The organism is Microbacterium sp. JZ31 (assembly GCF_016805985.1).
Lineage (GTDB): Bacteria > Actinomycetota > Actinomycetes > Actinomycetales > Microbacteriaceae > Microbacterium.
The window spans coordinates 2,997,245-3,052,900 of record NZ_CP017661.1 but is presented as its reverse complement, the minus strand read 5'-3'; the positions used below and the strand labels follow the sequence as shown (position 1 = coordinate 3,052,900).

Genomic DNA, 55,656 nt, shown 5'->3' with positions numbered 1-55,656 from the left:
CGCCAGCACGTGCGACCGCCCCATCCCTGTCCCGCTCACGGAACTGGTCTGATCACCATGCACCACGCCCCCGCCCTGCGCATCGCCCTCATCGGCTACTCGTTCATGGGGAGGATCCACGCGCAGGCGTGGCAGACCGCCCCGCGCTTCTTCGACGTGTCCGCAGGAGTCGACCTCGTGGTCGGCCGCGACGCGGCGGCCGTCGAGGAGTTCGCGCACCGGTTCGGCATCCCGCGGTGGAGCACCGACTGGCGCGAGGCGATCGCCGATCCCGACATCGACGCGGTCGACATCTGCGTGCCAGGCGACCTGCACGCCGAGGTCTCCGATGCCGCGCTCGCCGCGGGAAAGCACGTGCTGTGCGAGAAGCCGCTGGCGAACTCGGTGGGCGAGGCGGAGGCGATGGTCGCGGCCGCCGTCGAGGCGCGCGCGAGGGGCGTGCAGTCGATGGTGGGCTTCAGCTATCGCGGCGCCCCCGCGCTCGGGGTCATGAGACAGCTCATCGCCGACGGCCGCATCGGCACGATCCGGCACATCCGCGCGACCTACCTGCAGGACTGGATCGTCGACGAGCAGTTCCCGCTCGTGTGGCGCCTGCAGCGCGAGAAGGCGGGCTCCGGGGCCCTCGGCGACATCGGCGCGCACATCATCGATCTGGCCGTCTTCCTCACGGGACAGCGGCTCGCCGGGGTCAGCGCGCTGACCGAGACGTTCGTGCGGGAGCGGCCCCTCGTCGCGTCCTCCGGATCTCTCGCGGCCGTCGCCGGGGCGGGCACGGGCGTCGTGGACGTGGACGACGCGGCCGTGTTCATCGCGCGCACCGAGGGCGGGGCCCTGGCCACGTTCGAGGCCACGCGCTTCGCCGCCGGACGCAAGAACGCGATCCGGATCGAGATCAACGGCTCGCGCGGCTCGGTCGCGTTCGACTTCGAGCGCATGAACGAGCTCGAGTTCCACGACCACACGCTTCCCGGCGCCGAAGCGGGGTTCCGCCGGATCCTCGCGACCGAGCCCGAGCATCCCCACCTCGAGGCGTGGTGGCCGGCCGGGCACGGGCTCGGCTACGAGCACACCTTCACGCACGAGGTGGTCGCGTTCGCGCGCGCCGTGGCGGCCGGCACGATGCCGTCGCCTTCGTACGAGGACGGTCTGTACGTGCAGCGGGTGCTCGACGCCGTCGAGCGCTCCGCGGCGGCCGGCGCCGGATGGGTGGACATCCCTCACGCGGGCTGAGGAGCGGCGCGACCGGTGCGCACCAGCGCGCTCGCAGGAGCCGTCGCCTAGCCTGGAGGCATGACCGACACGCCCGCGCGCCCCGCGAACACCCCCGTCCGCGCCACCGGCACGCGGCAGGTCCGTCCCCAGACCGAGGGCTGGCAGCAGCAGAAGGACGAGTCCGGTCGGCCGCTGCTGCAGTTCGCGAGCCCCAAGCGCGGCAAGCCGCCCGTGCATCTGGCGGACATGACGCCCGAGCAGCGCGTCGAGAAGGTCAAGGAGCTCGGGTTGCCCGCCTTCCGCGCCAAGCAGCTCGCGAAGCACTACTTCGAGCACTGGACGAGCGACCCCGCCGAGATGACCGATCTGCCGGCCGCGGGTCGTGAGGAGTTCGTCGGCGGCATGCTCCCGAACCTGCTCACCGAGGTCCGCCGGCTGCAGACCGACAACGGCGACACGATCAAGTTCCTGTGGCGCCTGCACGACGGCGCGCTCGTCGAGTCGGTGCTGATGCGGTACCCCGGACGCATCACGCTGTGCGTGTCGTCGCAGGCCGGCTGCGGCATGAACTGCCCGTTCTGCGCGACCGGTCAGGCGGGTCTGACGCGCAACATGTCGTCCGCCGAGATCATCGACCAGATCGTGCGCGCCAACCGCGCGATCGCGAACGGCGAGCTGGGCCGCCGCGAGCACGCGGACGAGCGCGTCACCAACATCGTGTTCATGGGCATGGGCGAGCCGCTGGCCAACTACGCCCGCGTGATGCACGCCGTGCGCACCATGGTCGACAAGAAGGAAGGCCTCGGGATGAGCGCCCGCGGCATCACGGTCTCCACCGTCGGGCTCGCGCCGGCCATCCGCAAGCTCGCGGACGAGGACATCCCCGTGACGTTCGCGCTGTCGCTGCACGCGCCCGACGACGAGCTGCGCGACGAGCTGATCCCGGTCAACTCGCGTTGGAAGGTCGACGAGGTGCTGGACGCCGCGCGCGGCTACTTCGACAGGACCGGCCGCCGCGTCTCGATCGAATACGCGCTCATCCGCGACATGAACGACCACCCCTGGCGCGCCGACCTGCTCGCGGAGAAGCTCAACGCCCGCGGCCGCGGCTGGGTGCACGTCAACCCGATCCCGCTGAACCCGACCCCCGGCTCGGTGTGGGACGCCTCGGAGAAGTCCGTGCAGCGCGAGTTCGTGCGCCGCCTGAACGACGCGGGCGTGCCGACCACGATTCGCGACACCCGCGGCAAGGAGATCGACGGCGCCTGCGGCCAGCTCGTGGCGACGGAAGAGGATCAGGCCGCCGCGGCGGCCACCGCCTGACCGCCCGCCGCGTCATCCGGCCGCCGCGCCTCGTCTGCGCCCGCCCGTTCGCGACGGACATGCCCGCTCGGCGCCCGGCGGTGCCCGCACGCCGATAGCGTGATGCCATGGTCAACTATCGCTACCTCGGCAACAGCGGGTTCAAGGTCTCGGAGATCACCTACGGCAACTGGGTGACGCACGCATCGCAGGTCGAGAACGACGCCGCGATCGCGACGGTGCACGCCGCGCTGGATGCCGGCATCACCACGTTCGACACCGCCGACACGTACGCGAACACCGCCGCGGAGGAGGTGCTCGCCGAGGCGCTGAAGGGCCAGCGTCGCGAGAGCCTCGAGATCTTCACGAAGGTCTACTTCCCGATCGGCCCGAAGGGCCCGAACGACACCGGCCTGTCCCGCAAGCACATCATGGACGGGATCCACGGATCGCTGCGTCGCCTCAACGTCGAGTACGTCGACCTGTTCCAGGCGCACCGCTACGACTACGAGACCCCGCTCGAGGAGACGATGCAGGCGTTCGCCGACATCGTGCGCCAGGGCAAGGCGCTGTACATCGGCGTGTCCGAGTGGACCGCCGAGCAGCTGCGCGAGGGACACGCGCTCGCGAAGCAGCTGGGCTTCCAGCTGGCGTCGAACCAGCCGCAGTACTCGATGCTGCACCGCGTCATCGAGGGCAAGGTCGTTCCCGCCTCGCAGGAGCTCGGCATCTCGCAGATCGTGTTCTCGCCCATGGCGCAGGGCGTGCTGAGCGGCAAGTACCTGCCCGGCCAGCCCGTGCCGGAGGGCAGCCGCGCGACCGACGAGAAGAGCGGCGCGGTCTTCATCAAGCGCCTGCTGCGCGACGAGGTGCTCGAGGCCGTGCAGAAGCTCAAGCCGATCGCCGAGCAGGCGGGGCTCACGATGCCGCAGCTCGCGATCGCGTGGGTGCTGCAGAACCCCAACGTGGCCGCGGCCCTGGTCGGCGCCTCGCGCCCCGAGCAGCTCGCCGACACCGTCAAGGCGTCGGGCGTGAAGCTCGAGCCGGATGTCATGACCGCGATCGACGAGGCGCTCTCGGGCGTCGCGAACACCGATCCCGAGGACACCTACAGCGTCTCGCCCAAGGAGCGCCTGGTCTGATCCGGCGCGCGGGAGGGGTGCACGCGTGCGGCACCCCTCCCGCGACGGCGCGTGCGGCTCGCCCGCTGAGCTCGCGCCACGCGGTCCCATGTTCGTCGCTCAACGAACAATGAGGTGGGACTTGGCATGATCTACTCGTGACCCCTGCCCGCATCCCGACGCCGCTGCGCGCCGTGTACGGGGTCTTCGGAGCCGCGACGCTCGCCGTGCTGGCGTTCACGGCCGTGTTCTTCACGCGCTGGATCGCGTCGCTCGCCCCGGTCGAGGCGTTCCTCGCCGCGTACCCGGGCGCGGCGCCCATGCCGGAGGGGCAGGGCATCGGCGTCCCGGCATGGCTGTCGTGGACGCACTTCCTGAACGCCTTCTTCCTGCTGCTGATCATCCGATCCGGGATCCGGATCCGCGGCGAGAGGACGCCCAGCGGGCTGTGGACGTCGCGCAGGGTCAAGAAGCGCCGGATGAGTCTCACCATCTGGTTCCACATCGCGGTCGACGTGCTGTGGATGCTCAACGGCGTCGCGTTCGTCGTGCTGCTGTTCGCGACGGGGCACTGGGTGCGGATCGTGCCGACGAGCTGGGAGGTCTTCCCGAACGCGCTGTCGGCGCTCATCCAGTACGTCTCGCTCGACTGGCCGACGCACAGCGGCTGGACCGGCTACAACGGGCTGCAGCAGCTGTCCTACTTCGCGATCGTGTTCCTCGCCTCGCCGCTGGCGATCCTGACGGGCGCGCGGCTCAGCGCGTTCTGGCCGCGGGAGACGGATCCCTCGAGCCGAGTCGGGCGCCTGAACCGGATGTTCCCGGTGGATCTCGCGAAGGCCATCCACTTCCCGACCATGCTGTTCTTCGTCGGCTTCGTGATCGTGCACGTGGGACTCGTGCTCGCCACGGGTGCGCTGCGCAACCTCAACGCGATGTACGGCGGTCAGGACGCCGTGAACTGGACCGGCTTCTGGATCTTCGTGATCTCGCTGGTCGCGATGGCGGGGGGCTGGATCGCGGCGCGCGACCGCGTCATCGCACCGATCGCGCAGCGCTTCGGCGACGTCCGGATGCGTCCGCGCCGCTGAGGCGCGGCGGCGTCACTCGACGGTGAAGGCCGCCGGCTCGGAGCTGACGTGCAGGCCGTCGCCGGCCATCACCTCGAGCTCACCGGGCTCGGCATCCGCCGGCACCGTGAAGGATCCGCTCAGCGTGCCGTCCTGGGCGACCCGGGCCTCGCCCAGGTTGATCGTCTCGCCGCCCTGCACCCAGTACAGGTCGACGGCCGACACGGCATCCGGCTCCGAGACCTGCTGACCCGTGTCCTCGCACACGAGGTACCCGTCGCCGCTGACCTCGACGTCGGCGCCGGGGGCTGCGCGGTCGGGGGAGAGGCTCAGCGTGGGGGCCGCGCACGCCTGCTCGGAGACGACTGCTTGATCGTCCGGTGCCTGCGACGCGCTCGGCGACGTCGCGCCCGCGCATCCGGCGAGGCCGAGCAGCAGCGCGCTCGTGAGGGTGAGGGTGACGGGGAGTCGGCGCATCTCGGGGCTCACTTCTTGTAGAGCGAGTAGAGGCTCGTCAGGTCGCCGGCGCCGAACAGGCGTGCCGACGCGTTGCATGCGGTGATCTGCGGGCTCATGGTCAGGTCGTTGCCGCCGCGCTCGACCGCGTGGGCGAGCCCGACCGCGTGGCCGAGCTCGTGCGTGAGGACGGAGCGCGCGTCGAACCTGCTGCCCGTGCAGCCCTTCGGGTTCGTGATCCACGCGCGGCTGGAGCTGTCGAGCCGCACGTCGGCGCGCAGGATCTCGTCGTGACCGCTGTGGGTCTTGAAGACGACGCAGGTGAGACCGAGCGTCGATCCGGTCAGGTTGCCGAAGTCGATCACGCTGTGCGCGTCGGGCTTCGTGCAGGTGTTGCCGCTCATGTTGGCGTCGACCGTCGTGGCGGCCCCGATCCTGCCGGGCACCGCGAGCGCGCGCGTGAGGCCGCACCCGTCGGTGCCGTTCTTGACGGTGCTCCACGACTGCGTGATCAGGTTGGTCCACGTCGCCGACGAGAGGTTCGAGGGACGGCGCTCGGACGTGTTGATCCGATACGTGGGCGACGCGTACCACTTCACGCCCTGCACGTGCACCGCGTTGTCCTTGCAGCGCGAGACCGCCGCCGCGCGCTGCGGTGCGGTCACCGCCGCATGGTCTTCGACCGTGACGCTGACGACGCCCTCCGCGTCCGTCTGAACCGTGAGGTGCGCGTCGCTGCCGTCCGTCTGGACGCCGATCGCCATGACGCCGGTTCCCGGTGCCGGGATCGCGACGGCGATGTCGTCGGCCACGACGGTCTTGGGCGCACCGCACGACGTGAGGTCGAGACCGTCGGCGACCTCGGCGGCGACCGCGGTGACCTTCGCGACCGCGGGCGGGCACGTCAGCGCGGAGGCCGCGGACGGGCCGGCGGTGACGGCGGGTGCGCCGGTGAGGGCGATCACGCTGAGCAGGGAGAGCAGTTTCATCGACCGGAGCTCCTCGGTTCTGTGGGGGATGGCACGCCGCCGTGGCACGAGCCACTAAGAGCATGCCATCGGGGGTCCCGGGCCCTGACCGCCCGCTTCTCACTCAACGGGACCCGTGTGCGTCGGCGGTGCCGAGCGCGGGCCGAGAGCGCCCGCCGGTGCGGTCTTCGCGTGCGGCATGCTGGAGTGCGACGCACGCGAGGAGGCAGGATGACCGACACCGCTGACCAGGCCAGCCCGTACGAGACCATCCGGACCGAGACGCGGGGCCGCGTCGGATGGATCACGCTCGACCGGACGGACGCGCTCAACGCCCTCAACGCGCAGGTGATGCGCGAGCTCGCCGACGCGGCGACCGCGTTCGACGCGGACGGCGGCATCGGCGCGATCGTCGTGACCGGATCCGAGCGGGCCTTCGCCGCCGGCGCGGACATCAAGGAGATGGAGGGCCTGCGCGGTCGGGACATCGCCGTCGAGGGGCGTTTCGACGGCTGGCGCGGGTTCGCGGACGTGCACACGCCCGTGATCGCCGCGGTGTCCGGCTACGCGCTGGGCGGCGGCTGCGAGCTCGCGATGATGTGCGATGTGATCCTCGCGGCCGACTCCGCGAAGTTCGGGCAGCCCGAGATCACGCTCGGCGTGATCCCCGGCATCGGCGGCACGCAGCGCCTCGTGCGCGCCGTCGGCTACTACAAGGCGGCCGAGCTCATCCTGTCCGGCCGCATGATCGACGCCGCCGAGGCCGAGCGGATCGGCCTGGTCTCGCGCGTCGTGCCGGCTGCGGAGCTGCTCGAGGAGGCCGGCGCGCTCGCCGCGGCGATGGCGGAGAAGCCGCTCTCCGCGCTGTACGGCGCCAAGGCCGCCCTCGACGCCGCCCTCGAGATGCCGCTCGCGGAGGGCCTGCGTCTCGAGAAGCACCTGTTCGCCTCGATGTTCGACACCGAGGATCAGAAGGAGGGGATGGCGGCCTTCCGCGAGAAGCGCGCGCCGCGCTTCACCCAGCGCTGAGGTCGACGCGTCCCGGGGGGCGTGCGGCACGTCCCCGGCGCTTACGTGACCGACGCCGCCCCGGTCGCGAACCCCTCGGCGAACGCCTCGTCGTAGCCGAGGCGGAACATGTCGCGCTCTCCCGTGCGCGGGATGGTACGGGCGCCCGGCAGCGCGAGATCGCCCACCAGGTCCGCGCGGCCGCGCACCACCGCGACGGGCATGCCCGAGGCCTTGCCCTTCACGAGGTCGGCCGCGGCGCACAGCTCGTCCGCCACGCACGGCAGCGTGACGTGCAGCGGGCGACCCTGCGCGTCGGTCGAGCCGCGCAGGTCCTCGAACACCCGCACGCCGCCCGCGCCGATCGCGTGGTCGATCTGGCCGTCGCGCCATGCCCGACCCAGCGTGTCCGACACGAGTACGCCCACGTCGACGCCGAACCGCGCCCGCAGTCCCGCCGCCAGCGCGCGTGCCGACGCATCCGGGTCGACGGGAAGCAGCAGCACCGTCCCCTCCGGGGTGTTGGACGCATCGACACCGGCCGCGGCCGACACGATGCCGAGCCGGTTCTCGACGATCCGCGTGACGCTGCCGTTCTCTGAGGTGCGGGTCGCGACCACGCGCACGGTCTCGGCCGTGATCGCGTCCTCGCGGTCGTCGGCAGTCACGAACCGCCCCTCGGCCTTCGAGACGATCTTGCTCGTGACGACCAGGATGTCGCCGTCCACGAGCGGATCGCCCCCGTCGGGCAGGCGTTCCGACGCCTCGATCGCCGACGCGATCACGTCGACGAGATCCGTGCCCGCGGCGATCTCGGGGATCCCCGCGAGGGGCCAGATCGTCAGCACCGGGCGATCAGGGACGGACGTAGCGCACCTCGGCGAGCGTCTCGCCCAGGAACGGCTCTTCGCGGCGCCCGCCGTCGAGGTGGAAGCCGCGCTTCTCGTAGAACGTGCGCGCGCCGGGGTACCGCTCCGCGAGCCAGAGGTACAGCGGCTCGCCGTCGTCGACGACCGCGTCGAACAGCGCGCGACCGATGCCCTTTCGGTGCCACGAGTCGAGCAGGTACACGAAGTAGAACTCGCGCGGGGCCGGAGCGTCCGCCTCACGGGCGGGACCACTGGCCGCGAAGCCGACGATCTCCCCGTTCACGAGGGCCGCAGCGTGCCGGATCTCGTCGTTCTGCGACGTGTAGTGGGTCCACAGCTCCGCCATGCGGCGCGGCGAGACCTTCGCGAGCGTGGCGCTCGAGATGAGACCGTCGTAGGTCTCGTGCCAGACCTTCGCGTGGACGCGCCCCATCGCCTCGGCGTCCACGTCGCGAATCGGTCGGATCAGCAGGTCGGTGAGCGATTCGGCTGCCATGGCAGGACTCTACGCACCGACGAGGCCGCAGAAGAAATCGACGCGTCACGTTGTCGCCGCCTCACAACGAACGCGGTCGCGGCGGGCGGATCGTGCCAGCATCGTGGCTCGTGAACGTGATCTGGCGAACCCTTCTCGTGATGCTCCAGGCGCGCCGGCGGCGTCGGCGACAGGGGCGTCTCGCCCCCACCGCGGTCGGCCGCATCCGGCTCACGACGCTGCCGACCGACATCGACGTCCTGCGGCACATGAACAACGGCCGGTACCTGTCGCTGTTCGATCTCGGGCGGTGGGATCTGATGGTGCGCACGGATCTCGCCGAGATCATGAGGGAGAAGGGCTGGTATCCCGTCGTCGCGAGCGAGACCGTCACGTTCCGCAAGTCGCTGAACCTGTGGCAGCGGTTCGAGCTGCAGTCGCGCTGGGTCGGCCACGACGACCGAGCCCTCTACCTCGAGCACCGCGCTGTCGTGCGCGGCGAGATCTACGCGAGCGCGCTCATCCGCGGCCGCATCCTGCGCCGTTCCGGCGGGACCGTTCCGATGGACGAGCTGCTCGAGGCGCTCGGGCTCGAGGACGAGCTGCCCGAGATGCCCGCCTGGACGCACGAGTGGGCGAGCAACGTGGCGCTGCCCTCGACGCGACGACCCGCGCCGAGTGACTGGGATTGAGTTCCCGCTAGCCTGAGCGCCATGATCGCCGTGCGCATCGCCACCGACCTGTGGCGGATCGTCGCGCACCGGTGGATGGAGCTGCTCGCCTGGTGGATCGCGGGGGTCCTGATCCGCGATCTGGTGCTGCACGCCGCGGCCGAGGTCGCCGGCTTCAGTCCGTTCCTCGCGGTCTTCGTGCTCGCGCTGGCGATGCTGGCCCGGCTCGTGGTGTTCGTCGCGATGCTGCTCGTCGTGCGCGACGAGCTCGACGGCCTCGTCGATCCGCACCTGCCCGGCGTCGCGGAGTTCATGCGCGCGGTGCTGGGCGCGGCGGGCCCGTTCGCGATCTTCTACTACGTCAGCGGCCTGCTCGAGCAGGACTGGCGGAGCTACCTCGAGCTCGCCGCCGCGGCCCACCAGGCGGCGTGGGGCGGCGACCCGCCCGAGCTCTGGGTGATCGGGCTCAACGTGCCGACCGTGATCGTGATCGTCGTGTGCCTCGCGCTGCGGGTCGCGTGGGGACGGTCCCAGGAGCGGCTGCTCTGGTGGATCGGCGGCGCCGCCGTGCTGCTCGAGGTGCTGTGGGTGTTCTTCACCGAGTACGCGTTCGACGACGCCCTCGGCCGGGCGGGGGAGTGGCTGCAGGGGCGTCAGCTCGGCGTCTGGATCGACGACGCGCGCGCCGCCCTCGCGGAGATCGCGGCTCCGCTCGTCGCGCTGTGGGATGCGATCGGGCCGCTCACGACCGTGCTGTTCGAGGCGCTGTTCGTGCCGATCGCCTGGATGCTCGCGGCGGCGACGGTGTACGGCCGCTCCCTCGACGAGCAGGCCCGGCCGGCGTCCGCCGGGCGCCGCGTGGGCGAGACCGTCGTGGGCGAGGTCGTCGACCAGACCGACACGCTCCGCAGCGCCCTGCGCCTGATGCGCCGCACCGGACCCGTCGTGCTCGCCGCGTACTGCCTGGTCTACGCGCTGATCGGCGCCGTCGAGCCGCTCGTGCTGTGGATCGTGTCCCGGCTCGTCGGCCCGCACGATACCTCGAGCGTGCTGCACGCATTCGTGCCGCAGATGGCCCTGCTTCCGACGCTCGTCGTGACGCCGCTGCTGATCGCGCTCGTCGCCGCGGCCTGCAACCTCGCGGTCGGGCACCTGTCGGCCCGTCCCGGCGCGTCAGCCGCGGGGAGCGGGGACGGCGAAGCGCAGCCTGTCGCGTCCGGTGTCGGTGACGACATCGACCGAGACGAGCAGCTCGTCGGCGACGTCGCCCGGGACGAGGAACACGCCCCGCAGCTCGGCCGGGCCTGACGACTCGGGATCGCACGCGTCCGTGCGCTCCACGTCGTCCGCCAGGCTCGCGAAGGCCTCGGGCGCCCACGTGCGCGGCGGGACCGCTCCGGGTCGGTGCTCGAGCAGGGCGCGGCTCGGCGCCTCGGCGAGCGAGGAGATCCCGCAGCGCATGCCCTCCTCCCGCGGGTCCACCGCGACGATCGCCTCCAGCAGCCGCGCGCCTTCCGGCAGGGGGTCATCGAGCGGATCCTGCAGTGCCGTGACGTCCCGCAGCACGACGGGCTGCCACGCGGCGCCGAACCCGTCGTGACCCGCGCCCTCGGCCACCGAGATCGCATGCACGCTGCGGCCGCTCGACTCGTAGCTGCTCCAGCCGGACAGGGCGAGGGTGACGACGGCGGCGAGCGTCACGCCCGACAGGATGAGCGCCTGGCGCGCGCGCGACGACGCTGCTGTCGGGACGGACGGCTGCGGCGCCGTCATCCGGCCCACCCCGATCGCTCGACGGTCTCGACCGGCGCGACCTCCACGGCCCCGAGGTCGATGTCGAGCACGAGGCGGTCGTCGAAGCGCGTGACGACATCCTTCGACAGCCGCAGCTGCGCGCGACCCTGGATCCCGTCTTCGGGCAGTTCGAACACGAGGCTCCCGGTCACGGGCAGACCCGCGCGCAGCGTCGCGGACTCGAGCGTGCCCGGGATGCGCGGGACGGGGAAGTAGGTGCGTCCGTCCGTCTCCAGCTGGACGCCCTGCAGCAGCGTCGGCGCCTCCGCCCCCGTCGCATCCAGCATGAGGTCGACGATCAGGAACGTGCCCTCGAACCGCTCCTCGTCGTCTGTCTCGATCGTGTGGGCGGACCGCACCGCCGTCGGGCGGGCCGAGAACGTACGGCCGTGCGTGGTCTCGCCGATCGCCATCGGCACGTCGAACGGCATCTCGTGCGTCGCCGTGGAGTAGGCCAGATGCGCGTGCGGAGTCAGCGCGTTCACCACGCACGCCGCGATCGCGATGCCCAGGGCGGTGAGCCACGTGGCGGCGCGGCTCATGACGTCGCTCCCGTGCGATCCGCGATCGGCACGTCGACCTCGGCCGCGGGCCGGTGATCGACCCACGTCCAGGAGTCGTCGATCAGCTGGAACTGCCGCAGCCGGCCATCCGAGACGATGACGCGCAGGCCGGCATCCGGATCGATCGCGCCCGCCGGGGCCTCCCACTGCAGCAGGATCGGCGTCGGCACCGCGGGCTGCAGCCACCCGATCGCACCCCCGTCCGCGCGCGAGGTGCGGTCGGGCTTCTGCTCGGGCACCTGCGGGAACTCCAGCACCTGGTCGATCACGTCCGTGGTGCCCAGCGGCCGGGTCCAGTTGTTCGTGACCTCGAGCTGCACCCTCAGCGCCTCGGCGCCCTCCTCGAGGAACAGCTCCGGATCGTCCGTGAGCTCGGCCGACAGGATCCGCACCGTCACCTGATCGCTGACGTGCGCGTCGCCGGGCGCGACGGCCGCGAGGGGTGCGGGGTCTCGGTGCGCCGGCGCGAAGCCGCCCAGCAGCCAGACGGCACCGGCGGCGAGCGCGAGGACGGCGACCGTCATCCAGAACCCACGGCCGAGCGTGACGGCGCCGCGCGCGACGAGCGAGCCGGCCCGCCGGATCGTCTGCGTGACGCTCGCCCCCACGCGCGGCACTCTATCGGCACCGGCCTCCCGGCGGCGGGCGTGCACGCCTCGGTCGTGCCCATCGCGGGCGCGCCGGGCGCGATAGCGTGGGCGCGTGCTCGGGATGCTCGCCACCACGGGGCGGCTGCTGGCCGCCCACTGGCCCGCGCTGCTCGCGTGGTACCTCGCGGGCGTGGTCGCGCATTACGCCGCCATCCAGCTGGCGGGGTTCGTCGGGGCATGGAGCGACCTGGGCGGTGCGCTGCTGCTGCCGCTCGCGCCGCTCGCGAAGCTGACGGCCTATGTGGCCATGCTGCTCGTCGTGCGCGAGGGTCTGCGTCACCTCGGAGCGCTCGCACCGCTGCCGCTCGACTCGGCGGAGCGGCGCCGCGACTTCGGCCGCGCCCTGCTGGGTGGCATCGTGCCGTTCGTCGCGTTCTACACGGCGTACAGCTACCTCGAGAACGACATGTGGGAGTTCATCGGGCGCGCTCTCGCTGTGCGAAGCGAGCACGCCTTCGATCACATCGACTTCGCGAACCCGGACCTGAGCGGCTCACCCCGGGAATGGGACTACGTGCCCGGCGAACTGATCGTCTCACCCGTCTCCCTCACCGTCGTCGCCGTCGCGTTCGCCGCACGCTGGATGCTCGGGCGGGCCCGCCTCAAGAAGATCGGCTGGCTCACGCCGCTCGGCGTGTATCTCGAGGCGCTCTGGGTGACGGTCAGCCTGATGCTGGTGCTGGATCTCGTCGGGATCGTCACGGGCTGGGTCGAGGGTCGGATGGCCATCGTGTGGCTCGCAGACGCCCGGGTCTGGCTGGCGGACATGCTGTTCCCCATCGTCTGGGCGTGGGACGCGCTGATCTGGCTGATCGGCGAGGCCGGTGCCGTGATCCTGCTGCCCGTCGCCTGGCTCGCCGTGGCGGGGTCGATCTACGGTCATGCGGTCGCGGCGAAGGCGCCGGAGCTGTCGAGCGGATTCGGGCACGTGCGACGTCGTTACGAGCGACTCGGGGCACCCGTCAAGCGCGTCGTGCGGGACACGTCGACTCTCGCGACCTCGAGATTCGCACCCATCGCGCGCGCGGTCGTGCTGATGTGGCGAGCGGGGCCCGTGCTGATCGGCGGCTATGTGCTGCTGTATGCGATCGTGACGGCGCTCGAACCGCTGCTGCTGTGGCTCCAGACGCGGATCATCGGCCCGCAGGACTTCCAGACGTTCTGGCTCGCGGTCGGCAACGCGGTGCGGCGGATTCCGGACATCCTGCTGCAGCCCGTGCTGATCGCCGTCGTCGCCGCCGCGTACGACGCCACGCTGCGCCGGCTCGTGCCGGGAGGCAGCGCGGGCGCGCTCCCCGCGGACGCGGTCGCACCCGCGGCCGTCGCCGTGCCGCCGGGCGCGCCGCTGCCACCAGGTGCGCCCCGGCCCGTCGGCGCGGACGTCACGGCGCGATGAGCCGAAGGAACCGCGGTTGCTGCCCTGCGACGACCAGCTCGATCGCGAACGGCCCCGTCGCATCCGCGGGCACGAGGAACGGCGCCTCGACGACGTAGCGCCCGGAGTTCTCCGTCGTGCAGGAGACATGCCCCGTCCGGTCGAGGGCGTTCGGCTGGACCTCCCAGTGGCGCCGCTGTCCCGTCGTCTCCCGGAGGGTGACCGTGCAGCCGGGCGACTCCGCGCCGGGCTGCACGGGGATCTCGGCCACGAGGATCCTCGCGCCATTCGGGATCCTCTCGCGCTGCGTCGCGGTGCCGTCGGACACGCGTGCGGGGCCGAAGGTCGCGCCGGCGAAGTCCGCGCTCTCGCCCTCGCGGACGTCGATCGGAGAGATGGGGCGGAAGCCGTAGTAGGTGATCCACTCCTGCCCTCCGATCACGACCACCGCTCCCGGGATGAGGAGCGCGAGCGCCGCCAGCGCGAGGGCGTTCCGTCGCCACCATTTCATCGCGACCACGCCCGATCCGCGATGTCGGCGGGCGCGTCGAACGGCAGCGCCGTGAGGTCGACGTCGAGTCGGATGACCGAGTCCAGCTGCCGGTTCACGGCGTCGAATCCGAACTCGACGACCGCGCGGCGATTCGCCTCGGAGTCCTCCAGTGCGTCCGCCGGGAGCTCGAAGGCCGCGGTCGCGGTGCTCGGCAGACCGATCGAGAGACGCTCGCGCGGCGCCGCCGCCAAGTTCGGGCGCTCACTCGCGCGGTAGGTGCGGTCGCCCCCCTCGCCGTCGGGGATGCGCAGGTCCATCCGCGCCAGCGAGGCGCCGGTCTCCTCGAACATGGCCTCGGCCTCGAACGTCACGAGCAGCCAGGGACCGTCACCGCGCCAGCCGTGCGCGTCGGAGAGCTCCGACGCGCCCGCGACGTCGAGCACCGTGAGCTGCAGGTTGCGACCCTGCGCGAGCTCCCCGACGGACGCCGCCACCGGGAACTCCTGCTTGGCGAAGTCGGAGTCGGGTGCGAGCGCCGCGACCACCCATGCGGCGGCGACGAGCCCGATGCCGACGGCCCAGCGCCCCGCCGAATGCAGGCGCGTGCGACTCAGCGGGCTCATCCGCTGCCCTCTTCCTGATCCGCACCGGCACCCACGTCCTCGATCGGCAGGTCGACGTACGCCGCCGGACGCGGGTCCGTCCAGACGTGGTCGTCCTCCGATCCACCCAGGCGTTCGAAGTCGTATCGCTCGTAGTCCGACAGCGTCACGCGCAGCGAGTCGCCCTCGCGCAGCAGGTCGGCGGGAACGGGCCACGTGACGACGACCTCGACCGGCACGTCGGGCTGCAGGTACGGGTTCGTCGTCGCGTCGTCGAGGCGGGCGACCGACGGTGTGACGGGCCCGCCGCCGCCCGCACGTTCGTCGGGCAGGGCCTCCGCCACGAACGTCTCGCCGGCGAACTGGGTGCTGAGCAGCGGCTCGTCGGTGATGTTGGTCATGGTCGCCGTGACGGCGAGCACGCGCTCGCCCGCCACAGGGAACGTGCCCGACCCCGGCAGCTCGTCGATCAGCACCGCCCGATCGACACGGATGTCGAACTGCTCGTTCGTGTGCGTGTCGCCCGGCGCGTGCACGGGCAGCGGCTCGGGTTCGGCGGCCGGTGCGTCCGCGAGTCCGCCGAAGGCCACGGTCGCGCCGAGGAACGCGCCCGTGGCGGCGACCGTCACCCAGGTGGCGGGCAGACTGCCCGCCGCGACGCGGATCCAGGTTGCAGGTGTGCGCCGTGCGGGCCTCGCCCCCGCCGCCTGGGTCGTGGTTCGGGGGTCGCCCGCTCGGGTCTGCTCGCTCATCGCCGGGCTCCCGCGGGAAGGTCGTCCGCGAGCGCCCGCAGGTAGCGCTCCGTGTACAGGTGCTGCATCAGCCGCACGAGCGGGTACGCCGCCCAGAAGAACCCGTTCGCCGGCCGCGAGAACGCGCGCACGTGCACCCACACGGACCCGTCCGGGTCCCGCTCGACGAGGAAGGCCTCCTCGCCGCGCTCGGGATGCCCGCGCAGCGTGCCGTACGCGAAGCCGCGCACCGTGGACTCGTCGACCACGTAGACGACGCGGCACGGCACGTCGCGCGGCCAGCGACCGATGCGCAGGACCGCGACGTCGCCCGGCGCGAGCGGGCGGTCCGCCGCGTCCACCCGGATGCCGGAGCGCCGCTGGATGCCCCAATGCAGGATCGCGTCGCCGGCCGCGCGCCAGGCGTCCTCGCCGTCGCCGATGCGGGCGCGCCGGTCGATCGGCCGGTATCCGCGCGGAGGGCGGCCGAGGAGGTCGTCGCGGCGCGTGCCGCCGACCTCCGCATACGTGAGCGCGTCCCCCGAGCGCATGCGCTCATCCTGTCAGTGCTCGGGATGCGAGGCACGTCCGGCCCGCGAAGCGCGACGCCGTTGCGGATATCGGGCGCGCTCGTCGCCATCCGGGATCCGGGTACTTAGGCTGATCGCATGGCCGACGATCTCGACCCGAACCCCACCGTCACCGACGCCTCCCACCACCTCGTGGAGGCGGCCGTGACCCTCGCCGAGCGCTGGGTGCGCGAGGCCGTGCCCGACCCCGAAGGAGCGCAGAAGGACAGCGCCGATCCGGCCGCCGCGCGACTGGCCGGCGTGCTGCAGGATCCGAACGGGCTGCCGTTCACGCTCGGCTTCGTCGACGGCGTGATGCGCCCCGAGAGCGCGTCCGCGGCGGCGGGCAACCTCAGCCGCGTCGCGCCACTCGTACCCGGCTTCCTGCCCTGGTACCTGCGCGGGGCCGTGCGGCTGGGTGGGACGGTCGCGCCGTTCCTGCCCGTGCCCACCGTGCCGATCGCGCGCCGCGTGCTGCGCGAGATGGTGGGGCACCTGATCGTCGACGCCCGGCCCGAGAAGCTGGGCCCCGCGCTCGCGAAGCTGCGCGAGGGCGGCGCGCGGCTGAACCTCAACCTGCTCGGCGAGGCCGTGCTGGGAGAGCAGGAGGCCAAGCGCCGGCTCGCGGGCATCCAGGAGCTCGTGAAGCGCCCGGATGTCGACTACGTCTCGGTCAAGGTCTCGGCGATCGCGAGCCACCTGTCGATGTGGGCGTTCGATGAGACCGTCGACCACGTCGTCGAGCGCCTGCGGCCGCTGTACCTGTCGGCGGCGCTGCACGGCACGTTCCTCAACCTCGACATGGAGGAGTACCGCGACCTCGATCTGACGATCGCGGTGTTCCAGCGGCTTCTCGCGGCGCCCGAGCTCAAGGGCTACCGCGCGGGCATCGTGCTGCAGGCCTACCTTCCCGATGCGCTGCCGGCCCTCGAGCGGCTCACGGCGTGGGCGACCGAGCGCGTCGACGCGGGCGGCGCGCCGATCAAGGTGCGGCTGGTGAAGGGCGCGAACCTCGCGATGGAGCGCGTCGACGCCAAGATGCACGGCTGGCCCGTCGCGACGCACGCATCGAAGCTCGACAGCGACGCGTCGTACATCCGGTGCCTCGACTACGCGCTGCACCCCGAGCACGCCCGCGCGGTCAGCGTCGGCGTCGCGGGGCACAACCTGTTCGACATCGCGTACGCATGGCTGCTCGCCGGCGAGCGCGACGTGCGGGAGCAGATCGAGTTCGAGATGCTGCTCGGCATGGCGCAAGGCCAGGTGGCGGCGGTCGCGCGCGAGGTCGGCCATGTCCTGCTGTACGTGCCGGTCGTGCGCCCCGACGAGTTCGACGTGGCGATCAGCTACCTCGTGCGCCGGCTCGAGGAGAACGCGTCGAGCGAGAACTTCCTGTCCGCCGCGTTCGGCATGGCGGAGGACACCAGCCTGTTCGAGCGCGAGCGCGACCGCTTCGTGGCGTCGGTCGAGCGGTCCGCGGATCCCTCGCTGCCGGTCGGGGCGAACCGGAAGCAGGATCGCGCGGCGTCGCCGACGCCGCAGGAGGTCGCGGCCTCCGACGCGGACGGCGATCTGACGCAGATCGCGACCGACATCGCGCGCGGATCGCACACGCCCGCGCTCGCGACGCCGGAGGACACCGTGGCGGTGGATCCGGCTGACGAGTTCCGTGCGGTCGCGGACGCCGACTTCGTCGAGACCGCGGTGTTCGCGCGGCGCGAGGTCGGGCGCGCCGAGGGTGCGCCGGGCTTCCAGAACGCCCCCGACACGGATCCGGCGCTTCCCGCGAACCGGGCGTGGTCGCGCGAGATCCTGGCCCGGATCCCGTCGTCCACCGCGGGTGACGCGACGATCGCGGCGGCGCGTATCGACGACGAGTCCGCGCTCGAAGCCGTGATCGCACGCGTGCGCGCCGCGGGCGAGGAGTGGGGCCGGCGTCCCGCGGCCGAGCGCAGCGCGGTGCTGCAGCGGGCCGCCCGCGCGCTCGAGGCGCGCCGCGGCGAGCTGATCGAGGTCGCCGCCTCCGAGACCGGCAAGGTGTTCGCCGAGGCGGACGTCGAGGTCAGCGAGGCCGTCGACTTCGCCGCCTACTACGCCGCGACCGCGCGCGAGCTCGACCGCGTGCCGGGGGCGGTGTTCCAGCCGTCGCGGCTGACGGTCGTGACCCCGCCGTGGAACTTCCCCGTGGCGATCCCGGCGGGCGGCGTGCTGGCCGCGCTCGCCGCGGGCTCGGGCGTCGTCTTCAAGCCCGCGCCGCAGGCCCGCCGCTGCGCGGCGGTCGTCGCCGACGCGCTGTGGGACGCCGGCGTCCCCCGCGACGTGCTCGCGCTCGTGGACATCTCGGAGGGCGACCTCGGCCGCCAGCTGATCTCGCACGAGGCCGTCGACCGCGTCATCCTGACCGGGGCGTGGGAGACAGCGAAGCTGTTCCGCAGCTGGCGTCCCGACCTGCCGCTGCTCGCCGAGACCAGCGGCAAGAACGCCATGATCATCACGCCGTCGGCCGACCTCGATCTGGCGGCCGCCGACCTCGTCAAGAGCGCGTTCGGCCATGCCGGTCAGAAGTGCTCGGCCGCCTCGCTCGCGATCCTCGTCGGCCCGGTCGCCCGCTCCCGCCGTTTCGCGCGCCAGCTCGTCGACGCGACGCGATCGCTCCGCATCGGCCCGCCGTCCGATCCGCTGTCCGAGGTCGGACCCGTGATCGAGGTCCCGAAGGGCAAGCTCGACTGGGCGCTCACCACGCTCGAGGAGGGGGAGAACTGGCTCGTCCAGCCCAAGCCGCTGCGGGACACCGGCTGGCAGTACGAGGAAGGCCGGTTCTGGACCCCGGGCATCCGCACGGGAGTGAAGCCCGGATCGCGCTTCCACCGCGAGGAGTTCTTCGGACCCGTGCTGGGCATCATGCACGCGCCGACACTCGCGCGGGCGATCGAGCTGCAGAACGCCGTCGACTTCGGACTCACGGCGGGCCTCTACACGCAGGACCCGGACGAGCTGGCCCAGTGGCTCGACACGGTCGAGGCGGGCAACCTGTACGTCAACCGCGGCATCACAGGCGCGATCGTGCAGCGCCAGCCCTTCGGCGGCTGGAAGCGCTCCTCGGTCGGTGCGGGGACCAAGGCGGGCGGCCCGAACTACCTGATCGGGCTGGGGTCGTGGCGCTCGTCCACCGGCGGCCCCTCGGGCAAGTCGCTGCACCTGCGCGGCCTGGACACCCGCATCGTGGCGCTGATCGAGGCGGCCCAGCCGTCGCTGTCGTACGAGGAGTACGACTGGCTGCGCCGCGCCGCGCTGTCCGACGCGATCGCGTGGGATCGCGAGTTCGGCAAGGTCAAGGACGTCTCGGAGCTGGGCATCGAGCGCAACCTGTTCCGCTATCGCCCGGTGCCGCTCGCGGTGCGCGCGACCGCCGACGCCACCTGGCAGGCGGTGCTGCGCGTCGCGATCGCGGGCATCCGCGCGGGCGGAGGGTTCACGCTGTCGGCGCCCGTCGGCCTGCCCCCGGCCGTGCGGCGCGTGCTCGGTCAGCTGGATGTGCCGGTGTTCGTCGAGTCGGACGAGCAGTGGATCCGCCGCGTCGGCGGGGCACCGGAACCGGCCGCCGCCGATCCGGCCGCGGATCCGTCCGCCGGTACGACCACGATCCCCGTCGGGCAGCTGATCTCGGACGACGAGCGCCCGCCCCGCGCGCGCCTGGTCGGGTCGCCCGAATCCGTCGCCGGCCTGCGTGCCGCGCTCGCCGCGGGCGTCGACGGCGATCCCGATCTCGCGGTGTACGCGGGCGAGGTCACGACCGCGGGCCGCATCGAGCTGCTGCCGTTCCTGCGCGAGCAGGCGATCACGATCACGGCTCACCGCTTCGGCAACCCGGATCGCTGGAGTGCAGAGGTCATCTGACGCGAGCTGACGCCCCGGCTCGCGACGCATCTGTCGCGAGCCGGGGCGGAGGCGTACCGTGTGCGCCATGGAAGCCCTCATCGGGATCTCGGGAGACGCGATCATCCTCCTGTCGGGAATCGCACTGCTCGCCGCGCTCGGCGGCGGCGCGGTGATGTGGCGCCTGCGCGAGCGTCGCGAGCAGCGCGAAGCCGCGCACGACGACCTCCGGCGCGCCGGGGAGCCGTCCGAGCAGTCGCCCGAGGGCGCCGCGCTGCGCGCCGAGGGCAAGGCCAGCTGGATGCGCCCCACCTTCTGAGCCGCCCCGCGGCAGGTGGCGCACCGCGGCAGGCGACCCCGCGGGTTCGGGCGACGCGACGGCGCACCCTGAGCCGATCCGGGATCCCCGCGGGAGCGCGTGCCACAATGGACCCGGCGTGCCCGTGCCGTTGGCGTTCCCCTCGCTCCGCCGGGCCTCTGGACAGCGTCCGCCGCCCCTTCGCTGAGGAGCAACATGTCCGAACGCATCGCACACCGCCGCCGCTACCTGATGTGCCGTCCCGAGCACTTCACGGTGAGCTACTCGATCAACCCGTGGATGGAGCCGGCCAACCCGACGGACACCGCGCTCGCCGTCGCGCAGTGGCAGAAGCTCTACGACACGTACCTCGAGCTGGGGCACGAGGTCGAGCTGATCGACCCGCTGCCCGGCTACCCCGACATGGTCTACACCGCCAACGGCGGCTTCGTGATCGACGGCGTCGCGTACGGCCCCGAGTTCCGGTACGTCGAGCGCCAGGGCGAGGCGCCGGCCTTCATCGACTGGTTCCGCGCCAACGGGTTCGACACCCGGGTGCCGGAGGAGGTCAACGAGGGCGAGGGGGACTTCCTCCTCGCCGGCGACGTGATCCTCGCCGGCACGGGCTTCCGCTCGACCGGCGACAGCCACGCCGAGGTCGCGCGCGTCTTCAACCGCGAGGTCGTGAGCCTCATGCTCGTCGACCCGCGCTTCTACCATCTGGACACGGCCATCGCGATCCTGGACCCGGTGGTCGAGGACGGCGCCGAGCCGGGCATCGCCTACCTGCCGCACGCGTTCGACGACGCGAGCCGGGCCGAGCTCGAGCGCCGGTTCCCGAACGCCATCCGGGTCTCGGACGCCGACGGCGCGGTGTTCGGCCTGAACTCGGCGAGCGACGGCCGGAACGTCATCATCTCCCCGCGGGCCAAGGGCTTCGAGGCGCAGCTGCGCGAGCGGGGCTACAACCCGATCCTCGTCGACCTGTCCGAGCTGCTGCTCGGCGGCGGAGGTATCAAGTGCTGCACGCTCGAGCTGCGCGGTGCCGCGGGCGAGCCGGGAGGTGCGAGGTGACGGCCGCGCACGAGCCGCACGTCGCGCACAACTACCACCCGCTGCCCGTCACGATCGCGACCGGCGACGGCGCGTGGGTCACCGACGCGGAGGGCAAGCGCTACCTCGACATGCTGTCGGGCTACTCCGCGCTGAACTTCGGCCACCTGAACGCCGAGCTCGTGCAGGCGGCGCAGGATCAGCTGGGTCGCCTCACGCTGACGAGCCGCGCCTTCTACAACGACAGGCTCGCGTCCTTCACCGACGCGCTCGCCGAGCTGTGCGGCAAGGACCTCGTGCTGCCCATGAACACGGGCGCCGAGGCGGTCGAGACGGGCATCAAGGTCGCGCGCGCGTGGGGCTATCGCGTGAAGGGCGTCCCGGCGGGCGCGGCCGAGATCATCGTCGCGCGCGGCAACTTCCACGGGCGCACGACGACGATCGTCGGCTTCAGCGACGATCCGCAGGCGCACACCGACTTCGGTCCGTACGCGCCGGGCTTCGTCGCCGTCCCGTACGGCGACGCGGACGCCATCGAGGCCGCGATCACGGATCGGACGGTCGCCGTGCTGATCGAGCCGATCCAGGGCGAGGGCGGCGTCGTCCTGCCGCCCGAGGGCTACCTGCGGCGCGTGCGCGAGGTCACGTCCGCGCGCAACGTCCTGTTCATCGCGGACGAGATCCAGTCGGGCCTCGGCCGCGTGGGCGAGACGTTCGCGTGCGACCGCGAGGGCGTGGTGCCCGACGTGTACCTCCTCGGCAAGGCGCTGGGCGGCGGCATCCTGCCGGTCTCGGCGGTCGTGGCCGACCAGGACGTGCTGGGCGTCATCCGGCCCGGCGAGCACGGCTCGACGTTCGGGGGCAACCCGCTCGCCGCGGCCGTCGGGCTCAAGGTCGTCGAGCTGCTGAAGTCGGGCCGATTCCAGGAGCGCTCGCGCGAGCTCGGCGCGCACCTGCGGCAGGGGCTCGAGAAGCTCGACGGCGTCGTGGCGGTGCGGTCGGCGGGCCTCTGGGCGGGCGTCGACATCGATCCGTCGCGCGGCACGGGCCGCGAGGTCGCCGAGCGCCTCCTCGCGCGCGGCGTACTCGCGAAGGACACGCACGGCCAGACGCTGCGCATCGCACCGCCGCTCGTCATCCGCGCCACGGAGATCGACTGGGCGCTCGAGCAGCTGCAGGTGGCGCTGCGCGGCTGACACCTCGCCCGGGTTCGCTCCGTCTGACAGGTTGCCCCCGCCGTTCCTCGAGCGAGGAGCGCAGTGAGGAGTCGAAACGGTCGCTCGCCACCTCGGGCGGCGGTCGCCGGTGGTCCGGGCCGTTTCGACTCGCTTCGCTCGCTCAACGAGCGTGGGGTCTTCCGCCCCTGTTCGTTGAGCGACGAGCGCAGCGGAACCCCGCTGTTCGTTGAGCGACGAGCGCAGCGAGGAGTCGAAACGGTCGCACCCTGCCTCGGATGGAGCCCGGCGGGCGATCACGCCGGAAACCGCTCCTCCAGCCAGGCCAGCAGATCCGCGCGGATCTCGGCCTGCGCGACCTCGTTGAAGATCTCGTGGCGAGCACCGGGATACACGCGGGTCGTGAGGTCCTCGAAGCCCGAGCGCACGCGGTAGGCGTCCTCGAGCCTGCGCACGGACGCGGGTCCGCCGACCGGATCGTCCTCGCCGACGAGCAGCAGGATCGGCACGTCGTGTCCGGCGATCCGCCGCAGGCCGCGCCGCGGCCGGCCGAACATGATGCCGGCCGCGTCGCGCACGCCGAACAGCCGCAGCAGGGGCGTCGTCGTGGTGAGCGGGTCGTCGAGGAAGGCACGTCCGACCTCAAGGTCAGACGACAGCCACTCCACCCCGAGGGCGTCCGGGCCCTTCCAGCGGGCGTTGAGCGGCGCCGGATTCAGCGAGCCCGGCCAGCGCAGCGCCGATCCGCTGAGGACCACGGCGTCGTACGCGGCCGGATCGCGATCGAGCAGCATCTGCGCGAGGAACGATCCCCACGAGTGACCGACCAGGACGAGCGGGAGGCCTGGATCGTCGTCCCGGATGATCCGCGTCATCCGTGCGACCGCCGCGACCGCCGCCGCGTGGCCGCCCGCTCCGAGCCGGCCGAGCCGCGCGGCGTCGTCGCCGTGCTGGCGCATTCCCGTGCGGCCGTGTCCGCGGTGGTCGTCCGCATAGACCGTGAAGCCCGCGCCGACCAGCGCGTCGATCAGCGCGGCATAGCGTCCGGCGTGCTCCCCGACGCCGTGCAGCAGCTGCACGACGCCCCGGGCGGGCTCTGCCGGATGGACGTCGTAGACGATCGCGACCCCGTGGTCGTCGATGAACTCGGGCATGCGCCGATCCTGCCAGAGCGCGACGGCGCGGCCTCGACGGTGACGTCAGGCCCGGGCGGTATACTTACCCAAACTAATGAGTTATGCTAAGCAATGATGACCGACCTCTCCTCTGACGCCTCCGAGATCCGTGCCGCGGCGATGCGGCTGTCACGACGCCTCCGGCAGCAGCGAGCGGTCACCACGATGTCCGATGGACAGTTCGCGGTGCTCGTCGTGCTGAAGCTGCACGGACCGCACACCCTCACCGCGCTCGCGGAGCGTGAGGGCGTGACCGCGCCGTCCATGAACCGCACGGTCAACTGCCTCGAGGAGGAGGGCTACATCACGCGCGAGCCCGACGAGGTCGACCGCCGCAAGGTCAACATCGCCATCACGGACAAGGGCGACACGGTCGTGCGCGACACCGTGCAGCGCCGCGACGAGTGGCTCGCGAGGGTGCTGGCCGACGTGCCCGAGGCCGACCGCGACACGCTGCGCGCCGCCGCGCGCATCATCCTGGAGGTGATCGAGCGATGAGCGCGATGTTCCGATCCTTCGCCTCGTTCAACTTCCGCGTCTGGTTCATCGGCGCGCTCGTGTCGAACGTCGGCTCGTGGATGCAGTCGACGGCGCAGAGCTGGGTCGTGCTCACGCAGCTGACCGACAACGACGCCGGCGCCATGGGCGTCACGATGGCCCTCCAGTTCGGGCCGCCGCTGCTGCTCGTCGGCGTCTCCGGCTGGGTCACCGACCGATTCGATCGCCGGCGCATCCTGATGGTCACGCAGGTCGTCCTGCTGCTGCTGTCGTTCACGATCGGCACCCTGCTGCTGCTCGACGTCATGACGCTGCCGCTGATGTACGTCTTCGCCTTCGTCATGGGCCTCGTCGTCGCGTTCGACAACCCCGCGCGGCAGGCGTTCGTCACCGACCTCGTGCGGCGCGAGAACGCCTCCAACGCGGTCGCGCTCAACGCCGCCTCGTTCAACGGCGCCCGCATGATCGGCCCCGCCGTCGCGGGTCTGCTGATCGTCGCGGTCGGCACGGGCTGGGTGTTCCTGCTGAACGTGCTCGCGTTCGCGGGCATGCTCGTGGCACTGTTCGCGATCCGGTCCGGCGAGCTCATCCCGCGCAAGAAGGCGGACGCCTCGGCCCGCCTCGCGGACGGCTTCCGCTACGTCGCGCGGCGCCCCGACCTCATGGTGATCTTCGCGATGGTGTTTCTGCTCGGCGCGCTGGGCATGAACTTCCCGATCTTCGCCTCGACCATGGCGCTCGAGTTCGGGCAGGAGGCGGACGGATTCGGCCTGCTGAGCTCGATCCTGGCGATCGGATCGCTCGTGGGCGCGCTGCTCGCGGCCCGTCGCGCCCGCGCGCGGCTGCGCGTGGCGATCCTGGCGACAGGCGGGTTCGGCGTCGTGTCGATCGTGTCGGCGTTCATGCCGATCTACTGGCTGTACGCCGTGTGCCTCGTGTTCGTCGGCTTCACGGTCGTGACCACGCTGACGACCGCGAACGGCTACGTGCAGACCACGACCGACGCCTCGCTGCGCGGCCGCGTGCTCGCGCTGTACGTCGCGATCCTGATGGGCGGCACCCCGCTCGGCGCGCCGCTCGTCGGCTGGATCGCGGCCGAGTTCGGCCCGCGCGCGGCGATCCTCGTCGGCGCGGCCGGCGGACTCGCGGCGTGCGCGATCGGGCTCACATGGGTGATCGCATCGGGCCGCCTGCACCGCCGCCGCGACGAGGGCTTCGGCCTGACGCTCGACGAGACGCGGCCGATCGAGGTCATCACGCGGCCGCAGCCCACGGTCGCGCCCGAGGAGTTCAGCGACCAGGGCGCTCAGACCGCGGCCATCCGCCTCGTCGACGACGAGGACGAGCTCGACGAGCGCCCAGCGCGCCGCCGGACCTGACGCCGCCGCACCTTATCTGCTGCGGGTTGGGCGAGAACGCGCGGGCGGAGCGGCCGGTCGATCCCCGGTCAGAACCTCACCGCCCAGGTCGCCAGCCGGGCGATGAGCGCGCGGTGCGACGGCGAGTCGTACGAACGGGTGTCGTGGCCGAGCAGATCGACCGCGACGCGAGCGGCGCCGTGCTCGCGCACCCAGACGACCGGGTGCACGACGCCTGCGTGCTCGTGGGTGGCGACGACCTCGCGCTCGCCGACCGCCTGCAGGAAGGCGTAGCGCTCGTCGAACGCGGTCAGCGGCTCGGTGCCGGCCAGGGGATGCGCGCTCCACGAGAACGTGGCGTCCGAGATCGGCGGGTGCATCGACGCGCGGGGCAGCCAGACGCCGCCCACCGCCGGCGCCCACGCGGCGTGGTCGCGCAGCGAGGACAGTGCCGCGTGCATCGCGAGCACGCCGATGCCGCGCTCGAGCGCCGCCTCGAGCCCGGCGACGGACGCCGCCGGTGCGCCGACTGCGGGCGGGTCCTCGTCCCACGGATCGCCGGCGTTGACCACGAGCAGATCCGCGCCGACGAGCCGCTGCAGCGCATCGTCCACGGGCGCGATGTCCACGGCGAAGCCCGCCTCCTCGAGCATGCGACGCAGCCGATCCGACGTCTCGGCGAAGGGATGCCACGGATCCGCGTAGCGGCCGGAGCCGGTGGCGATGACGGCGCGCAGCGGCCTCATGCGCGAGCCTCGACGCGGCGGTTGTGCTGGATGAGCGGCGCGAGGATCACCAGCGCGGTCGCCAGCACCCAGCCGACGAGCGCCCATCACACCGCGGGGTGCTCGAGGAACGCGACGCCCAGGACGCCGCACGCGCCGGCGGTCGCCCGCAGAAGCATCGCGCGCCGAGAGAGGCGCAAGGGCCTGTGCCACAGCGGCACGCGCGCGTCGGGATGATCCCGGATGAGGACAACGGTGGCGATCGCCCACGTCGCGACGGACACGAGCAGCAGCGCCAGCCCCGCAGTGAGTTCCATGCCCTGATCCAACCATCGCGAGCGGGCGTCGACACCCCGAGCGGGCAGGATCGGGCATGCCGGCTCGGCGCGCGCGTGCCCGGTCGACGCCGGATCCGTGCGCGCACGACGCGCATAGGCTGGGTGCATGCACGGCGAATACAAGGTGCCAGGGGGCAAGCTCGTGGTCGTCGACCTCGAGGTCGTCGACGGGAGGATCGCCGAGTTCCAGCTCGCGGGCGACTTCTTCCTCGAGCCGGACGACGCGCTGCTCGACATCAATGCCGCGGTCAACGGGCTGCCCGACACCGCGGACGTGCCGACGATCGCCGCCGCGGTGCGCGGCGCGCTGCCCCCCGGCACGCAGCTGCTGGGCTTCACTCCCGAGGCGGTGGGCACCGCGGTGCGCCGAGCGCTCGTGACGGCCTCGGCGTGGACCGACTTCGAGTGGGAGGTCGTCGACGACCCCGCCGTCTCGCCGCACATCAACCTCGCGCTCGACGAGGTGCTGACGGGCCGCGTGGGCGACGGTCGACGCAAGCCGACGCTGCGCATCTGGGAGTGGGACCAGTCGGCCGTCGTGATCGGATCCTTCCAGTCGTATCGCAACGAGGTCGACCCGGACGGCGCCGCCCGCCACGGCTTCGACGTCGTGCGCCGGATCTCCGGCGGCGGCGCGATGCTGATGGGCGCGGGGCAGATCATCACGTACTCGCTGTACGTGCCGGCCTCGCTGGTGGCGGGCCTGACGTTCGCCGACTCGTACGCGTTCCTCGACGACTGGGTGCTGCAGGCGCTGCGGTCGATGGGCATCGACGCGACCTACCAGCCGCTCAACGACATCGCGAGCCCGACGGGCAAGATCGGCGGCGCCGCCCAGAAGCGCCTCGCGAACGGCGGCGTGCTGCACCACGCGACGCTCAGCTACGACATCGACGGCGAGACGCTCACACAGGTGCTGCGCATCGGGCGCGAGAAGCTCAGCGACAAGGGCACTGCCTCGGCCGCGAAGCGCGTGGATCCGCTGCGCAGCCAGACCGGGCTCGCGCGCCGCGAGATCATCGACAGGCTCATCGCGTCGTTCCAGCAGTTCACGGGCGCGACCATGGGCACGATCACGCCCGACGAGTACGCCGAGGCCGAGGCGCTGGTCGCGTCGAAGTTCGCCACGGACGCGTGGCTGCACAGGGTTCCCTGACGCCGCAGCGGGGAGCCGCGACCCGGGCGGATCGTCCAGCCGATAGCCTGACGAGCGTCCGGCGGCGGCGCCGGCGACGACGCGAGGAGAGCAAGGATGCGATTCGGGATCTTCATTCCGCAGGGCTGGCGCTTCGATCTGGTCGACATCGACCCGGCACAGCACTGGAGCACGATGCAGTCGCTGGCGATCGCGGCCGACGCCGGGCCGTGGGAGTCGCTGTGGGTCTACGACCACTTCCACACCACTCCGGTGCCGAGTGAGGAGGCGACACACGAGGCCTGGACGCTCATGTCCGCCTTCGCCGCGTCGACGAGCCGCATCCGTCTCGGCCAGATGTGCACGTGCATGGGCTACCGCAACCCCGCGTACCTCGCCAAGGTCGCCGCGACCGTCGACCACGTCTCGGCCGGCCGGCTCGAGATGGGCATCGGCGGCGGCTGGTACGAGCACGAGTGGCGCGCGTACGGCTACGGCTTCCCGGAGATCCCGGATCGCCTGAAGATGCTCGGCGAGGGCGTCGAGATCATGAAGCAGGCCTGGGAGACCGGATCCGCGACGCTCGACGGCACGTACTACGAGGTCGACGGCGCGATCGTGCGTCCGATGCCCGTGCAGGGCGGCGGCATCCCGTTCTGGATCGCCGGCGGCGGCGAGAAGGTCACGCTGAAGATCGCCGCGAAGTACGCGTCGTACACGAACTTCAACGGCGGGGTCGAGAACTTCACCCGCAAGAGCGACATCCTGCGCGGGCACACCGAGCGGCTCGGCCGCGACTTCGCGTCGATCACGCGGTCGGCGAACTTCAACACCGTGATCGGAGAGACCGAGGCCGAGGTCGCCGACCGGCTCAAGGCCATCGAGGCGCGCGTGCGGCCGTACGTCGGGGACGACGCCATGGAGCGCTTCATGCACAGCTACACGGGCGGCGAGGCGCTCGTCGGCACGGTGGAGCAGGTGACCGAGCAGCTCGCCGCGATGCGCGACGCGGGGATGGGCTACGCCATCCACTACTTCCCGGAGTCCGCGTACGACCCGAGCGGCGTCGAGCTGTTCGAGCAGAAGGTCGTGCCCGCGCTGGCCTGATCCCGCCGTCGTCAGGAGGCGTCGCCGATACCGGCGGCGCCTCTTTCGTGCTTCCCGTTCCGGATGTCGGAGGCCCGTCGTAAGGTGCCGTGCATCGGGGGAGGTTCCGGGTCTTGACCCACGAGCTTGTAATTTGCAAGTATGACCACGACGTCGACGGGGAGGTCGCCTCATGGAGCAGGACGCACCCAGTACCAGCACCCGCACGGCCGTCGCGCCTCCGCCCGGCGGGATGCGCACCTTCCTGCACGTGCTCATCAACACCGCGGTCGCGAACATCACGACGAGCTTTTTGTGGTTCGGGCTGACGTTCTGGATCTATGCCGAGACGCGCAACGTGATCGCGACGGGCGTGATCGGCGGGGCCTACATGCTGTTCATCTCGGTGTTCAGCATGTTCTTCGGCACGCTCGTCGACCGCTTCCGCAAGAAGGCCGTGATGCTGTGGGCGACGGTCATCGCGTTCTTCGTGTTCTGCCTCGACACCGCGTTCTTCTTCCTGATCGGCGAGGAGCAGATCGTCGACCTGCGGCTGCCGTGGTTCTGGATCTTCGCGGTCGTCATGCTCGCCGGCGCGGTCGTCGAGCAGCTGCGCAGCATCGCCCTGTCGACGACCGTGACGCTGCTCGTGCCCGACGAGCGGCACGCGAACGCGAACGGCATGGTCGGCACGGTTCAGGGCGTGTCGATGCTCGTCACGAGCGTGCTCAGCGGCCTGTCGGTCGGGTTCCTCGGCATGGGCTGGACGCTGATCATCGGGCTCGCGGCGATGCTGATCGCGATGCTGCACCTCGCGGCGCTGCGGATCCCCGAGCGCGAGATCGTGCATGTCGAGAACCAGACCAAGTGGGTGGACATCCGGGGCGGCTGGCAGGCTGTGCTCGCGGCGCCGGGGCTGCTCGCGCTCGTGCTGTTCTCGACCCTGAACAACTTCGTCGGCGGCGTGTACATGGCGCTCATGGACCCGTACGGCATCGACCTGTTCGGGGTGCAGGGCTGGGGCATCTGGTTCGCGGTCGCATCGACCGGCTTCATCGCGGGTGGTGCGGTGATCGCGGCGACCGGCCTCGGCAAGCGGCCCATGCGGACGATGCTGCTGCTCGCCGCGTTCATCGGCGGTGTCGGCGCGGTGTTCACGCTGCGCGAGTGGGGGTGGCTCTACATCCTCGGCTGCTGGATCTACATGGCCTGCATCCCGGCGATCGAGGCGGCCGAGCAGACCGTGATCCAGCGTGTCGTGCCGTACGAGAAGCAGGGCCGCGTGTTCGGTTTCGCCATGACGTTCGAGGCGGCGGCGGCGCCGATCACGTCGCTGCTGATCGCGCCGATCGCGCAGACGTGGGTGATCCCCTTCATGCGCGAGGACGGCGAGGCGCAGTGGGCCTGGCTGCTCGGCGAGGGCGAGAACCGCGGCATCGCGCTGATCTTCCTCGTCGCCGGCCTCGTCTGCGTGCTCATCGCGCTGCTGGCGTTCCTCACCCCGCAGTACCGGCGCCTGTCGGCCGAGTACGCGCAGGCGGCGCCCGTCGAGCAGCCGGACGCGGAGGCGCCGGCGGCCGACGAACCGGCCGTCGATGACGCGCAGCCCTCGGTCTCGACCACGCCCGTCGCCTCCAAGGCCGGGGGCGTGCCGGACACGGACCGCGACCCCGAGTAATCGGCCTGGGCACGCGCACTCGGCGGCCCGCATCCGAGGTCTTCACGTGCGGGCAAGCGGTCGTTCACCCGGATGGGATCCAATGCCGTCCGTGGGACGCATGCGGGCTGCGATCATCGGAGCCACGGCCGTGGGCGGTGCCGGCGCCGTGCTCGGCGGACGCGCGCTGCTGCAGCGGCAGGCCGCGATCGCTCGCAGCCGCATCGGCAAGCCGCACGGCGAGGAGGCGATCGACGCCGACCGGGTGTGGCGCAAGAGGTTCGACGGGCCGCCGCTCGAGCTGCTCGTGCTGGGCGACTCCATCGCGGCGGGACTGGGGGCGGAGCGCCGCAAGGACACGCTGGGCGCCCGCGTCGCCAAGGGCGTCGGCGCGCGACTGAAGCGACCCGTCCGCCTGCGCACGGCCGCGGTGGTCGGGTCCGAGTCGTCCGCGCTCGGCGCGCAGCTCGACGCGCTCCCCGCGGACTACCGGGCGGATGTGGCGGTGATCGTCGTGGGCGGCAACGACGTGACGCATCGCGTGCCGATCTCGGCGTCGGTCACGCACTTGACGCAGGCGATCCGGCGCCTCCGGGCGGCAGGAGCCGAGGTCGTCGTCGGCACGTGCCCCGACCTCGGTGCGCTGCGGCCCGTGCCGCAGCCGCTGCGCGCGCTCGGGGCACGGATCTCGCGGCGTCTCGCGAACGCGCAGGCCGCGGCGGCATCGGCGGCGGGGGCGCGGCCGGTGTCTCTGCGCCGTGCGGTGGGCGCCGTGTTCATCTCCGACCCGCACGAGATGTTCAGCCTCGACCGCTTCCACCCCAGCGCGCTCGGCTACCGCCGCACCGCGATGGCGCTCGTGCCGGCGGTCGTGGAGGTGCTGTCCTAGACGGCGTCCGCGCGCGGTGCCGCTGTGCTCCGTGAGCGAGGTGTCCCGCCTCCAGCCGCGCACCGGCGCGTCGAGCCGCGGCCCGACGCGCCGGTGTCAGTTCACGCGGCGGACCAGCCGCCGTCCGAGGCGAGGATCGCGCCGCTGACGTTCGTCGAGTCGTCGCTCAGCAGCCACGTGATCGAGGCCGCGAGCTGGTCGGACTGGGCGACCGCGGGCAGGATCGCCATGGCGCGCTGGATGCGCTCGGCGCCGAGCGGCGACGCGAACGCCGCCTCGATGTTCGTCGCCACGCCACCGGGGCACACGGCGTTCACACGGATGCCGGATCCTGTGTACATGAACGCGGCCGACTTGGTCAGGCCGATCACCGCGTGCTTCGAGGCCGTGTAGGCGGCGCCGGCGGCCGAGCCGCGCAGGCCCGCCTCGCTCGCGACGTTCACGATCTGCCCGGCGGCGGCCTTCTGCATGGCGGGGATCACGGCGCGCATCAGCTTCATGGTGCCGTTGACGTTCACGTTGAACACCCGGTTCCACACGGCGTCGGTGACCTCGCCGACGGGCGTCATGTCGTCCATGATCCCGGCGACGTTCGCGAGGCCGTCGATCCGGCCTTCCGCCGCGGCGACGATCTCGGCGACGCCCGCGTCGTCCGTGATGTCGGCCGCGAGGGCCACGATCTCGGCGTCGGAGTGCGCGGCCGCGAACTCGTCGAGGCGCTCCCGGCTGATGTCCACCGCGATGACGCGGCCGCCCTCGCGCGCGACGCGCGACGCGGTGGCGCGGCCGATGCCGGAGCCGGCTCCGGTCACGATCACGGTCTTGCCGGCGAAGCGGCCGGGCGTGATCTTCTCGATGAACTCGGACGGGGCCGGCGCGGCGACTCCCTGCTCGCCGACGGCCTCCTCGGTCTCGCCGCCGACCGCCGTGATCAGCGCGTCGGCCATCTCGTCCGTGAACTGGCCCTGGCTCATCGACACGAGCTGAGCCAGCGTGAAGCTCTTGGCGGGTCCGAGCGAGTCGACCGATCCGCCGGCCTTGGCGAGGAGCTCGGAGAGGGCGGCGTTGCCGGCCGGGTCGGCCAGCCACTCGCCGATGGTGTTGTGCTTGCTGAGTGCCATGAGGGTCCTTTCACCTGACACACGTGTATCGGACAATGCTGTCCGGTAGATACGCTACGCCGATGAGCACTTCTCGTCCACGCGTCGATGCGCGCCGGTCGTCGGCGCCCAACCGCGGTCCGGCGGCCGCCGCCGACAACCGCCGGGCGCTCATCGCCGCGGCCCGCGCGGTCTACGCGGAGCAGGGCCCGGCCGTTCCCTTCAGCGCGATCGCCAAGCGCGCGGGAGTGGGGCAGGGCACGCTGTACCGCCACTTCCCCGATCGCGTCGCGCTCGTCCTGGCCGTGTTCGACGAGAACGTGGACGCGCTCGAGGAGGCGCTGCGCGAGGACGGCACCATCATGACGCTCCTCGACCGCGTGATCGATCAGGCCTCGGTCTCGACGGCGTTCATCCGGCTGCTGTCGGAGCACCAGCACGACCCCCGCGCCCGCGAGCTCGCCCTTCGTCTCGACCGGCTCGTCGACCTGCTGCGCGAGCGCGATCAGACGGCGGGCCGGATCGGAACGCACGTGCAGACGCTCGACGTCCAGATCGCGATCAGCATGCTCGCGCACGAGCTCGCCTCGACCCCCGAGAGCGACCGGGCGACGGTCGCGGCGCGCGCCCGCCGTCTCTTCGAGCTCGCGTTCCGCTCCGCCTGAGGCGGTGCGACGCGTCCCGCCCCTTGCCTGGCGGGGCGCGCCCGTCAAGCACTCCGCCCGATCGCGTGCGCGTGGGAGAGTGGAGGAAAGGACTCGAGGGGACGACGACATGTTCTTCAAGCGCCGCCGCACGCCCGTCAGGATCGAGACGCCGAAGCCGACGCCACCCGTCCGCCGGCTGTGGACGGACAGCCTCGGGAGCGTCGCGACGCGGTCGATCCAGATCATCGCGATCGTCCTGCTCGCGGCCGGCGTGATCTGGGGCCTGCGCACGCTGACGCTCGTCGTGATCCCGGTGCTGCTGGCCCTCATCCTCGCGTGCGCGTTCGAGCCGCTCATGCGGGCGCTGAGGTCGCGCGGGATCGGGTCGATGCCCGCGACGCTGATCGTGCTGGCGCTGATCGTGGTGGGGCTGGGCCTCGTCGGCTGGCTCATCGTGTCGGCCGTGCGCAGCCAGTGGGACGAGCTCTACCAGCAGGCGAGCGAGGGCGTGCAGCGTGTGCTGGCCTGGGCTCAGACGGGGCCGTTCCACATCGACGAGCAGCAGTTCCAGGAGTGGATCAACCAGGCGACCGACTTCCTCACGAGCGCGCAGTTCGGCAGCGGAGCGCTCGCGGGCGTGGGCGCCGTGACCGACTTCGTCACGGGGCTCGTGCTCATGGTCGTCGTGCTGTTCTTCTTCCTCAAGGACGGCCCGGAGATCTGGGAGTTCCTGCGCCGCCCGTTCACGGGCGAGTGGCACGCGCGGGCCCGCCGCGCGGGCAGCACGACCGTGAACACGTTCGGCGCCTACATCCGCGGCACCGCGACGGTCGCCGCCGTGGACGCGGTCGGCATCGGCATCGGCCTGGCGATCCTGCAGGTGCCGCTCTGGCCGGCGCTCGCCGTGCTGGTGTTCGTGCTCGCGTTCATCCCGATCGTGGGTGCCGTGCTCGCCGGCGTCCTCGCGGCCCTCGTCGCACTGGTGGCGAACGGCCTGGTCACCGCGCTGATCGTGGTCGGCATCATCGTCGTCGTGAATCAGCTCGAGGGCAACTTCCTGCAGCCCGTGCTGATGGGACGCGCGCTCAAGCTCCACAGCCTGGTCATCCTCGTCGCCCTGACGATCGGCACCGTGACCGGCGGCATCGTCGGCGCGGTGCTCGCCGTGCCGCTCACCGCGGTGGCGTGGGGCATCGTCAAGGTGTGGGACGGGCCGGATCTGCCGGCCCGCTGGGCGCGTCGCAAGGACGTCGAAGCGCGCGCCTGACGCGGCGGCGTTGCGCCCTGCGCGCTCCGGCGCGTCGGCGCGCACGGTGAGCGGGGGACGACGCCGTCCGAGCGCAACCCCCTTTCGCCCGGCCCGCTGGGTGGGATGGCATGGGGGCATGACAGCGTACGGGTATCACTGTTCGCACGAGCAGATCCCGCCGTCCCGGCTCGTCCGCCACGCCCTGCGTGCGCAGGAGGCCGGGTTCGACGCGGCGATGTGCTCCGACCACCTCGCGCCGTGGCTGCCCGAACAGGGGCACAGCGGCTACGCGTTCTCGTGGCTGGGCGCGGCGCTGCAGGCGACGAGCCTGCCGTTCGGCGTCGTCACGGCCCCCGGGCAGCGCACGCATCCGGTGACGACCGCGCAGGCGATCGCGACCCTGGGCGAGATGTTCCCCGGGCGCTTCTGGGCCGCGCTGGGATCCGGCGAGGCGATGAACGAGCACGTCACGGGCGATCCGTGGCCCGACAAGGAGACCCGCGAACAACGACTGCGCGAGTGCGTCGACGTCATCCGCGCGCTGCTGGCGGGCGAGGAGGTCACGCACGACGGGCTGGTGCGCGTCGACCGGGCGCGCGTGTACTCGCTGCCCGCCGAGCCGCCGCCGCTGCTGGCCGCCGCGGTGTCGCTCGAGTCGGCGGCCGAGCATGCCGCATGGGCGGACGGCCTCATCACGGTCGGCACCGAGGCGCGCGCCGCGCGCGACGTGGTGCAGGCGTATCGCGGCGCGGGCGGGCCCGGACCCGCGCGGCTGCAGGTGCACATCGCGTACGCCGAGAGCGAGGCGCGGGCGCTCGACATGGCGCGCCGCCACTGGCGCAACGGCACCGTCGGGGCGCCGGAGTGCTGGGACATCGCGTTCCCGGAGGAGTTCGCGCGCCGCACCGAGCGTGCGACCGATGAGCAGCTGCGCGCCGGGATGATCGTGACGTCCGATGCGTCCGTCCTCCGCGACCGGCTCGCCGAGCTCGCCGACGCCGGGTTCGACGACCTGATGCTGCACCAGGTGGGCGCGGAGGCCGACGATCAGGAGGCGTTCATCGACCTGCTGGGGGAGCGCATCCTGCCGGAGCTGAGGACCCAGCTGTGACGCGCTTCCGGATCTCGCAGGACCAGATGCTCAAGGGCGCCCGGCGCGCGCCGATCCCGATCGACGCGGCGGACCTGTGGTGGCGTCACTCCGTCTTCTACTGCCTGGACATCGAGACGTTTCAGGACTCGGACGGCGACGGCGTCGGCGACATCCCGGGACTGATCTCGCGCCTTCCGTACCTCGCGGATCTCGGCGTGACGTGCCTGTGGCTCATGCCGTTCTTCCCGACCGCGCACCGCGACGACGGCTACGACATCACGGACTTCTTCTCGATCGATCCGCGTCTGGGCACACTCGGCGACATGGTCGAGCTGCTCCGGGTCGCGCGCGGGATGGGCATCCGGATCATCGTCGACTTCGTCATGAACCACACCTCCGACCAGCACGCCTGGTTCAAGCAGGCACGGAGATCGAAGGACGATCCGAAGCGCCACTGGTACGTGTGGCGCGACGAGCCGCCCGAGAACCCGGATCCGCCCGTCTTCCCCGACAAGGAGGACAGCACGTGGACCCGCGATGAGAAGACGGGTCAGTACTACCTGCACCACTTCCTGCACGATCAGCCCGATCTCAACGTCGCGCTGCCCGATGTGCGGCGGGAGATCGACAAGAACCTCGGCCTGTGGCTCGAGCTCGGCGTCTCCGGCTTCCGGATCGACGCCGTGCCGTTCATGTTCAACAGCGGTCCGGGAGATGCCGGCGCGGGCGGATCGAACGCGGGCGGCACGGGGGCCGACGGCTCCGAGACGCACGAGTACAACGGCGTGGATCACCTCGCCCGCGTGCGCGAGTTCCTCGCGCGCCGCAGTGCCGAGGCGTTCCTGCTCGGCGAGGTGAATCTGCCGTACGAGCAGGGCAAGCGGTGGTTCGGGCAGGCGCGCGACGGCCTCCAGCTCCAGTTCGACTTCCCCGCGATGCAGCGGCTGTACCTCTCCCTCGTGCGCGGCGACGCGCGGGCGCTCGGCGACATGCTCGCGTCCCGGCCCGAGGTCGACTCGTCGCAGCAGTGGGCGAACTTCGTGCGCAACCACGACGAGCTCACGCTCGACCAGCTCGCGCCCAAGGAGCTCGACGAGGTGTTCGAGGCGTTCGCGCCGGAGGAGGGCATGCGCGTCTACGGCCGCGGCATCCGCCGCCGGCTGCCCTCGATGGTCCAGGATGAGCGCGCCGTGCGCATGGTCTACGCACTCACGTTCGCGCTGCCGGGCACGCCGATCCTGTTCTACGGCGAGGAGATCGGCATGGGCGAGAACCTCGATGTGCCGGGCAGGCTCGCGGTGCGCACGCCCATGCAGTGGGCGAGCGAGGGCGGCTTCTCGACCGCGCGGCCGTCGCGCTGGGTGCGGCAGGCGCCCGCGGGACCGTACGGTCCGGAGCAGGTCAACGTCGATGACCAGCTCGCCGACCCCGGCTCGCTGCTGTCCCACCTGCGACAGCTCATCGGCCTGTACCGCTCGACGCCCGAGCAGGCGTGGGCGCACCTGGAGGTGCTGCACGGCGGGCCCGCCGAGGTGCTCGCGCACGTCTGCCGCGGCGAGGACTGGGCGATGCTCGCGCTGCACAGCTTCGCAGACAAGGGCACGTCGGTCCGGATCACCGTGGACGCGGACGACTCGATCCTCACCGATCGGATGACCGGCGCGGCGATCGACGCGACGGCACCGCTGTCGCTCGACCTCGAGCCGTACGGCTGGCGCTGGTTCCTGCTGCACCCCGCGGACGCGGAAGTCACGGTCCGCTGAGGCACGTCCGCTGACACGCGGAGACGCCCGGCCCCTCGAGGAGGCCGGGCGTCTCGCGCGTGATCAGCGCTTGGTGATCTGGATCACCGAGGGGCGCGGCCCGCCCCACTTGCCGCCGCGCACGGCGCCGGGCTGGATGTAGTCGGGGAAGTAGGAGTGCTGCGCGTCCCACTCGCCGTCCTCTCCCGGGTGCTGCACCGCGACGAACACGCTGCCGTCCTCGTCGTGCACGACCGGGCCGCAGGTCTCGGCCTCGCGCGGCACCGCGAGGAACTGCTGCACGCGACCGCGGTCCCGGCCCTCGAGCGGCACGCGGAACAGGCCGTCGTTGTAGCCGATCGTGCCGGGCTGGCCGTCGGTCGAGATCCACAGGTTGCCGTCCGAGTCGAACGTCAGGTTGTCCGGGCACGAGATGGGCGACACGCGGTCGGCCGGGTAGCCCGCGAAGTACGTGTTCGGCGTCGTGGCGGGGTCGCCGCACAGCAGCAGGATGCTCCAGCCGAACCGCGTCGACGAGTTGTCGCCCCGGGCCTCGGTGATCTCGATCACGTGACCGTCGCGGTTGGAGTTGCGCGGGTTCGTCTCGGTCGCGCCCTCCTTGCCCGCCTTGCCGCGATCCGTGTTGTTGGTGCACGCGACGTACACCCGGCCGGTCTTGGGGTTGGGCTCGACGTCCTCGCAGCGGTCCATCTTGGTCGCCCCGACCTTGTCGGCCGCGAGCCGGGTGTTCACGAGCACCTGCTCGACCGTGAAGCCGGGCACCTTGCTGCGGCCGTCGACCATCAGCGGCACCCACTCGCCCGTGCCGTCGAAGGTGCCGTCCGAGGGGAGCGCGCCCGTGCCGGTGATCTCCTCGACGGGCGAGTCGCCCGAGAACTTCGCGACGTACAGCGATCCGGCGCTCAGCAGCTTCTTGTTGTGCGCGCGGGCCCAGCGGCTGTTGCCGCGCTGGTACCGCTCCGCCGAGACGAACTTGTAGAGGTAGTCGAAGCGCTCGTCGTCGCCCATGTACGCCACGGCGTGACCCGAGCGGCTGATCGTGACGTTGGCGCCCTCGTGCTTCATGCGGCCGAGCGCCGTGTGCTTGACCGGCGGCTCGTGGGGGTTCTCGGGGTCGATCTCGACGATCCAGCCGAAGCGGTTCGGCTCGTTCTCGTAGCCCGGCTGACGCGCATCGAAGCGGGGGTCGACGGCCTCCCAGCCGTAGCTCGAGGGGTTCGGGCTGAGACCGTAGCGCTTCTGCTCGGGCGAGACGCCGGGCGCCACGAAGTAGCCGTTGAAGTTCTCCTCGCCCGACAGCACGGTGCCCCACGGGGTCGTTCCGCCCGCGCAGTTGCCGAACGTGCCGACGGGGTAGCGGCCCGCCGGGTCCTCGACGGTCTTGAGCAGGTCGGAGCCGGCCGCGGGACCCGAGAACACCATGCGGGTGTCCGCGGTGATGCGGCGGTTGCGGCGGCCGCCGACGCGGTAGGTCCACGGCTCGCCGGAGCGGCGGCGCTCGAGCTCGACGACCGCCATGCCGTGCGCGGCCTTCGACACGCGCAGCTGCTCGAGACGCTCGGCCTCGTCGGCCGCCGGCGGGAACATGATGCCGGGGTTGACGTACTCCTGGTTCGCGACGAGCAGCGCCTCGCGGCCGTTCCGCTCGACGAGGATGTCGAGGTAGTCGTTGTTGTAGCCGAACTGACGTGCCTGCTTCTCGGCCGTCTGGTTGTTCGGGTCGAACGTGTCGCGGCGGCTGAACAGCGGATCGCCCCAGCGGATGATCGGCGTCCAGCGGAAGCCGCGCGGCACCGTCACCGCGTCGACGTCGGCCGGCACGGGGGCGATCGGCTCGAAGCCGAACGCGCGCCCGCCGCCGCGGCCCGTGGACACCGCGGTCGTGACCGAGGCGGCGGCCGGGTCGGCACCGGCGATGGCGGACGTCAGCACGATGGCGCTCGCCGCGGCGGCGCCGCCCGCCAGCACGGCGCGGCGGCTGAGCGCGGCATCCGCGATGTCGCGGAAGTACTCGTTGTCCGACGTGTTGGGGACGGGGTGGAAGCACGCGTTGTCGCACTTGTACATGCAGGTGACCGGGCTGCGCTTGCCGTGCGTGCGACCCGTCATCAGGAGGTTCAGCAGGGGGCGGCGACGCGTCTCGTCTTCGGGACGGATCACCGCATCGGAGTCAGGGGATGTGATCGTCATGCGCCCCAGGGTCCCCGCCGCGATTGAACGGCAGGTGACCATTCCGGCCTCTCGCATGGGGAGTACTCCCCATGCGAGAGCGAGTGGGGCGGGTTCAGCCGTTCAGTGCGGCGCCGACGACGGCGCGGGCCTCGTCCTGCACCTGGCGGAGGTGCTCCTCGCCGCGCAGCGACTCGGCGTAGAGCTTGTACACGTCCTCCGTGCCGGACGGGCGCGCCGCGAACCACGCGCTCGCGGTCTGCACCTTGAGGCCGCCGATCGGGGCGTCGTTGCCGGGCGCGTGCGACAGCTTCGCGATGATCTCCTCGCCCGCGAGCGTCGTGGCGGTCACGGCGTCCGGTCCCAGCCCCGCCAGCGCCGACTTCTGCTCGGGCGTGGCCGGGGCGTCGACCCGTTGGTAGGCGGACGCGCCGTACTCCGCCTCGAGCTCGGCGTAGCGCTGCGACGGCGTCTTTCCGGTGACGGCGAGGATCTCGGCCGCGAGCAGGCAGAGCAGGATGCCGTCCTTGTCGGTCGTCCACACCGTGCCGTCGGTGCGCAGGAACGACGCTCCTGCCGACTCCTCGCCGCCGAACGCGACGGATCCGTCGAGCAGGCCCGGCACGAACCACTTGAAGCCGACGGGCACCTCGAGCAGTCGTCGCCCGAGCGCGGCCGTGACCTTGTCGATCATCATGGACGACACGAGGGTCTTGCCCACGGCGGCATCGGCCGACCAGCCGGGACGGTGCGAGAACAGGTACTCGACCGCCACGGCGAGGTAGTGGTTCGGGTTCATCAGCCCTGCGTCGGGCGTCACGATGCCGTGCCGGTCGGCGTCGGCGTCGTTGCCGGTCAGGATGTCGAACTCGCCGCGCTTCGCGACGAGCGACGCCATCGCGGACGGGGAGGACGGATCCATCCGGATCTTCTCGTCCCAGTCGAGCGTCATGAACCGCCACGTCGGGTCGACGTCCGGGTTTACGACGGTGAGGTCGAGGCCGTAGTGCTCGGCGATTAGGGCCCAGTACTCGACGGACGCGCCGCCCAGCGGGTCGGCTCCGATGCGGATTCCCGCGCGCTTGATCGCCTCGATGTCGATGATCGACGCGAGCTCGCGCACGTACGCGTCGCGGAAGTCGTAGGTCGCGATCGCGCCCGCGTCGAGGTCGGCGAAGCGCACGCGCCCCACGCCCTCCAGGCCGCCCTCGATGAGTTCGTTCGCCCGCGCCGCGATCCACGAGGTGGCGTCGGTGTCCGCCGGGCCCCCGTGCGGCGGGTTGTACTTGAAGCCGCCGTCGGCCGGCGGATTGTGGCTCGGCGTCACGACGATGCCGTCGGCACGACCGGCGTCGCCGGGCTCCAGCTCGCGGTTGTGCGTCAGGATCGCGAGGCTGAGCGCGGGGGTCGGCACCCAGGAGTCGCGCGCGTCGATGCGCACGTCGATCGCGTTGGCGACCAGCACCTCGATCGCGCTGCGCTCGGCCGGAAGCGACAGCGCGTGCGTGTCGCGCCCGAGGAACAGCGGGCCCTCGATGCCCTGCGCCGCGCGGTAGTCGACGATCGCCTGGGTCGTGGCGAGGATGTGCTGCTCGTTGAAGCTCGTGCTGAGGCTCGACCCTCGGTGCCCGCTCGTCCCGAACGCGACCCTCTGACCGGTGACGCTCGGATCCGGGATCCGGTCGTAGTACGCGCTGATCAGCTCGTCGACGTCGATGAGATCGGATGCTTCGGCAGGGAGTCCGGCACGGCTCGTCATGGCGGACAGTCTTCCACGCGGGCGCGCGCCGGCGTAGTCGGGTGGCGCCGGTTGACAGCAGTGCCATGCAGCATGCAAGGTACGCGAACTTCTCACTCAGTGGGACGTTCTTCCCGGCGGCGTCGAGTCTGCGTGTGAGGATCGCCGACGGCCCGGCGGCGACTGCCGGCGCACTCCACGAATGAAGGACGAAGACGTCTATGACGCTTGATGCAGCGAAGAAGAAGCCCACCGTCGACCTGTGGATCGCGATCCTGTGCTTCCTGATTGTGGTCTTCGAGGGCTACGACATCGTGGCGCTCGGCGCGACCATCCCGGTGCTCACCGATCCCGAGGTCGGCGGCTTCGCGGTCGACGAGATGAACTGGGTCAACACGTTCTCGCTCATCGGCGTGGGCGTCGGGGCGGCGTTCATGGGCCGCCTGGCCGATCGGTTCGGCCGCCGCACGCCGCTGCTCCTGGCAGTGCTGGTCTTCTCGATCTTCACGATCGTGTTCCCCCTCATGCCCAACGCGTTCCTGATGGGCGCCGTCCGCTTCATCGCGGGCCTCGGCCTCGGCGGCTGCATGCCTGTCGCCCTCGCGATGATGCAGGAGAACGCCCCCGTCGGCCGCCGCGCGCTCGCCAACAACCTGCCGATGGTCGGCTACCACCTGGGCGCCGTGCTCGCATCCCTCACGGGCCGCGCGGCCGGCATCGAGTGGTCGGCGCTCTACTACCTCGGCGGTGGCCTCGGTCTCGCTCTCCTCGCCGTCCTGTGGTTCAAGCTCCCCGACAGCACGGTCGCGCGCGACGGATCGGCGCCGCGCAGCACGTTCGCGGACGTCGTGAAGCCGAAGTTCCTGCGTTCGTCGGTCGGGCTGTGGATCGCCGCGTTCATGGGCCTCGTGCTCGTCTACGGCCTGAACGCCTGGCTGCCGAAGATCATGGGCGCGGCCGGCTACCCCGTCGCCGACTCGCTCGTGATGCTGTTCGTGCTCAACCTCGGCGCGATCGCGGGCCTGCTCATCAGCGCGTTCGCCGCGGACGCGAAGGGCATCAAGGGCGTCTCGATGCTGTGGTTCGGCGCGGCGGCCGTGTTCCTCGTGCTGCTGGCGATCCCGTTCGGCAGCCAGGTGCTGCTGACCACCGTCATCTTCATCACGGGTGTGTTCGTCTTCAGCGCGCAGAGCCTGATGTACGTCTACGCCGGACACGTCTACCCGCGCGAGCTCGTGGCGACGGGCATCGGCCTGGCGTCGGGCATCGGCCGCTTCGGCGCCATCATCGGCCCCTACATCACCGGCCTCATGGTCGCCGCGGGCACCGCGTACCCCGGTGCGTTCTTCCTGTACGGCGGCGCGGCCGTGATCGCCGTGCTGGTCATCCTGCAGATGCCGAACCCGCGCAAGGCCGAGGTCGCGGCCGAGCCGGAGCGCGTCTCCGCGTGACGTCGCCGGTCCGCCCGGGTGCCGCGGTGCCCGGGCGGACCGCCTCTCGCGCCGGGGCTAGGCTGAAGCCCATGCCGTCGGATGCCGCTCCTCGTCGCACATACAGCTACCTGGGCCCCGCCGGAACGTTCACCGAGGCGGCGCTCGACCAGGTCCCCGAGGCCCGCGGCCAGATCTGGCACCCCGTGCACAACGTCGGCGAGGCGCTCGCCGCGGTCGCCGAGGGGCGCAGCGACGCCGCCATGATCGCGATCGAGAACTCGATCGACGGCGGTGTCTCGACGGCGCAGGATGCGCTCGCCCGCATCCCGAACCTCCGCATCGTCGGCGAGTACCTCGTGCCCGTCGACTTCGTGCTCGTCGGCGCCCCCGGCACGCGGATCGAGGATGTGAAGCTCGTCAGTGCGCACCCGGTCGCGTACGCGCAGTGCCTGGGGTGGCTGACCGCGAACCTGCCGAGCCACCAGCACGTGCCCGCCGCGAGCAACGTCGCCAGCGCGGTCGGCGTCCTCGACGGATCGAGCCCGGCCGAGGCGGCCATCGCGCCGCCCGGCATCACGGCGCATCACGACGTCGAGGTGCTCGCGCGCGGCATCGGCGACAACCCCGACGCCGTGACGCGCTTCGTCCTGGTGACGGGGCCGACGGCGCCGCCCGCTCCGACCGGGGCGGACAAGACGAGCGTGATCGTCGAGCTGCCGGAGGACCGCGCGGGCACGCTGCTCGAGATGCTCGAGCAGTTCTCGACGCGCGGCATCAACCTGAGCCTCATCCAGTCGCGTCCGATCGGCGACGCCCTCGGCCGCTACCGCTTCGTGATCGACGCGGACGGCCACATCCTGGACGAGCGCATGGCCGACGCGCTCATGGGCCTGCGCCGCTTCAGCCCGAACGTCGTCTTCCTCGGCTCCTACCCGCGTGCGGACCGCGCGATCGTGCAGTACCCCGGCCGATACTCGGACGAGGTCTTCGTCGAGGCGCGCGACTGGCTCCGCGACCTCATCGCGGGCGCTCCCGACGCCTGATCCGGCCCCCGTGGCCCCCGGCGGCCACTTGCCGCAATCTGCCGGAATCCGGCGGCGGATTCCGGCAGTTCGGGGCAAATCAGCGCAGCGCGTCTATCAGCAGCTCGAGGGTCTGCTCGCGGCCGGGGGTGCCGTCGAGCGGCTCGGACGCGTACGCCCCGGCGGCGGGCGAGATCATGACCTCTTCCACGTCGTATCGCGCGGCGAAGTCGCGCAGCGCGGCGGCGACGTCCGGGCCCGTGCCGACGAACCAGCGCGCGCGGTTCTGGTCGACCATGCTCTGCTCGAGCGGATCGGACGGCGCCGCCAGCGCCTCGTCGACCGTCTCGATCGCGCGCATGGGCTTGTTCGTGCGCAGCCGGGCGAACTGGCGCAGCTGCGGGAGGGCGCGGGCGTCGGCCTCCTCCTGCGTCGGCGCCGCGACGACGTTCGCCGTGATGAAGGAGCGGGGCTTGGGGTTCTGCTCCGTGGGCTGGAACTGCGAGCGGTACAGCTCCATGGCGCGCTCCAGCCCGTCGCCCGCGAAGTGGTTCGCGAACACGTAGGGCAGGCCGTACGCCGCCGCGAGCGTCGCGGAGTAGTCGCTGGAGCCGAGCAGCCAGACGTCGGGAACGCCCGTCGCGGCCGGCGTCGCGTGCACGTCGTACTCGCCCCCGCTCGTGAAGCGCACGGTCGCGCCCTCGGGGCTCACGAGCTTCAGGATGTCCGTGATGTGCTGGGGGAACTGCTCGACCTCGCTCGTCGTCCCCGAGCGCCGCAGCAGCTGCGTGATGACGGGGTCGCTGCCGGGCGCGCGTCCGATGCCGAGATCCACGCGCCCGGGGGCCACCGCTTCCAGGGCCGCGAACTGCTCGGCCACGATCAGCGGCGCGTGGTTGGGGAGCATCACGCCGCCGGATCCGACGCGGATGCGAGAGGTGCGCGCCGCCGCGGCGGCGATCAGCACGGGAGGCGTCGTGGAGGCGACCGCGGGCATGTTGTGGTGCTCGGCGAACCAGTAGCGGCGGTAGCCGAGCTCGTCCGCGCGCCGCGCGAGGCTCATCGAGGCGGCGACCGCCTGAACGCTGGACTGACCGGTGCGCACGGGCACCAGGTCGAGCACGGACAGGGCGGGGATCACTGGCTCGCTCATCCTCTGTGCCAACCGCCCGGACCCGGAGGGCATTCCCGACCGGGGGCGGTCGGAGCGCGCGCGTAGCCTGATCGCATGAACCCCGAGATCGTCTACGTGCTCGTGGGAGCCCTCGCGGTGGGCGCTTTCGCCCGGTGGCGCGGATGGCCGGCGCCGCTGCTGATCACGGTCGCGGCGATCCTCGTCTCCCTCATCCCCGCGGTGCCGGACGTGCGGATCAACGGCGATCTGCTGCTCAACCTCGTGCTCCCGCCCCTGCTCTACTCGGCCGCGCACGAGGTGTCCTTCGTCGGATTCCGGCAGAGCATGCCGCGCATCCGTCGCCTCGGGGTCGGGCTCGTGCTCCTCACCGCCTTCGCGGTCGGTCTCGTCGCGTGGTGGATCATGCCGGAGCTCACCCTCCCCGGCGCGCTGCTGCTGGGAGCCATCGTGGGCCCGCCCGACGCCGTGTCCGCGGCCGCGATCGGACGCAAGCTCGGGCTGCCGCGGCGCCTGATGACGGCCCTGTCCGGCGAGAGCCTCATCAACGACGCGACCTCCCTCACCCTCGTGCGGGTGTTCGCCGCGATCCTGGCCGGCGCCACCGTGACGGTGTGGTCGGGCATCTGGCAGTTCCTGCTGGCCGTGATCGTGGGCGTGGGGGTCGGGCTCGTGATCGGCGTGGTGGTGCATCAGCTGCGCATGCGGCTCGACGATCCGGTGGTCGTCGGCACGGTCGGGCTGCTCGTGCCGTTCGGCGCGTACGCGATCGCGGAGCACCTGGGCGGCTCCGGCGTGCTCGCCGTCGTGGCGATGGGGATGTATGTGGGCTTCAACGCGCCCAAGACCGACTACGCAACGCGCCAGCAGGACCGGCCGCTGTGGCTGTCGGTCGACTTCCTGCTCGAGAGCTTCGTGTTCGCGTACATCGGCCTGCAGTTCCCCGGAGTGGTGCGCGAGCTCAACGACGATGAGGCGGGCACCACCATCCTGCTGGCGTTCAGCGTGCTCGCGGTCGTGCTGCTGGTGCGGCCGATCTTCGTCTACGCCGCGTACGCGTGGGGGCGGTTCCTCCAGGGCGTCCGCGTCGTGCGGTGGAAGCACAGCCTCGAGCAGTTCCGCCGCGATCCCGAGCACCCTCGCGCGCGGGCCGTGCGCAGACGCCGCCGACGGCTGGAGCGGCGCGGCCTCGAGCTGAACGAGCGCAACCTGCGTCAGCGGCTCCTGGAGCCGGTGCTCAGCGTCCAGGAGCGGGCCGTGCTGTCGTGGGCCGGCATGCGCGGGGTGGTGACCCTCGCGCTGGCGGCGGCGCTCCCGGAGCTGACCCACGAGGCGATGCCCGAGGCGCACGTGCAGAGGATCTTCGTCGTGGCGTTCGTGGTGACCGTCGGCACGCTGCTGCTGCAGGGCTTGACGCTGGCCCCGCTCATCAAGCGCCTGGGCGTCGGCGCGGAGGACGAGTTCCGGCAGGACGCGCAGCAGGTCGCTGCGGTGCTCGAGCGCAACCGGGAGGTCGGCAAGGCGTACCTGCGCGCCAAGCGGACGGAGTGGGTCGAGCGCTACGGCACCCCGGGTGCCGAGGTCTTCGACCGGCTGGCGAAGGCGATGCTGCGCGTGCAGAGCGGCGCGGACGCGGCGGCCGAGTTCGACCGGGATGTGGAGGATCCCCGCCCCGGCTACGACGACATGGTGGAGCTGCGCCGCGGCTGGCTGGAGGTGCGCCGCCGGACCCTGATCGAGGAGCGCGACCGCGGCAACCTCGGCGAGGAGGTCATGCGCGAGCTGTTCACCGCGATCGACGCCGAGGAGCTCGCGCTCGACACCCGGGGCGCCATCCCCCGCGAGTGAGGGCGCCCCGCGGGCCTTCGGGCATTTCCATGGCGGCGACCGCGGCGGCGCGTGCGGCTGCAGGATCCCGGACATCTGCACGGTCCCGGACGATCCCGCCTGAGCGGATCCGGATCCGTGCAGATCTCCGTGCCCGTGCGCGCCCCCGGTTCAGTCGGCGCGCACCAGCAGGTCGCCGATCTCGCAGTCGAGCGCGCGGCAGATGGCGGACAGCGTCGAGTACCGGATCGCGCGCGCCCGGTCGTTCTTGAGCACCGACAGGTTCACGATGCTCACGCCGACCAGCTCGCTCAGCCGCGTGAGCGTCATCCCGCGCTCGGCGAGCAGCTCGTCGAGGCGGCAGTGGACGCCGGTGGGTTCGTCGTCCGCGGGGCTCACACCAGGCCCTCGGTGTCGCGCTGCAGCGCCGTGCCGTGCTGGAACACCGAACCGAGCGCCCCCAGCGCCAGCGCGGAGACGAAGATCAGGGGCTCGATCGTGACCCGGAAGAAGGAGGGCTCGATGCCGTGCGCCGGCAGCGCCTCGCCCAGTGCGGCCGACACGGCCAGCGCCTGCAGCACGCCCGCACCGATCCCCGCGACCAGGACGACGCCCGCGCCGATGTAGAGCGCGCGGACCACGCTCCGGCTGAAGGCGGCGCCGCGCAGCGCCGCAGCCGCGATCGTGGCGAGCAGCGCGGCGGGAAGCGCTCCGAGGACGGCGGTCAGCAGCTGGGCCGATGCCAGCAGGAGACGCGCACCCATGCTGAGGTTCGCGATCGTGACATCCGCTCCGGATGTCGACGCGCACGTCACCGTCGGCGCGTCCGGGAGGTCGTCGGGGTGAGTGCACGTCAGGGGCTCGGCCGCGGTCCAGATGACGGGGGCGTCGGTGAGGGTGAGCTCGACGCTCGTGAGCGTCTGGATGAGCTGCGCCCCGGCGACGACCACCGCGAGGAACAGCCATGCCCCGGCGACGGTCAACGCCGCGTCGAGAGCGATCGTGCGGCTTCCCTTCCGGCGTCCGCGCCACATCACGATCCCCACGATCACCGCGAGGCCCGCGACGAAGGCCGCCAGCCACAGCAGCGCCACCAGGGGGTCTTTACCTCCCGCGCTCATACGAGTCCCTCCGTGTCCTTCTGCAGTCGGGCGCCCGCGGCGAAGGCGACCGCGACCGCGCTGATTACGAACACCAGGAACAGGCTCAGGAAGAAGCCCGAGTCCGTCGCCGTCCCGCCGAACACATCCTGATCCAGCGCCGCGCGGGCATGGTTCGTGACGATGAGGTCGACAGGGAAGCGCGCGGCGAGGTCGAGTGCCAGCGCCGCTCCGGAGATCGCGATCAGCCTCGTGTTGCGCACGTCGAAGGCGATGCCCCGTGCGAGGTTCAGGGTGAACAGGGCCGCGGTCGCGAGCGCCACGAGCATCGCCGCGCCGTGGATGAGCGGTGCCGCGATCAGCGCCGCGTGCACGCCGCCCGGCACATCGCTCAGCAGCACCGTCGCCCGATCCGACCAGGCGGTGACGGCGACGCCCTCCGCCGTGAGGTCCAGCGCCGCGGCATCGGGCGCCAGCGGAAGCTCGATCGGGATGTCCGCGTTCGGGATCACGGCGGCCAGCCGCTGCGCGGTCTCCATCACGATCACCACCGCGATGATTGCGGACAGAGGGACCAGGAGAATGAAGGACCAGCGGTCGCTCTGCGCGAACAGCTCGGGACGCGCGGGTTGAGGGCTCGTCATCACACCAGGCCCTCGGTGTCCCGCTGCAGGCGCTCGCCGACGGTGAAGGCTGTGCCGATCGCGCCGAGCGCGAGGATGGCGAAGAGCGGTCCGAGATCGGAGGAGAAGATCACGTTGTCGTATGAGTGCTCGCTCACGGCGGCGAAGGTGCCGTTGACGCCCATCGTGCGGAAAAGCCCGCCCAGGGCCCACGCGACGAGCAGCGAGGTCGTACCGAGCAGGATCAGGCGGCTGTTCAGCCGGCTGAAGGCCACACCGCGGGCCAGGTTGATGCACAGCAGCACCAGGCACACGAGCGCCCCGAGCAACCCGAGCGCGCCGACGATCGCCTCGAGCACGAGTGAGACCGAGGTGATGGGCGCCAGGCTGTTCGCCGCGATCACCGCCTGATCGACGGTCACCGTCACGTCCGATCCGCCCGGGCCGATCGGCAGCACCGTCTGCTCACCCGAGAACGGTGCCAGCACGGGCACATCCGTCCCGTGCAGCACCTCGGCGATCCGGATGCCCGCCTGCACCACGATCCACACGCCGGCGACCGCGGCGATGCCCGCGGTGAACCAGCTCGCGTACCGGTCGCCCCTGTCGATGTTCTGGTGTGCCATCCCGCCCGTCCTTAACGATAGTCGTTGTTATCGAAGAACGATATGCGCTCGAGAACGCGCCGGTCAAGCTCCGCTCTCCGGGAGACGACGCGCTATGCCCAGGGCGAACAGCGGACCGCGGGCGTCCCGTGCTGGCTACCGTGGAACCACGGCGCGGCCCAGCTGTGTGGGCCGATGCCGCCGGCCTCGCCTAGGAGGAGTGAGATGTTCGAGAGATTCACCGACCGTGCCCGTCGTGTGGTCGTCCTCGCCCAGGAAGAGGCGAAGATGCTCAACCACAACTACATCGGCACCGAGCACATCCTGCTCGGCCTGATCCACGAGGGTGAGGGAGTCGCCGCGAAGGCGCTCGAGTCGCTCGGGATCTCGCTCGACGCCGTCCGCGAGCAGGTCCAGGACATCATCGGTCAGGGCCAGCAGCAGCCGACGGGGCACATCCCGTTCACGCCGCGTGCGAAGAAGGTGCTCGAGCTGTCCCTGCGCGAGGCGCTGCAGCTCGGCCACAACTACATCGGCACCGAGCACATCCTGCTCGGCCTCATCCGTGAGGGCGAGGGCGTCGCCGCCCAGGTGCTCGTCAAGCTCGGCGCCGACCTGAACAAGGTGCGCCAGCAGGTCATCCAGCTGCTGTCCGGCTACCAGGGCAAGGAGCCCGTGGGCGTCAACGCCGGCGCGCAGCAGGAGAGCGACAGCTCGAAGGGCGGCTCGCAGGTGCTCGACCAGTTCGGCCGCAACCTCACCCAGGCCGCGCGCGACAACAAGCTCGACCCGGTCATCGGGCGCGAGAAGGAGATCGAGCGCGTCATGCAGATCCTGTCGCGCCGCACCAAGAACAACCCCGTGCTGATCGGCGAGCCCGGCGTCGGCAAGACCGCCGTGATCGAGGGCCTCGCGCAGGCGATCGTCAAGGGCGACGTGCCCGAGACGCTCAAGGACAAGCAGCTCTACTCGCTCGACCTCGGATCGCTGATCGCCGGATCGCGCTATCGCGGTGACTTCGAGGAGCGCCTCAAGAAGGTGACCAAGGAGATCCGCACGCGCGGCGACATCATCATCTTCATCGACGAGATCCACACCCTCGTGGGTGCGGGTGCCGCCGAGGGCGCGATCGACGCCGCGTCGATCCTGAAGCCGATGCTGGCCCGCGGCGAGCTGCAGACGATCGGCGCGACGACGCTGGACGAATACCGCAAGCACTTCGAGAAGGACGCCGCGCTCGTGCGCCGCTTCCAGTCGGTGAACGTCGCGGAGCCGTCGCTGCCGCACGCCATCAACATCCTGAAGGGCCTGCGCGACCGGTACGAGGCGCACCACAAGGTGCAGATCACGGATGGCGCCATCGTCGCCGCCGCGAACCTCTCCGACCGCTACGTCAGCGACCGCTTCCTGCCGGACAAGGCGATCGACCTGCTCGACGAGGCGGGCGCCCGCCTGCGTCTGTCGATCCTGTCGTCGCCGCCCGAGCTGCGCGAGTTCGACGACAAGATCGCCAACGTCCGCGAGGCCAAGGAGGCTGCGTCCGAGGAGCAGGACTTCGAGAAGGCCGCCTCTCTGCGCGACGAGGAGAAGTCGCTGCTCGCCGAGCGCCTGCGTCTCGAGAAGCAGTGGCGGTCGGGTGACGTCTCGACGGCCGCGACGGTCGACGAGGGCCTGATCGCCGAGGTGCTGGCCCAGGCCACGGGCATCCCGGTGTTCAAGCTCACGGAGGAGGAGACCAGCCGCCTGGTCTTCATGGAGAAGGCGCTGCACGAGCGCGTCATCGGCCAGGAGGAGGCGATCGCCGCGCTGTCGAAGACGATCCGTCGTCAGCGCGCCGGCCTCAAGGACCCGAAGCGTCCCTCGGGCTCGTTCATCTTCGCCGGCCCCACGGGCGTCGGAAAGACCGAGCTCGCCAAGGCGCTCGCCGAGTTCCTTTTCGACGACGAGGGCGCGCTGATCTCGCTCGACATGTCGGAGTTCGGCGAGAAGCACACGGTCTCGCGACTGTTCGGTGCCCCTCCCGGCTTCGTCGGCTTCGAGGAGGGCGGCCAGCTCACCGAGAAGGTGCGCCGCAAGCCGTTCTCCGTCGTGCTGTTCGACGAGATCGAGAAGGCGCACCCGGACATCTTCAACTCGCTGCTGCAGATCCTCGAGGAGGGTCGCCTGACCGACGGTCAGGGCCGCGTGGTCGACTTCAAGAACACCGTGATCATCATGACGACGAACCTCGGCTCGTCGGCGATCGCCGGTGGCCCCGTCGGCTTCCAGGTCGAGGGCGACACGACCACGACGTACGAGCGGATGAAGGGCAAGGTCGACGAGGAGCTGAAGCGCCACTTCAAGCCCGAGTTCCTCAACCGCGTGGACGACATCATCGTGTTCCCGCAGCTGTCGAAGCCCGAGCTGGTGCAGATCGTCGACCTGTTCACGAAGCGCCTGAACCAGCGCCTGCTCGACCGCGACATGACGATCGAGCTGTCGCAGGCCGCCAAGGAGCGCCTGATCGAGATCGGCTTCGACCCCGCGCTGGGCGCGCGCCCGCTGCGTCGTGCCATGCAGCATGAGATCGAGGACCGCCTGTCGGAGCGCATCCTGAACGGCCAGCTCGACACGGGTCACCACATCAAGGTCGACGTCGAGGACGGCCGGTTCGTGTTCGAGAACGCGCCGCGCGGTGAGAAGGTCGCCGTCGGCGTGAACACCGGCGGCGGCGCGATCAGCGCGACGCCGGACATCACGGCGAACGCGAGCTGACGACCCGGTTCCCTCGGAGGGGGCGGTGCCTGCGGGCATCGCCCCCTCCGCCGTTTCCGGCGACGGCTCAGGTTCGCGCCCATAGGCTGAGGGCGTGACCGACATCGCGCCCGCCCCCTTCGTGGTGCGCGCGGCCCGCGCGGCCGACATGGTCCACATCCATCGGATGCTCGAGCCGCTCGTGCAGGAGCGCATCCTGCTCGGCAAGGACCTCGTCATGCTGTACGAGGCGACGCAGGAGTTCCTCGTCGCGGAGGCGGACGGCCGGGTCATCGGCGCGGGCGCCCTGCACGTGATGTGGGAGGACCTCGGCGAGGTCCGGACCCTGCTCGTCGACCCCGCGTGGCTGCACCGCGGCGTCGGACGCGCGATCGTCGAGGGACTCGAGCAGCGCGCGCGGGAGCTGGGGCTCAGCCGCCTGTTCTGCCTGACCTTCGAGGTCGACTTCTTCACGCGTCGCGGGTTCTCGCCGATCGGCGAGCAGATCGTGGATCCGGATGTCTACTCGCAGCTCGTGCGCAGCCGCGACGAGGGCGTGGCCGAGTTCCTCGACCTGGCGCACGTGAAGCCCAACACGCTGGGCAACACGCGCATGCTCAAGCTGCTGTAGCCCGTCCTCTCGACCGGCCTGCGGCCGACGGAGCGCAAGCGAAGGCTCGCGCGCGTGCCGCCGGGATCGCTCAGCAAGCCCCGCTTACGCTGGAATGCGTGGGAGAACAGCCGCGCCGTCGACACTCGCCCGCCGTGTACCGGCGGCGCAGGATCGCCGTGCTGCTGCTCGCCCTGATCGTCATCGCGGGCATCGTGTGGCTCGTGGTGGCCCAGCCGTGGCGCGCGCTCGCGGGCATGCTCGCGGCGCCGGCTCCCTCGCCCACGGCATCGGAGACCGCGGCGGCACCGTCCGACAGCGCGACACCTCCGCCGAGCGCGAGCCCGAGCCCGACGCCGTCGTCGACCGAGCCCGCGAAGCCGCAGCCGTGCGATCCGACCGTGATCGACCTGGTGCCGGTGGTGCACGGCGAGACGTTCGAGACGAAGCCGGTGACGCTGAGCATCCGGCTCACCAACACCGGATCCGTCGACTGCACGCTCGACGTCGGCACCTCGAAGCAGCGGTTCGTGATCACGAGCGGCCAGGACACCTGGTGGCGTTCGACCGACTGCCAGAGCGAGCCGAGTGACATGATCGTGACGCTGGCGGCCGGCCAGACGGTCGAGAGCGCCGAGCCGCTGACGTGGGACCAGACGCGGTCGGATGTGTCCACCTGCGGCAACGAGAACCGTCCGCGAGCGCCGCGCGGCGGCGCCGCGTACCACCTCCACGTGGAGGTGGGCGAGGTGAAGGCCGAGCAGACGGCGCAGTTCTTCCTGCGCTGAGCGGCGACCCCGCGAGCGAGAGGCCTCCGAAATACTGGCGATCATGCGGCGCGGCTTCTACCGTGGTGTGCATGGGCACGCTCTACTACGGTTCCCAAGGCACCGCGATCGACATCAACGACCGTGCGCTCGCGCATCTGAAGGCCGTGATCGTCGCGAAACTGCGCCGCGGCGAGGCGTTCACGCTCTCGCTGCAGCATGAGGACGGAAGCGGCCGCAGCACGGTCTGGCTGAGTGCGGCGATCCCGTTGCGCTTCTCGTTCGAGGAGAGCGAGCGACCCGAGCTCAATCCGCAGTGGCTCGAAGAGCTCGCCGAGTCGGCGAACCTGCTCGGCGGCATCACGCTCGTGCCGGAGAAGCTCGCGGGAGGCCTGAGCTCGTCTCGGCCGGCCGCTGAGCACGGGCCGGCCTCGCTCGCCCGCGGCGCCGAATGATTTCACCTCATCCCGCGCCTGTAAACCGCATGGGCTGATGCTTCGATGGCACCTTCACTGGAGATCCGATCAACCAGTGACACCGCCTTCGGGCGGGAAGGAGCACGCATGTTCTTCCACAGGCAGGAACTCCAGCACGCGGTCAAGCCGGAGGCACCCGATGCGGTGTACGCGCGAAAGCTGCAGGAGGTGCTCGGGGGCCAGTACGGCGAGATCACCATCGCGATGCAGTACCAGTTCCAGGCGTGGAACATGCACATCCCGGGCAAGTACCGCGACCTGGTGTACGGCATCGGCGCGGAGGAGATGGGACACGTCGAGATGCTGGCGATCATGATCGCGCAGCTGCTCGAGAAGTCGCCGCTCGGCATCACCGACGAGGCGGTGCAGAGCGACCCGACCGTCGCAGCGGTCATCGGCGGCACCGACGTGCAGCAGGCGATCGTGGCGGGTGCCGGAGCCCGGCCTGTCGACAGCAACGGCAACCCCTGGCAGGGCAGCTACATCACGGCGAGCGGCAACCTCCTCGCCGACTTCACCGCGAACGCCAACGGTGAGATGCAGGGCCGACTGCAGGCGGCTCGCCTGTACCACATGACCGATGACAAGGGCGTGCGTGATCTGCTGTCGTTCCTGATCGCGCGCGACACGATGCATCAGAACCAGTGGCTCGCGGCGATCGAGGAGCTCAAGGAGTCGGGCGCCGAGACGCTGCCCGTGCCGAGCAACTTCCCGCAGTCGAAGGAGGACACGGAGGTCTCGTACCAGTACCTGAACTTCAGCGACGGCGCCGCGGCATCCGAAGGAACCTGGGCGAGCGGACCCACCCCGGACGGGAAGGGCGAGTTCTCGTATCACGACGGCCCGACGACCAGCGCGCCCATGCCGCCGCCCACCCACCCGGACGCGCGGTTCTACGGCACGACGGAGCTGCCGAACGTCGTCGAGAAGATGGCGGGAGCGGTGCAGGACAAGCTCAAGAAGGAGTAACCGCGTCGCCGTACGGAGAAGGCCCGGAGCGATGCTCCGGGCCTTTCACGTCGTCCCGCGCAGGCCCCCAGAGGCGCTGAGCGCCGAACCTGCTGTGAGGGCGCGATCTTCCACCAGTCCCCACCGATGTCGCGCCCGAACGGGCATGACAACACTATCAATCCGGCTTTCGCGAACCTGACAGAATGCTTGAACCTTTCTATCCGGAGCTTGAGATGTGCGTAGCCGTACGCTGAACGGATGGTGTCCAAGAAGCGCGCGAAGAAGGCCCCCGACGTCGAGTTCCGGTCGGAAGCTCTGGCGCAGGCCCTCGAACGGCAGGACATGGCCGCGGTGGCGCTCGCGCTGCGCAACGGCAACACGGTCGTTCCGCTTCTGAAGCCCGGCAAGCGCGACGACCCGCTCGACGGCGGCGAGGTCTGGACGTACCGCGACCCGCAGACCGGACAGGTCGCCCTGCTGCTGTTCAGCGACGCGAAGCACAAGCCTGAGAACCTGCCGCAGGGGATCGGCCTGTACTCGCCGGCATGGCTGCGCTCGTTCCTGTCGAAGCATCGCGAGACGATCACGACGGTCTTCCTCGACATCGCGGGCCCTCACCCGATGCAGGCATCGCCCGCCGATCTGCTGGACGCGCTCGACCTGGGCGCCTAGTCTCGGGCCATGGAGATCCTGCTCGCTGCCTTCTGCTTCGCGGGTCTCATGCTGCCGATCGCGCTGTCCGCGTTGCCCAGCCAGCGGCGGCGCATGCGCCGCCGTCGGTGAGTCAGAACTGCGGCACGTCCTCCAGCGCGGCCGGCTTGCCCTGCGCCCGCATGTCGTCGAGCGCCGCCCGGAGCTTCCCGGAGCGCTCGTCGATCACCCGCTCGTAGCCGAGGCGCGCGGCCTCGCTGCGTCGCTGCGCCGCCGCGGAGACGGGGCGCACCTCGCCGGCGAGGCTGAGCTCGCCCACGGCGGCGATCTCGCGCGGCGTCGCGCGGTGGAGCACGGAGCCGGCCACCGCGATCGCGATCGCGAGGTCGGCGGCGGGCTCGGTGAAGCGGATGCCCCCGACGGTCGAGACGTACACGTCGAGGTCGCTGGTCTTCACTCCCGCACGTCGCTCGAGCACCGCGAGCACCATGGCCACGCGCGAGGCGTCGACGCCGTGCACCACGCGCCGCGGGTTCGGAGCGCTGGAGGGGATCGTCAGCGCCTGCACCTCGACGGGCATCGCGCGGCGCCCCTCGAGCGCGATCGCGACGCACGTGCCCGGCTCGGGGGATCCGTGCGAGAGGAACAGCCCGCTCGGGTCGGGCACCTCGGCGATCCCGTCGCCCGTCATCTCGAAGCAGCCGACCTCGTCGGTCGGGCCGAAGCGGTTCTTCAGCGCGCGCACGAAGCGGAGCGCGGTCTGGCGGTCGCC

54 protein-coding genes (2 of these 54 only partly in view) are annotated in these 55,656 nt (G+C 71.4%); 32 read left to right on the top strand and 22 right to left on the bottom strand.

Features of this window, described 5'->3' with window-relative positions:
* From BJP60_RS14485 to BJP60_RS14465, 5 genes are all read left to right on the top strand, one after another.
* On the top strand, positions 1 to 52 hold the 3' end of the coding sequence (locus BJP60_RS14485; RefSeq protein ID WP_203136578.1) for a Gfo/Idh/MocA family protein. 1,073 nt of this gene lie to the left of the window's left edge; only the last 52 of its 1,125 coding nucleotides appear in the window; the start codon falls outside the window, past its left edge; the stop codon is at positions 50 to 52.
* Positions 53 to 57: 5 nt separating this feature from the next.
* Positions 58 to 1,233, top strand: coding sequence for a Gfo/Idh/MocA family protein (locus BJP60_RS14480; protein WP_203136576.1), 1,176 nt, complete (start codon positions 58 to 60; stop codon positions 1,231 to 1,233).
* Between the two features lie 60 nt (positions 1,234 to 1,293).
* Positions 1,294 to 2,538 (top strand): 23S rRNA (adenine(2503)-C(2))-methyltransferase RlmN, encoded by a 1,245-nt coding sequence (gene rlmN, locus BJP60_RS14475; protein WP_203136574.1) that lies wholly within the window; start codon positions 1,294 to 1,296, stop codon positions 2,536 to 2,538.
* Between the two features lie 107 nt (positions 2,539 to 2,645).
* On the top strand, positions 2,646 to 3,659 hold the full coding sequence (locus tag BJP60_RS14470; RefSeq protein WP_203136572.1) for an aldo/keto reductase family protein: 1,014 nt from the start codon (positions 2,646 to 2,648) through the stop codon (positions 3,657 to 3,659).
* A 137-nt stretch (positions 3,660 to 3,796) separates the two neighbouring features.
* The gene (locus BJP60_RS14465) at positions 3,797 to 4,729 is read left to right on the top strand and encodes a cytochrome b/b6 domain-containing protein (protein WP_238439457.1); all 933 of its coding nucleotides are present in this window, start codon (positions 3,797 to 3,799) and stop codon (positions 4,727 to 4,729) included.
* Positions 4,730 to 4,741: 12 nt separating this feature from the next.
* On the opposite strand, the gene BJP60_RS14460 is transcribed toward BJP60_RS14465, so the two are convergent.
* Together BJP60_RS14460 and BJP60_RS14455 are read right to left on the bottom strand one after the other, a co-directional pair.
* Complete coding sequence (locus BJP60_RS14460; RefSeq protein ID WP_203136570.1) at positions 4,742 to 5,185, bottom strand: hypothetical protein; 444 nt, start codon at positions 5,183 to 5,185, stop codon at positions 4,742 to 4,744.
* 8 nt (positions 5,186 to 5,193) lie between these two features.
* A complete protein-coding gene (locus BJP60_RS14455; RefSeq protein ID WP_203136569.1) occupies positions 5,194 to 6,153 on the bottom strand; it encodes a hypothetical protein in 960 nt (319 codons plus the stop codon).
* Between the two features lie 210 nt (positions 6,154 to 6,363).
* Here BJP60_RS14455 and BJP60_RS14450 point away from each other — a divergent pair, with 210 nt between their 5' ends.
* Positions 6,364 to 7,161 carry an enoyl-CoA hydratase-related protein gene (locus BJP60_RS14450; protein ID WP_203136568.1) on the top strand — a complete coding sequence of 266 codons (798 nt, stop codon included), beginning with the start codon at positions 6,364 to 6,366 and terminating at the stop codon, positions 7,159 to 7,161.
* Positions 7,162 to 7,202: 41 nt separating this feature from the next.
* Here BJP60_RS14450 and cofE read toward each other — a convergent pair whose 3' ends face one another.
* Both cofE and BJP60_RS14440 read right to left on the bottom strand, forming a co-directional pair.
* Positions 7,203 to 7,988, bottom strand: coding sequence for a coenzyme F420-0:L-glutamate ligase (gene cofE, locus BJP60_RS14445; RefSeq protein ID WP_203136567.1), 786 nt, complete (start codon positions 7,986 to 7,988; stop codon positions 7,203 to 7,205).
* A gap of 7 nt (positions 7,989 to 7,995) precedes the next feature.
* Entirely contained in the window at positions 7,996 to 8,505 is a 510-nt protein-coding gene (locus BJP60_RS14440) for a GNAT family N-acetyltransferase (protein ID WP_203136566.1), read from the bottom strand.
* A 110-nt stretch (positions 8,506 to 8,615) separates the two neighbouring features.
* Between BJP60_RS14440 and BJP60_RS14435 the strand changes: the two genes are divergently transcribed.
* Positions 8,616 to 9,176: a thioesterase family protein gene (locus tag BJP60_RS14435; RefSeq protein WP_203136565.1), complete on the top strand. Its 561-nt coding sequence runs from the start codon at positions 8,616 to 8,618 to the stop codon at positions 9,174 to 9,176.
* 21 nt (positions 9,177 to 9,197) lie between these two features.
* On the top strand, positions 9,198 to 10,463 hold the full coding sequence (locus BJP60_RS14430) for a hypothetical protein (protein WP_203136564.1): 1,266 nt from the start codon (positions 9,198 to 9,200) through the stop codon (positions 10,461 to 10,463).
* Positions 10,464 to 10,924: 461 nt separating this feature from the next.
* Here BJP60_RS14430 and BJP60_RS14425 read toward each other — a convergent pair whose 3' ends face one another.
* Both BJP60_RS14425 and BJP60_RS14420 read right to left on the bottom strand, forming a co-directional pair.
* Positions 10,925 to 11,491, bottom strand: coding sequence for a hypothetical protein (locus BJP60_RS14425; RefSeq protein WP_203136563.1), 567 nt, complete (start codon positions 11,489 to 11,491; stop codon positions 10,925 to 10,927).
* Positions 11,488 to 12,120 carry a hypothetical protein gene (locus BJP60_RS14420; RefSeq protein ID WP_203136561.1) on the bottom strand — a complete coding sequence of 211 codons (633 nt, stop codon included), beginning with the start codon at positions 12,118 to 12,120 and terminating at the stop codon, positions 11,488 to 11,490. Before BJP60_RS14420 ends, BJP60_RS14425 begins: the two co-directional genes overlap by 4 nt.
* 94 nt (positions 12,121 to 12,214) lie before the next feature.
* On the opposite strand from BJP60_RS14420, the gene BJP60_RS14415 reads away from it, so the two are divergent.
* Entirely contained in the window at positions 12,215 to 13,558 is a 1,344-nt protein-coding gene (locus tag BJP60_RS14415) for a hypothetical protein (protein ID WP_203136559.1), read from the top strand.
* Here the strand turns inward: BJP60_RS14415 and BJP60_RS14410 are convergent.
* The 4 genes from BJP60_RS14410 to BJP60_RS14395 are packed head-to-tail and all read right to left on the bottom strand — an operon-like array spanning position 13,545 to position 15,914.
* Positions 13,545 to 14,057 carry a hypothetical protein gene (locus BJP60_RS14410; RefSeq protein WP_203136557.1) on the bottom strand — a complete coding sequence of 171 codons (513 nt, stop codon included), beginning with the start codon at positions 14,055 to 14,057 and terminating at the stop codon, positions 13,545 to 13,547. The two genes, BJP60_RS14415 and BJP60_RS14410, sit on opposite strands and share 14 nt — an antisense overlap.
* Positions 14,045 to 14,653, bottom strand: a complete 609-nt coding sequence (locus BJP60_RS14405) for a hypothetical protein (protein ID WP_203136555.1) — start codon at positions 14,651 to 14,653, stop codon at positions 14,045 to 14,047. Before BJP60_RS14405 ends, BJP60_RS14410 begins: the two co-directional genes overlap by 13 nt.
* A complete protein-coding gene (locus BJP60_RS14400) occupies positions 14,650 to 15,384 on the bottom strand; it encodes a hypothetical protein (RefSeq protein ID WP_203136554.1) in 735 nt (244 codons plus the stop codon). Before BJP60_RS14400 ends, BJP60_RS14405 begins: the two co-directional genes overlap by 4 nt.
* Entirely contained in the window at positions 15,381 to 15,914 is a 534-nt protein-coding gene (locus BJP60_RS14395) for a DUF1990 family protein (protein ID WP_203136552.1), read from the bottom strand. Before BJP60_RS14395 ends, BJP60_RS14400 begins: the two co-directional genes overlap by 4 nt.
* A gap of 117 nt (positions 15,915 to 16,031) precedes the next feature.
* Between BJP60_RS14395 and BJP60_RS14390 the strand changes: the two genes are divergently transcribed.
* The 4 genes from BJP60_RS14390 (at position 16,032) to rocD (ending at position 22,355) form a co-directional block, all read left to right on the top strand.
* Positions 16,032 to 19,829 (top strand): proline dehydrogenase family protein, encoded by a 3,798-nt coding sequence (locus tag BJP60_RS14390; protein WP_203136551.1) that lies wholly within the window; start codon positions 16,032 to 16,034, stop codon positions 19,827 to 19,829.
* 67 nt (positions 19,830 to 19,896) lie between these two features.
* The gene (locus BJP60_RS14385; RefSeq protein ID WP_203136550.1) at positions 19,897 to 20,127 is read left to right on the top strand and encodes a hypothetical protein; all 231 of its coding nucleotides are present in this window, start codon (positions 19,897 to 19,899) and stop codon (positions 20,125 to 20,127) included.
* 195 nt (positions 20,128 to 20,322) lie between these two features.
* Positions 20,323 to 21,180, top strand: a complete 858-nt coding sequence (gene ddaH / locus BJP60_RS15375; RefSeq protein WP_238439456.1) for a dimethylargininase — start codon at positions 20,323 to 20,325, stop codon at positions 21,178 to 21,180.
* On the top strand, positions 21,177 to 22,355 hold the full coding sequence (rocD, locus tag BJP60_RS15370) for an ornithine--oxo-acid transaminase (protein ID WP_238439455.1): 1,179 nt from the start codon (positions 21,177 to 21,179) through the stop codon (positions 22,353 to 22,355). Before ddaH ends, rocD begins: the two co-directional genes overlap by 4 nt.
* A gap of 275 nt (positions 22,356 to 22,630) precedes the next feature.
* Here rocD and BJP60_RS14375 read toward each other — a convergent pair whose 3' ends face one another.
* The gene (locus BJP60_RS14375; RefSeq protein WP_203136549.1) at positions 22,631 to 23,488 is read right to left on the bottom strand and encodes an alpha/beta hydrolase; all 858 of its coding nucleotides are present in this window, start codon (positions 23,486 to 23,488) and stop codon (positions 22,631 to 22,633) included.
* 96 nt (positions 23,489 to 23,584) lie between these two features.
* On the opposite strand from BJP60_RS14375, the gene BJP60_RS14370 reads away from it, so the two are divergent.
* Both BJP60_RS14370 and BJP60_RS14365 read left to right on the top strand, forming a co-directional pair.
* Positions 23,585 to 24,007, top strand: coding sequence for a MarR family winged helix-turn-helix transcriptional regulator (locus BJP60_RS14370; protein WP_238439454.1), 423 nt, complete (start codon positions 23,585 to 23,587; stop codon positions 24,005 to 24,007).
* Between the two features lie 5 nt (positions 24,008 to 24,012).
* Complete coding sequence (locus BJP60_RS14365) at positions 24,013 to 25,386, top strand: MFS transporter (protein ID WP_203139422.1); 1,374 nt, start codon at positions 24,013 to 24,015, stop codon at positions 25,384 to 25,386.
* A 68-nt stretch (positions 25,387 to 25,454) separates the two neighbouring features.
* On the opposite strand, the gene BJP60_RS14360 is transcribed toward BJP60_RS14365, so the two are convergent.
* Positions 25,455 to 26,111, bottom strand: coding sequence for a ThuA domain-containing protein (locus BJP60_RS14360; RefSeq protein WP_203136545.1), 657 nt, complete (start codon positions 26,109 to 26,111; stop codon positions 25,455 to 25,457).
* Positions 26,112 to 26,197: 86 nt separating this feature from the next.
* Complete coding sequence (locus tag BJP60_RS14355; RefSeq protein WP_203136544.1) at positions 26,198 to 26,407, bottom strand: hypothetical protein; 210 nt, start codon at positions 26,405 to 26,407, stop codon at positions 26,198 to 26,200.
* 127 nt (positions 26,408 to 26,534) lie between these two features.
* On the opposite strand from BJP60_RS14355, the gene BJP60_RS14350 reads away from it, so the two are divergent.
* The 4 genes from BJP60_RS14350 (at position 26,535) to BJP60_RS14335 (ending at position 31,195) form a co-directional block, all read left to right on the top strand.
* Entirely contained in the window at positions 26,535 to 27,584 is a 1,050-nt protein-coding gene (locus tag BJP60_RS14350; protein WP_203136543.1) for a lipoate--protein ligase family protein, read from the top strand.
* Between the two features lie 96 nt (positions 27,585 to 27,680).
* Positions 27,681 to 28,670, top strand: a complete 990-nt coding sequence (locus tag BJP60_RS14345; RefSeq protein ID WP_203136542.1) for an LLM class F420-dependent oxidoreductase — start codon at positions 27,681 to 27,683, stop codon at positions 28,668 to 28,670.
* A gap of 172 nt (positions 28,671 to 28,842) precedes the next feature.
* Positions 28,843 to 30,327, top strand: coding sequence for an MFS transporter (locus tag BJP60_RS14340; protein WP_269467741.1), 1,485 nt, complete (start codon positions 28,843 to 28,845; stop codon positions 30,325 to 30,327).
* A gap of 100 nt (positions 30,328 to 30,427) precedes the next feature.
* Positions 30,428 to 31,195 (top strand): SGNH/GDSL hydrolase family protein, encoded by a 768-nt coding sequence (locus tag BJP60_RS14335; RefSeq protein ID WP_203139416.1) that lies wholly within the window; start codon positions 30,428 to 30,430, stop codon positions 31,193 to 31,195.
* A 101-nt stretch (positions 31,196 to 31,296) separates the two neighbouring features.
* On the opposite strand, the gene BJP60_RS14330 is transcribed toward BJP60_RS14335, so the two are convergent.
* Positions 31,297 to 32,316 carry an SDR family NAD(P)-dependent oxidoreductase gene (locus BJP60_RS14330; protein WP_203136541.1) on the bottom strand — a complete coding sequence of 340 codons (1,020 nt, stop codon included), beginning with the start codon at positions 32,314 to 32,316 and terminating at the stop codon, positions 31,297 to 31,299.
* A 62-nt stretch (positions 32,317 to 32,378) separates the two neighbouring features.
* On the opposite strand from BJP60_RS14330, the gene BJP60_RS15420 reads away from it, so the two are divergent.
* The 4 genes from BJP60_RS15420 (at position 32,379) to BJP60_RS14310 (ending at position 37,047) form a co-directional block, all read left to right on the top strand.
* Complete coding sequence (locus BJP60_RS15420; RefSeq protein ID WP_203136540.1) at positions 32,379 to 32,960, top strand: TetR/AcrR family transcriptional regulator; 582 nt, start codon at positions 32,379 to 32,381, stop codon at positions 32,958 to 32,960.
* Positions 32,961 to 33,069: 109 nt separating this feature from the next.
* Entirely contained in the window at positions 33,070 to 34,209 is a 1,140-nt protein-coding gene (locus BJP60_RS14320) for an AI-2E family transporter (RefSeq protein WP_203136539.1), read from the top strand.
* A gap of 118 nt (positions 34,210 to 34,327) precedes the next feature.
* The gene (locus BJP60_RS14315; RefSeq protein ID WP_203136538.1) at positions 34,328 to 35,302 is read left to right on the top strand and encodes a TIGR03885 family FMN-dependent LLM class oxidoreductase; all 975 of its coding nucleotides are present in this window, start codon (positions 34,328 to 34,330) and stop codon (positions 35,300 to 35,302) included.
* Complete coding sequence (locus tag BJP60_RS14310) at positions 35,299 to 37,047, top strand: alpha-amylase family glycosyl hydrolase (protein WP_238439452.1); 1,749 nt, start codon at positions 35,299 to 35,301, stop codon at positions 37,045 to 37,047. Before BJP60_RS14315 ends, BJP60_RS14310 begins: the two co-directional genes overlap by 4 nt.
* A gap of 63 nt (positions 37,048 to 37,110) precedes the next feature.
* Here BJP60_RS14310 and BJP60_RS14305 read toward each other — a convergent pair whose 3' ends face one another.
* Complete coding sequence (locus BJP60_RS14305; RefSeq protein ID WP_203136536.1) at positions 37,111 to 39,237, bottom strand: PhoX family protein; 2,127 nt, start codon at positions 39,235 to 39,237, stop codon at positions 37,111 to 37,113.
* A gap of 94 nt (positions 39,238 to 39,331) precedes the next feature.
* On the bottom strand, positions 39,332 to 40,975 hold the full coding sequence (gene pgm, locus BJP60_RS14300; RefSeq protein WP_203136534.1) for a phosphoglucomutase (alpha-D-glucose-1,6-bisphosphate-dependent): 1,644 nt from the start codon (positions 40,973 to 40,975) through the stop codon (positions 39,332 to 39,334).
* 200 nt (positions 40,976 to 41,175) lie between these two features.
* Here pgm and BJP60_RS14295 point away from each other — a divergent pair, with 200 nt between their 5' ends.
* The gene (locus tag BJP60_RS14295; protein WP_203136532.1) at positions 41,176 to 42,405 is read left to right on the top strand and encodes an MFS transporter; all 1,230 of its coding nucleotides are present in this window, start codon (positions 41,176 to 41,178) and stop codon (positions 42,403 to 42,405) included.
* Positions 42,406 to 42,476: 71 nt separating this feature from the next.
* Complete coding sequence (gene pheA, locus BJP60_RS14290) at positions 42,477 to 43,430, top strand: prephenate dehydratase (protein WP_203136530.1); 954 nt, start codon at positions 42,477 to 42,479, stop codon at positions 43,428 to 43,430.
* A gap of 79 nt (positions 43,431 to 43,509) precedes the next feature.
* Here pheA and BJP60_RS14285 read toward each other — a convergent pair whose 3' ends face one another.
* Positions 43,510 to 44,562 (bottom strand): LLM class flavin-dependent oxidoreductase, encoded by a 1,053-nt coding sequence (locus BJP60_RS14285; protein WP_203136529.1) that lies wholly within the window; start codon positions 44,560 to 44,562, stop codon positions 43,510 to 43,512.
* 75 nt (positions 44,563 to 44,637) lie between these two features.
* Between BJP60_RS14285 and BJP60_RS14280 the strand changes: the two genes are divergently transcribed.
* Positions 44,638 to 46,389 carry a cation:proton antiporter gene (locus BJP60_RS14280; RefSeq protein ID WP_203136528.1) on the top strand — a complete coding sequence of 584 codons (1,752 nt, stop codon included), beginning with the start codon at positions 44,638 to 44,640 and terminating at the stop codon, positions 46,387 to 46,389.
* Positions 46,390 to 46,539: 150 nt separating this feature from the next.
* On the opposite strand, the gene BJP60_RS14275 is transcribed toward BJP60_RS14280, so the two are convergent.
* The 4 genes from BJP60_RS14275 to BJP60_RS14260 are packed head-to-tail and all read right to left on the bottom strand — an operon-like array spanning position 46,540 to position 48,717.
* A complete protein-coding gene (locus BJP60_RS14275; RefSeq protein WP_203136527.1) occupies positions 46,540 to 46,767 on the bottom strand; it encodes a helix-turn-helix domain-containing protein in 228 nt (75 codons plus the stop codon).
* Complete coding sequence (locus tag BJP60_RS14270; RefSeq protein ID WP_203136526.1) at positions 46,764 to 47,489, bottom strand: hypothetical protein; 726 nt, start codon at positions 47,487 to 47,489, stop codon at positions 46,764 to 46,766. The genes BJP60_RS14275 and BJP60_RS14270 overlap by 4 nt, the downstream gene beginning before the upstream one ends.
* Positions 47,486 to 48,112: a hypothetical protein gene (locus BJP60_RS14265; protein ID WP_203136525.1), complete on the bottom strand. Its 627-nt coding sequence runs from the start codon at positions 48,110 to 48,112 to the stop codon at positions 47,486 to 47,488. The genes BJP60_RS14270 and BJP60_RS14265 overlap by 4 nt, the downstream gene beginning before the upstream one ends.
* Complete coding sequence (locus BJP60_RS14260) at positions 48,112 to 48,717, bottom strand: hypothetical protein (RefSeq protein WP_203136524.1); 606 nt, start codon at positions 48,715 to 48,717, stop codon at positions 48,112 to 48,114. Before BJP60_RS14260 ends, BJP60_RS14265 begins: the two co-directional genes overlap by 1 nt.
* 204 nt (positions 48,718 to 48,921) lie before the next feature.
* Between BJP60_RS14260 and BJP60_RS14255 the strand changes: the two genes are divergently transcribed.
* The 6 genes from BJP60_RS14255 (at position 48,922) to BJP60_RS14230 (ending at position 54,905) form a co-directional block, all read left to right on the top strand.
* Positions 48,922 to 51,450 (top strand): ATP-dependent Clp protease ATP-binding subunit, encoded by a 2,529-nt coding sequence (locus BJP60_RS14255; protein ID WP_203136523.1) that lies wholly within the window; start codon positions 48,922 to 48,924, stop codon positions 51,448 to 51,450.
* Positions 51,451 to 51,544: 94 nt separating this feature from the next.
* Positions 51,545 to 52,060, top strand: a complete 516-nt coding sequence (locus tag BJP60_RS14250) for an amino-acid N-acetyltransferase (RefSeq protein WP_261345579.1) — start codon at positions 51,545 to 51,547, stop codon at positions 52,058 to 52,060.
* A 98-nt stretch (positions 52,061 to 52,158) separates the two neighbouring features.
* On the top strand, positions 52,159 to 52,827 hold the full coding sequence (locus tag BJP60_RS14245) for a hypothetical protein (RefSeq protein WP_203136522.1): 669 nt from the start codon (positions 52,159 to 52,161) through the stop codon (positions 52,825 to 52,827).
* Positions 52,828 to 52,898: 71 nt separating this feature from the next.
* Positions 52,899 to 53,261 (top strand): DUF7882 family protein, encoded by a 363-nt coding sequence (locus BJP60_RS14240; RefSeq protein WP_238439451.1) that lies wholly within the window; start codon positions 52,899 to 52,901, stop codon positions 53,259 to 53,261.
* Positions 53,262 to 53,369: 108 nt separating this feature from the next.
* Positions 53,370 to 54,251 carry a manganese catalase family protein gene (locus BJP60_RS14235; protein ID WP_203136521.1) on the top strand — a complete coding sequence of 294 codons (882 nt, stop codon included), beginning with the start codon at positions 53,370 to 53,372 and terminating at the stop codon, positions 54,249 to 54,251.
* A gap of 240 nt (positions 54,252 to 54,491) precedes the next feature.
* Complete coding sequence (locus tag BJP60_RS14230; RefSeq protein ID WP_203136520.1) at positions 54,492 to 54,905, top strand: dehydrogenase; 414 nt, start codon at positions 54,492 to 54,494, stop codon at positions 54,903 to 54,905.
* A 112-nt stretch (positions 54,906 to 55,017) separates the two neighbouring features.
* On the opposite strand, the gene radA is transcribed toward BJP60_RS14230, so the two are convergent.
* Positions 55,018 to 55,656, bottom strand: partial view of a DNA repair protein RadA gene (radA, locus tag BJP60_RS14225; RefSeq protein ID WP_203136518.1) — the end only. 720 nt of this gene lie beyond the right edge of the window; 639 of the gene's 1,359 nt are visible here — the last part of the coding sequence; the start codon falls outside the window, past its right edge; its stop codon occupies positions 55,018 to 55,020.

Coding starts and splice junctions, on each gene's coding strand:
- BJP60_RS14480 (WP_203136576.1), top strand. CDS start 58: ATGCACCACGCCCCCGCCCTGCGCATCGCCCTCATCGGCTACTCGTTC.
- rlmN (WP_203136574.1), top strand. CDS start 1,294: ATGACCGACACGCCCGCGCGCCCCGCGAACACCCCCGTCCGCGCCACC.
- BJP60_RS14470 (WP_203136572.1), top strand. CDS start 2,646: ATGGTCAACTATCGCTACCTCGGCAACAGCGGGTTCAAGGTCTCGGAG.
- BJP60_RS14460 (WP_203136570.1), bottom strand. CDS start 5,185: ATGCGCCGACTCCCCGTCACCCTCACCCTCACGAGCGCGCTGCTGCTC.
- BJP60_RS14455 (WP_203136569.1), bottom strand. CDS start 6,153: ATGAAACTGCTCTCCCTGCTCAGCGTGATCGCCCTCACCGGCGCACCC.
- BJP60_RS14450 (WP_203136568.1), top strand. CDS start 6,364: ATGACCGACACCGCTGACCAGGCCAGCCCGTACGAGACCATCCGGACC.
- BJP60_RS14440 (WP_203136566.1), bottom strand. CDS start 8,505: ATGGCAGCCGAATCGCTCACCGACCTGCTGATCCGACCGATTCGCGAC.
- BJP60_RS14430 (WP_203136564.1), top strand. CDS start 9,198: ATGATCGCCGTGCGCATCGCCACCGACCTGTGGCGGATCGTCGCGCAC.
- BJP60_RS14425 (WP_203136563.1), bottom strand. CDS start 11,491: ATGAGCCGCGCCGCCACGTGGCTCACCGCCCTGGGCATCGCGATCGCG.
- BJP60_RS14405 (WP_203136555.1), bottom strand. CDS start 14,653: ATGAGCCCGCTGAGTCGCACGCGCCTGCATTCGGCGGGGCGCTGGGCC.
- BJP60_RS14400 (WP_203136554.1), bottom strand. CDS start 15,384: ATGAGCGAGCAGACCCGAGCGGGCGACCCCCGAACCACGACCCAGGCG.
- BJP60_RS14395 (WP_203136552.1), bottom strand. CDS start 15,914: ATGCGCTCGGGGGACGCGCTCACGTATGCGGAGGTCGGCGGCACGCGC.
- BJP60_RS14390 (WP_203136551.1), top strand. CDS start 16,032: ATGGCCGACGATCTCGACCCGAACCCCACCGTCACCGACGCCTCCCAC.
- BJP60_RS14385 (WP_203136550.1), top strand. CDS start 19,897: ATGGAAGCCCTCATCGGGATCTCGGGAGACGCGATCATCCTCCTGTCG.
- ddaH (WP_238439456.1), top strand. CDS start 20,323: ATGTCCGAACGCATCGCACACCGCCGCCGCTACCTGATGTGCCGTCCC.
- BJP60_RS14375 (WP_203136549.1), bottom strand. CDS start 23,488: ATGCCCGAGTTCATCGACGACCACGGGGTCGCGATCGTCTACGACGTC.
- BJP60_RS14370 (WP_238439454.1), top strand. CDS start 23,585: ATGACCGACCTCTCCTCTGACGCCTCCGAGATCCGTGCCGCGGCGATG.
- BJP60_RS14365 (WP_203139422.1), top strand. CDS start 24,013: ATGTTCCGATCCTTCGCCTCGTTCAACTTCCGCGTCTGGTTCATCGGC.
- BJP60_RS14360 (WP_203136545.1), bottom strand. CDS start 26,111: ATGAGGCCGCTGCGCGCCGTCATCGCCACCGGCTCCGGCCGCTACGCG.
- BJP60_RS14355 (WP_203136544.1), bottom strand. CDS start 26,407: ATGGAACTCACTGCGGGGCTGGCGCTGCTGCTCGTGTCCGTCGCGACG.
- BJP60_RS14350 (WP_203136543.1), top strand. CDS start 26,535: ATGCACGGCGAATACAAGGTGCCAGGGGGCAAGCTCGTGGTCGTCGAC.
- BJP60_RS14345 (WP_203136542.1), top strand. CDS start 27,681: ATGCGATTCGGGATCTTCATTCCGCAGGGCTGGCGCTTCGATCTGGTC.
- BJP60_RS14340 (WP_269467741.1), top strand. CDS start 28,843: ATGGAGCAGGACGCACCCAGTACCAGCACCCGCACGGCCGTCGCGCCT.
- BJP60_RS14335 (WP_203139416.1), top strand. CDS start 30,428: ATGCGGGCTGCGATCATCGGAGCCACGGCCGTGGGCGGTGCCGGCGCC.
- BJP60_RS14330 (WP_203136541.1), bottom strand. CDS start 32,316: ATGGCACTCAGCAAGCACAACACCATCGGCGAGTGGCTGGCCGACCCG.
- BJP60_RS15420 (WP_203136540.1), top strand. CDS start 32,379: ATGAGCACTTCTCGTCCACGCGTCGATGCGCGCCGGTCGTCGGCGCCC.
- BJP60_RS14320 (WP_203136539.1), top strand. CDS start 33,070: ATGTTCTTCAAGCGCCGCCGCACGCCCGTCAGGATCGAGACGCCGAAG.
- BJP60_RS14315 (WP_203136538.1), top strand. CDS start 34,328: ATGACAGCGTACGGGTATCACTGTTCGCACGAGCAGATCCCGCCGTCC.
- BJP60_RS14305 (WP_203136536.1), bottom strand. CDS start 39,237: ATGACGATCACATCCCCTGACTCCGATGCGGTGATCCGTCCCGAAGAC.
- pgm (WP_203136534.1), bottom strand. CDS start 40,975: ATGACGAGCCGTGCCGGACTCCCTGCCGAAGCATCCGATCTCATCGAC.
- BJP60_RS14295 (WP_203136532.1), top strand. CDS start 41,176: ATGACGCTTGATGCAGCGAAGAAGAAGCCCACCGTCGACCTGTGGATC.
- pheA (WP_203136530.1), top strand. CDS start 42,477: ATGCCGTCGGATGCCGCTCCTCGTCGCACATACAGCTACCTGGGCCCC.
- BJP60_RS14285 (WP_203136529.1), bottom strand. CDS start 44,562: ATGAGCGAGCCAGTGATCCCCGCCCTGTCCGTGCTCGACCTGGTGCCC.
- BJP60_RS14280 (WP_203136528.1), top strand. CDS start 44,638: ATGAACCCCGAGATCGTCTACGTGCTCGTGGGAGCCCTCGCGGTGGGC.
- BJP60_RS14270 (WP_203136526.1), bottom strand. CDS start 47,489: ATGAGCGCGGGAGGTAAAGACCCCCTGGTGGCGCTGCTGTGGCTGGCG.
- BJP60_RS14265 (WP_203136525.1), bottom strand. CDS start 48,112: ATGACGAGCCCTCAACCCGCGCGTCCCGAGCTGTTCGCGCAGAGCGAC.
- BJP60_RS14260 (WP_203136524.1), bottom strand. CDS start 48,717: ATGGCACACCAGAACATCGACAGGGGCGACCGGTACGCGAGCTGGTTC.
- BJP60_RS14255 (WP_203136523.1), top strand. CDS start 48,922: ATGTTCGAGAGATTCACCGACCGTGCCCGTCGTGTGGTCGTCCTCGCC.
- BJP60_RS14240 (WP_238439451.1), top strand. CDS start 52,899: ATGGGCACGCTCTACTACGGTTCCCAAGGCACCGCGATCGACATCAAC.
- BJP60_RS14235 (WP_203136521.1), top strand. CDS start 53,370: ATGTTCTTCCACAGGCAGGAACTCCAGCACGCGGTCAAGCCGGAGGCA.
- BJP60_RS14230 (WP_203136520.1), top strand. CDS start 54,492: ATGGTGTCCAAGAAGCGCGCGAAGAAGGCCCCCGACGTCGAGTTCCGG.